We start from the raw sequence: 57,129 nt of genomic DNA on the forward strand, positions 1-57,129 counted from the left end.
GTGCTTTTGATTGTCGTATCATCTAACAGAGGACTTGCAGGTGCTTTCAATGCGAATGTGATTAAAGCAACTAATAATCTTGTTGCTTCGAAATATGCTGAACAGCTGAGAAAAGGTAATGTAAGTATTATCGCTATCGGTAAAAAAGGAAATGACTTTTACGCTAAGCGTGATGCTTATCATGTGATTGCTAATCACAGTGATCTGTTCGCTGACTTGAACTTTGAAAATACCTCAAAGATTACGGAGTTTGTAATGGAACAATTCAAATTAGGAAACTTTGATCGTGTAGAAGTAATATACAATCAGTTTCGTAATGCTGCAGTACAAGTGCTTACTGCAGAGCAGATTCTACCTTTGTTACCAAGTGAAGACAGTAAACCTGAAGATAAACAACCGAAAGAAGTCGATTACATTATCGAACCTTCTAAGGAAAAGATTATTGAAGAACTGATCCCTAAAGCGATCAAGACTCAGCTTTATAAAGCGATTCTGGATTCCCATGCTTCTGAACACGGAGCACGTATGACAGCTATGGATAAAGCAACAGAAAATGCCGGAGATCTTTTGAAAGCATTGAAATTGTCTTACAACCAGGCACGCCAGGCTGCTATTACAACAGAGCTTACAGAGATCGTTTCAGGTGCTGCTGCACTATCTAACGGATAAACGTAATTTTTTATATAAGGAAAAAGGGGAAATCGATAGATTTCCCCTTTTTGTTTTTATTAAAGATAGTCGTTCAGATCTTACCATCTGATCAATGCTGATCCCCAGGTAAATCCAGCTCCGAATGCAGCAAGGCAAACCAGATCTCCTTCTTTGATCTTTCCCTCTTCCCAGGCTTCACACAAAGCAATAGGAACTGAAGCGGCAGTCGTATTTCCATATTTTTGAATATTATTAAATACCTGGTCATCTCTAAGTCCAAGTGTTTTCTGTACATATTGAGAAATTCTCAGATTCGCCTGATGAGGTATGAGCATATCAATGTCAGTAGAAGTAAGGTTGTTTTTTGCGAGTGCTTCTCCAATAACTTCGGGGAATTTGACCACTGCTTTTTTGAATACAGCCTGTCCGTCCATATATGCGGAAGTTGATCCGTCTTCCAGCATTTCTTTTGTCATATAGAGTCCGCCGAGTTCCTGATCCGGCCATTGCGGAGGGTTCTCCAGCCAGATGCCCGCAGAAGCTCCGGGATAATACATCGCCAGTTTCTCTGCATCTGCTCCGTCAGAGTGAAGATGAGTGCTGAGAATACCTTTTCCGGCTTCCTGTGTAGGCTGTAGTACTACAGCTCCTGCACCGTCTCCAAAGATAACAGATACCGAACGGCTTCTCGTCGCAAAATCCATAGCAAAGGACTGTTTCTCAGAGCCGACAACGAGAATATTTTTGTACATGCCGGTTTTGATAAACTGATCTGCTACTGATATGGCATAGATGAAACCCGAACACTGATTTCGAATATCAAGTGCGCCTATTTCTTTCATGCCCATTTCGCGTTGCAGCAGCACGCCACATCCCGGAAAGTAATAATCAGGAGACAAGGTCGCAAAAATCACAAAGTCAATTTCCTCAGCAGTTGTATTTGCCCGCTCAATAGCGATTTTAGAAGCTTCTATAGCCATCGTGGTTGTAGTTTCCCCCAACCGGTCAGCATAACGACGTTCCTTGATTCCGGTACGTTCCTGGATCCACTCATCACTGGTATCCATAAAACGGGTGAGATCGTTATTGGTATATACATTTTTTGGGACGTAATAGCCTATCCCGGCAATTTTGGATTGAAACATATTTCTTTATCTTACAATTTTAAGAACTTCAAAATTACACAATTTTTGAAAATTACTTACTTTTGTATCATGAGTGTACAGACACAAGAGGAAACCTATTCATTAGAGGAGATTTTAGCAGCAGCGAAAAGCTCTAACAGACTTATTCTGTGGAATGATGAAACCAATACTTTTGACCATGTGATTGAATGTTTGATGAAACATCTTCAATATACCGAAAAACAGGCTGAACAGATCGCCTGGAAGGTACATACTGAAGGTAAATGTGCTATTCTGGAAGGATCATTTACAGAAATGGAAGTGTACAGAAAGATCCTAAAATCAGAAGGACTTACGGTTTCTGTTGAATAAACTTTGCCTGTACCGGTGACTGCGAATCCTTCGTAATAATGCGGTTACGAATAAGCGATTGCAAGTAAAAAGAAGCATTTTTGCTTTTCCATTTGTAATCATATACAGCATGTCACCGAAAATCTTACTTTATTTTGTATTTACGCTACTACCCATTTTATCATTTGGACAAAATGTTCAGATCAAAGCAATCGTTGTTGATGAGAAGTCAAACGAACCTATTCTAGGTGCCAGTGCTGCGCTTCTGAAACAATCTTCTCAGGCATATGTAAAAGGACAGCAGTCTGATATTAAAGGTCAACTTCTTTTTCAGGATGTAGATGCGGGGGTGTATACGCTCCGTATTTCTTATATGGGATATACCAACCTTATCCAGGAAAATATCGTCGTACAGGCAAATAAAAATGTAGATCTCGGCACCTTGTCAATGCTGGAAGACGGAAAGATGCTGGGAGAAGTACTGGTTGAGGGAAAAGTTCCAGCTATGGAAATCGGTATAGACCGTAAAGTTTTTAATGTAGGCCAAAGTCTCGTCAGCGTTGGTGGTACAGCTACAGATCTGCTGGCTAATGTACCGACACTGCAGGTTGATATGGATGGTACAGTGAGTTTACGCGGATCCAGCAGTGTACGTATTCTGATTGACGGGAAGGAATCGGCAATGGCTGGAAGCGATATTACAAGCCTGTTGCAATCTCTGCCTGCTAATGCGATCGAAAAAGTAGAGGTCATCACGAATCCATCTTCAAAATACGATGCCGAAGGTCAATCGGGGATCATCAATATTGTTTTGAAAAAGAATGTCAGAACCGGACTCAACGGTACTGTAAATGCTTCTGCAGGTTCTTATAATAACTATATGGCAGGAGCAAGTCTCAATTATAAAGATGAAAAATTCAATTACAGCGGAAGTTATAACTTCAATCGCCGTAATATGGTAGGAGGAGGTCTTACCAATAATACTTATCTCAATAATAACAGCCAGATTAATAATACAGAAGATTCTGAAAGAAAAGGAATCAATAATATGGTAAAATTAGGTGTGGAATATTCACCAAACGCAAAAACTACCATCGGAATTTCCGGAAATCTGAGTATTCGGGATAATGATCGTCGTAATGATTTGAATTATAATTATTTCAATCACCCCGAATTATCCGGTACAAGCTTTAGAGGATCGCGTCAGAAAGAAGATGATCTTGGGTATGATCTGAATCTGGATTTTAGCAGAAAATTTGCAAGAGAAGGAGAGGAACTGACTGCGAATTTTATGTATGGGAGAGATACGGAAGACGGAACAAATGATTTCAATCAGACTTATTCATCAGGACTTCCAGCCACAAGCAGATTGAATAAAACTTCTGAAGACGGGAAAAATATGAATATTCAGGTCGATTATACACTTCCCTTTTCAAAAGACAGTAAATTAGAAACTGGATATAAATCTATTATTCGAAAATCAGCTGACACACAGTTTTCTGATACGCTGGACAACGTGTCTGGTAATTATTTTCCGGATTATGATATCAGTAATGATTTTGATCTGACTAATTCTGTCCATGCCTTGTACGTAAATTATCAGAATAAACTGACGGATAAGATTTCATATCAGATCGGATTACGCGGAGAACAAACGTACCTGACTTCTACTTACTTCAAAAAAGATCCTTCATTACCGGCAAATGAAATAGAAACAGTTGCTAAACAGGATTATTTCAGATTGTATCCTACAGCGTTTCTTACTTATGCTTTAGGAGAGAAAGGCGATAAGATTCAATTTAGTTATTCGAGACGTGTACAACGTCCGCGCGGCTGGCAGGTGAATCCATTTGAGGATGTTTCCGATGATATGAATCGTCGTCAGGGAAATCCTAACTTATTGCCGGAAGATATCCATTCTTTTGAAATGAGTTATGCTAAATTCTATGATAAATGGAATATTCTGGCTACCGGATATTACCGTCGTATGAAAGATGTAATGCAGCCGTATATTTATGAGGTAGATACACTCTCCAGTGTGACCAGAAGCCGCTGGGAAAATCTGACGAATTCCAGTGTAGCAGGTTTGGAGCTTATTTCTAAAGTGAACGCAACCAGTTGGCTGGACTTTACAGTTAACGGAAATATGTTTTATAACCGCATTGATGGTAACGCTGACTTTGGGATTAAAGAGAGTGACGGAATCAACTGGAATGCCAATCTGACCTCTAATGTGAAGATACTTCCTTCCTTATCCGGTCAACTTCGCGCAGATTACAATGCACCAAGATTGCTTGCACAAGGTAAAACAAAAGCTATGACAGGAATAGATGTAGGTCTGAAGCAAGAGGTGTTAAACAAAAAGGGAAGTATTATGTTTAATGTAAGGGACTTATTAAACACCCGTAAATTCGGAGGATATATCAATACAGCTCAGGTTAATTCATCATTTGAACGCCGTTGGATGAAACGCATGTTTATGCTTTCTTTCTCATACAGATTCGGAGCACAGGATTTCGGAAAGAAAAAGCGTCCTGAGAATTCTATCGATATGGAGGGTGGTGAGCAGTTCTAGAAATGATGATAAAAGGAATTAGCAATATCGTAGTATTCGATTTTTTTTATTAAATTTAATGATCAGTTTGAATCGATTATAAAAAACAATACCATGAAATCAACATTTAATTACCTGTATGCAGGAATGGCTGCACTAACTTTGTCGTTAGGCTCCGGAGCATTTCAGCAGGTTCAGGCACAAACAAAAAAAGCAGTGGCAACTTCTTATAAGCTGTTAGATCTTCCAAAGGTAGATATCAAAAAATTCCCTAAAAACAGTAAGGGTGCATACATTATTTTTGACGGTAAATCGTTAGAAGGATGGAGAGGATATAATAAGGATCATGTGCCTACAAAATGGGGTGTTGAAGATGGTACGATCAAATTTACAGCTAAACCGATAGGTAGTACGCCGGGAGAAGGTGGTGATTTGATTTTTGCACATGATTTCAAAAATTTTGAACTTGAATTTGAATGGAAAATTTCAGAAGCCGGAAATTCGGGTACATTTTTCCTGGCTAAAGAAATAGAAGGACAGCCTATTTATATTTCAAGTCCTGAGTATCAGTTGCTGGATAATGAAAACCATCCTGATGCAAAAATGGGGGTTGATGGTAATCGTAAATCAGGTTCACTGTATGATATGATCCCGGCAAAACCACAGAATGGCAAACCTGCAGGTCAGTGGAATTTAGCGAAGATTGTAGTGAATAATGGTAAAGTAACCCATTATCAGAATGGTGAAAAAGTAGTGGAATATACGCTATGGACTCCCGAATGGATAGCGCTGCTGGAAGCGAGTAAATTCAGCAGTGAAAAATGGCCTTTGGCATTTGAATTACTTAGTAAGGTTGGTGGCAAGACCAAATCCGGTGTGATTGGTTTCCAGGACCACGGTAATGATGTGTGGCTTAAGAATGTAACGGTAAAAGTGTTGTAGATTTTAATCTGCTCTATAAAACAAAAAAGCAACGTATTAATACGTTGCTTTTTTGTTTCGATAAAGATAAAGTATTAAAACATATGTTTCAATTCGCTGAGATCATTAATGGCATGCGATACATCATTTGGTAACTGCATACGATTCGGATTGAAGTAAATGGCATCCATTCCCACATTCTGAGCTCCTCTGACATCTGCATCCAGATTGTCTCCGATCATCACGGCATGATCAGCAGAAGTGCCTGTAGTTTGCATAGCATGGTGAAAGATAAGAGGATCCGGTTTGTTTACTCCAACCAGTTCAGAAATAAAAATATGCTGAAAATATTGTTTCAGATCACTTGTTCCAAGTTTTACTTCACAGGCTTCTTTAAATCCGTTTGAGATCAGATGAAGATTATACCGCTCTTTCAGATAAGCAAGTGTTTCATGTGCATGTGGGAATAAATTAGTTTTCTGCGGACAGATAAACAAATATTCTTCTTCGAAATCTTTTGGAAACAAAGAAGGATCTACGCCCAGATCTGTAAATGTATTTTCAAACCTTGCTTTTCTCAGCGTCGGTTTATCGATTTTTCCATGATGATACAGATTCCATAAACGATGATTATTAGATGTGTAGGTCGAAATAAACAGATCTGCACTGCTATGATTGAACAGTTTATCAAAGTCATATTTAAAAAACAGCTCGTCTAAGGTCTCTTCCGCATTCTTATCAAAATCCCAGATGGTGTGATCGAGGTCGAAAAATATATCTTTTTTATGATGGAACATATGTAAACCAAAATTAGAAATTAAAAATCAAAGTATGTGTTTTTACTGTGAGCGAATATCTGTATTATTTATCCCCTAAAAACGAGTATAATAATCCGCACTAAACACCGGTTACGGCAAAGGTGGTAAATGTTTTTCCTATTATTGTCATAATGCAGTAGATACTTTATAATACCTGATCTATTGCCTATTTTTGTCCTTCATTGTTCAGTTTCTGTATGAGAAAGACACTTTTTCTGTTTTATTTTTTAGTGTTTTATGCAATCTCCCAACTTATCTGGTGGGGTATTATGTTAGTGAAATACGAACCTCAGCGTAAATCTATGATTATCGGGGAGGGGATGTTTTTCTTGCTGATATTTCTATGGGGAGTATTACGGTTGAAGAACAATTTTAAAAGAGAGCACAAAATACATCAGCAGCAACAGAACTTCTTACTGGCCATCACACATGAATTAAAATCTCCGCTGGCATCTGTGAAACTGTACATTCAGACTATTCTGAAAAGAGATCTGGATAAGGAACAACAACAGATGTTTTTGCAAAATTCACTTAAGGATATTGAGCGTCTGGATGACCTTGTGGAGAATGTATTACTGACAACTAAACTGGAAAACAGAAGTTATAATCTGCCGAAAGAAGAGTTTAATCTGACAGAGATGGTTGAATCTATTGTTGACCGTCTGCAGAAGAATTCCTGCAGATCTCAGATTATCAAACCTGATCTTGACGTTGATGTGCGGATAGTAGCGGATAAATTTGCGATTACAAATGTCGTGACCAATCTGATTGAAAATGCAATCAAATATTCTCCGCCATGTGCAAGTGTATTTGTACGGTTGAAAAGAGAGTCAGGCAAATTGATATTTTCGGTAACAGATCATGGTATCGGTATTCCGGATGAAGAAAAAAAGAATATATTTAATAAATTTTATCGTGTAGGGAATGAATCTACACGAAAAACCAAAGGCACGGGTTTGGGGTTATATATAGTGAAAACGGTTTTGCAAAAACACAATGCCAGTATTAAAGTAAAAGATAACACTCCTTCAGGGAGTATTTTTGAAGTAACATTTGACAACTATGCAGGCTAAACAACGCATACTTTTAGTAGAAGATGAAGAACATCTGCTGGAAGCAATCAAATTAAACCTCGAGCTAGAGGGATATCGTGTAACTACCGCTACAGACGGTAAGAAAGCACTGAAAGTTTTTAAAGAAGAGCGTTTCAACCTTATTATTCTGGATGTCATGATCCCTGAGATCGATGGCTTCCAGGTGGCTGAAACTATTCGTCTGCAAAACAGTGAAGTTCCTATTATGTTTCTGACAGCCAAAAACAGTAGTGAAGACCGCATCACTGGACTTAAAAAGGGAGCAGATGATTATCTGGTTAAACCTTTCAATCTGGAAGAACTTATTCTGCGTGTAGGAAATCTGGTTCGCAGAGGAATGAAAGGGGATGATCTGAAAGAACTTAATTCCTATACAATCGGTGATAAAACCATTTATTTTAATTCCTATGAGTTACACCATGCAGATGGTACCATTACCTCATTGACGAAGAAAGAAACTATGCTGTTGAAACTACTGATAGAGCGCAGAAATGAAGCGGTATCACGTGAACAGATTCTGGAAACGGTATGGAATTATGATGTTTACCCTTCTACGCGTACCATTGACAACTTTATTCTGACATTCCGTAAATATTTTGAACCGGATCAGAAACACCCTATTTATTTTCATTCCATCCGTGGTGTTGGATATAAATTTACAGACAATCCATAATATCCAATGACAAAAAAGGCTAGATATATAGTCATTGCCATTGCTGTATGCTTTCTTCTCTATGCCATCTACGCCCGGCACTACTATGCTTGTGTCTATATCGTGGGTGGTATAGGCTATTTAGTGTGGAGCCAGTATAGAGAAGGATCTGTATTTATGGCAACACAGGCTTTTCATAAGCAGGATTATGAAAAAACAAAACAACTGCTTTCAGAAGTAACGAATCCTGATGCATTACGCAAAGGAAGGCGTAATTTTTATGAATTCATGATGGGAAATATTGCCCTCAAAGAAGACCGTATTGACGAAGCAGAATATCATTTTCAGCTTGCATCACGCTTACCCTGGAAACGCGAACATGAAAAGGGAATGGTGCTGATCAATCTTGCCAATATCAACCTCAGAAAACAAGCTTACGACAGAGTGAAAGCTTATCTGGATGTGGCAAATAAATTGAAGCTGACAGAGCGTCAGAAATCAATTGTTGAGAAAATAGAAAACGAATTATCAAAACATTTATAGTGAATAAAACCTTACAAAACGATTTATTTATCAGAGCTGCTTTTGGACAACAAACCGAACGTCCGCCAGTCTGGATGATGCGTCAGGCAGGACGTTATATGCCTGAATATTGGGAAATCAAGAATAAATATACTTTTCTTGAAATGTGCAAAACTCCTGAAATAGCTGCCGACGTAACCATGTTGCCGGTAGACCTTCTGGATATTGATGCTGCTATTTTATTTTCAGATATTCTGGTGACTCCGGAAGCAATGGGAGGAGATTTATCTTTTGAGCAGGGAGTAGGGCCTCGTTTTTCCAATCCGGTGAGAAGTTGGGAAGATGCAGAAAAACTGAATGCACAAAGTGTAGACAGATTACAGTATGTAGCAGACGCGATCAAAGTGATTCAGGAGCGATTGAATGGAAGTATTCCGCTGATAGGCTTTGCCGGAGCTCCTTTCACGATCTTAAGTTATCTGGTAGAAGGTAAATCGTCAAGAGATTTTAAGCTCACTAAAACACTATTGAATAATGATCCTAAACTGGCTCATTACATCTTACAAAAGATCACGGATCTTACCGTTGATTATCTGAATATGCAGATTGCTGCAGGAGTGAATGCTGTGCAGTTATTCGATAGCTGGGCAATGGCATTGACCTGGAATGATTATATCGAATTTGGTCATGCTTATACACAACAGATTATTTCCCGAATCAACAGAGCAGGTATTCCTGTTATCTCCTTTGCACGTGGAAGCTCAGTCTTCTATCCAATAATGAGTGAAGCGAAACCGGATGTTATCTCATTGGACTGGAATGCTGATATTCTGAATGTAAAAAATAACCTGCCGAAAGATATTGCAGTTCAGGGAAATTTTGATCCGATTATTCTGTATGCAGATAAAGCTGTGATCAGGAAAAAAATTCATGAACTGTTCGAACGTATGAGAGGACAGGATGGCTTCTTGTTCAATCTGGGACATGGTATTATGCCGGATATGTCTTTTGATCATGTCAAATATGCTGTGGACGTAATTAAAGAATTCAGATACTAATACATAAGTTCAGTATCCTTAAGGGACTGTCTGCACATTTTCAATTGTAACTGCTACACGGAATTTACTCCGCAATTAGTAGGTTGATACCTGTTCAGACAGTTTCTTTATATCTTTGTTCAAAATAGAATATTAATCCCATGGTTTATTTATACGCTAAAGCGATTCATATTATTTTTGTCGTATGTTGGATGGCAGGATTGTTTTATATCGTCCGGTTATTTATCTATCATATAGAAGCTAAGCGTAAATCTGAAGAGGAATATACCATCCTGCATAAGCAGTTTGTGATTATGGAATCGAAGTTGTGGTGGATTATTACTACACCAGCCATGTACCTGACCATTGCTGCTGGTTCGCTTATGCTGTTTCTGAGTCCCTCCTGGTTGCAGATGGGATGGATGCATGTCAAGCTATTGTTTGTAGCGGGACTCATTGTTTACCATTTTATATGCCAAAGGATTATGCGTCAGCTAGCTGCAGAAACCTGTACATGGTCTTCTACCAATCTGCGCTTATGGAATGAACTGGCAACCCTTTTTCTGTTTGCTATTGTATTTACTATCGTCTTAAAGTCTGCTATCAACTGGATTTTTGGAGTAGTAGGACTGGTGGGATTGTCTGTTGTCCTGATGATGGCCGTCAAACTTTACAAGAAGTATAGAAAATCCTGAAACCTCTTAATCCTTTCTCTTACAAAGTAGTCATAGAATTAAACTAATACCCTATTATATGATTATTCGTAAACTCTTTTTTAGCCTTATTGCATTTCTCAGCCTGACAAGTGCTTTTGCTCAGACGCCAAATTCTTCCAATGGTGTATTCAGCGTTTTTTCAGAGCGGGAACCTTTCATTTTATATCTTAACAACGTACGTTACAATGATCAGTTTAGTACTGCAGTACGTATTGAACGATTAGAAAAGAGAAATTATGATGTACGTCTGGAATTCAAAAACAGAAGACTGGCGAGTATTGTCTCCTACAATTTCAGACCTACAGATGAAGACGGGTATTTTATGGATAAAATGTATCTGGTTCGTTATTCCAGAGTCGGAAGACCGGAATTAAGGTTGTTTGCCATGTTTCCTGTAGAATTCAGAATGCCGGACCAGCGTAGTTTTGATACCTATGATTTTGGTTATCCTAATGATCCTGTTTTTGTTGATCCGGGAGAAGAAGAATATAGCCAAAGAGTCATGACTGCCGAAGAGTTAAAAGATGCAATACGTGTTGTCAATCGACAAGGGTTTGATAGTGATAAAGCCAAAGTAGCCTCTATGATCGCACAGAAAAACAGTATGACCGTAAAGCAGATTGGTCAGATACTGGATTTATTTTCGTTTGATGATGGTAAGCTGACATTTGCACGGGCAGCATACGCTACCTGTTATGACCGTAGAAATTACCATACCTTACTGGAAAAACTTGTCTTTTCAGATAGCAAAGAAAAGTTAATGTCGTTTATCAATTCTGCTAAATAAGCTGAGTATTTATGTTTTGGCGTTTATTAAACGCCAAAACATAAATACTTGATTTCCATATACTCATCCAGTCCGTATCTGGAACCTTCGCGACCTACACCGGATTCTTTGACTCCGCCAAAGGGAGCGGCAGCATTGGATATCAATCCTACGTTAATCCCCACCATACCTGCCTCCAATCTTTCTGCAACACGTAAACAGCGATTCAACTGCTGGCTGTAAAAATAAGAGGCCAACCCGAATTCTGTATCATTAGCCAATGCAATAACTTCTTCTTCTGTCGTAAACCTGAAAAGTGCGCATACCGGTCCAAATGTTTCTTCATGTGCAATCAATGCATCTGTAGGGACATGAGTCAGGACGGTAGGTTCAAAGAATAATCCGTCTATATGCTTTCCTCCGGCAGCTATTTTAGCTCCCCGTTTTGTCGCATCAGCAACATGTTGCTGCACTTTTTCAAGTCCTTTTGCATTGATTAACGGACCGACCTGAACTCCTTTGTCCAATCCGTTTCCTACTTTTAAATCCTTTACAGCCTTCGTTAGTTTTTTTGAAAAGGCATCATACACACCGTCCTGAATGTAAAATCTGTTGACAGATACACAGGTCTGCCCTGAATTTCTGAATTTTGCAGCGATCGCTCCCTGTACGGCAGCATCTATATCTGCGTCCTCAAAAACTATGAAAGGTGCATTACCGCCCAATTCCATAGAAAGTTTTTTGATATTCGAAGCGGATTGTTCCATTAGCGTTTTTCCGACTTCTGTAGAGCCTGTGAAGGATAATTTCCTGATACTTTTATGTGTTGCCAGTTCTTTACCTATACCGGCACTATCTTTACCTGTGATAACATTGATGACACCTTTAGGCACACCGGCTTCTTCCGCCAGCTTTGCAATAGCGATGGCTGTAAAAGGAGTTTGAGATGCTGGTTTTAATATTACCGTGCAACCTGCAGCGAGTGCAGGGGCTACTTTACGGGTCACCATCGCCAAAGGGAAATTCCAGGGAGTAATGGCTGCAACAACTCCTATTCCCTGTTTTATAGTCATCAGATGCATTCCTTTTTTTGAAGAAGGAATGGTTTCTCCGTATGCCCGTTTGGCTTCTTCAGCAAACCACTCGACAAATGAATTGCCATAATCTACTTCCGTAAGAGATTCCTGTAAAGGTTTTCCGCTTTCCAGGGTCATAATTTCCGCAAGAGCTTTTTTATTTTCCAGGAGCAGCTCATACCACTTTCGGATGAGAGTAGAACGTTCGCCTGCAGAAACATCGCGCCAGGATAACCAGGCTTTTTCTGCCGCAACAATAGCTTTCGTACATTCTTTGACCGATAGGTCAGGGAGCGTTTCTATAACTTTTCCTGTTGCAGGATTAATGACATCAAAGGTTTTTGTACCGGAAATGAATTTTCCATTGATATATGCTTTGTTAATCAATAATGAGTTTTTCATCTGTGTATTATTTGTATTGTCTGTTTTGCAAAGAACCAAGGTGTCAGATAAAATGCTGACGCTCTTCAGCGGTCGGAATCCGGCACTGTTCTCTTTTGCCGAACCATTTGTATCTGTTTCGTGCTATAAAGTCATAACAACTATCCCGTAAAGAAGTTGGCAGTGGCTTGAAAATAAAACAAAGAGACCAGGGGAATCCCAGATCTTTAGCAATATAGAGCACAGCATCACTTTTATTCAAGACTTTGTTTTGTCTGATGTAGAGGATGGAGTTTAACTGATGTCCGGTTTGTTGTTGCACTTGCTGACCAAGAGAGGATTGTAGCGATGAAAAATAAAATTTACGCTGCTTGTCGTGCTTCATAATAAAATTCACCGTGCCATTGCAGACATTACAGATGCCATCGAATAAGACGATATTTTTAGTGTGTAGCATCAAAATCAATGTTTTATTAACCTTATAAAAGTACATATAATCACACCTAATAAGGCCATTTTGAAGTCAAAAAGAGAAAAGGAAATTCTCGGTCTCTCGGAATACATCTTTTTTGGCTAGATTTGAAGTATTGGACTATTAAACAGACTATGCAGATATTACTTGTGGAAGATGATGCCCGGATCAGTGATTTTATTGTCAAAGGACTCGAAGAGAACGGATTTAATGTGCAACTGTGTGTATCTGCGGAAGATGCCCGAGAAGTCGTTTTTGAACATAGCTTTGATATTATCATTATGGATGTAATGCTTCCGGGTATTGATGGAATTCAGCTTACCAAAATGATCCGGTATAAAAAGAACCTTACGCCGATTCTGATGCTAAGTGCATTAAACGAAGCCGAAGACAAAATTGCTGCGCTGGATAGTGGAGCAGATGATTTTCTGGTCAAGCCCTTTCATTTCAAAGAACTTATTTCCCGTATCAATGCATTGACAAGAAGAACAAAATACCAAAAGCAAGAAGTGTTGAGTAACAGTCTTGTCATCCAGAATTTAAAGATTGATCGGGATAAATATGCGGTATATCAGGATGGTGAAAAAATAGAACTTTCTCCAAAGGAGTTCAAATTATTGTTATACCTCGCGGAGAATACAGATAAGGTAGTATCACGTACGATGGTGTTAAATGCGGTATGGGGAATCAATTTTGATAATAATACCAATGTGGTAGATGTATACATCTCCTATCTGCGCAATAAAATAGATGAAAGTAAACATCAGTTTATTCTGACTGTAAAAGGGACAGGATATATGTTTCAGGGATAATATGAATTTAAGAAACAGATTAGCATTTATTACCTCACTGATATTCGGTGTGATCTTCTCTGTGGCGGCTATTCTTATTTACTGGACATTTTATAAATCTTCCGAACGGTCAGTCATCAAAGAACTGGAAAAAACCTGTCTTATTACCGGAATCTATTATCTAGAAAAAGATGAACAGTCGGGAGAAAAGCATAATGAATTTAAAATTCAGTTTGAAAACCTGATCCATCGTTCCCGTGTGGCTATTTATGATGCTACAGGTAAAGTGCGGTTCGGAGATCTTATGCAAGACCAGAATATATCTGCAGAAAGATTGAATCAATTGAAAAAAAGCAAAAAGATTTCTTTCCAATCCGCTAATCATTTCTACTATGGTATGTATTACCCAGATAATCAGGGTGATTTTTATGTTTTTGTAAAAGAGCAGAATTCGGAGTTCAAAAATCAGATCAACAGGCTCCTGGCTATTGTCGTAGTTGTATTGCTGGCGGCATGGACCAGTATCGTCGTGCTGGCGAGGGTATTGAGTAAGATCGCTTACAGGCCGATAAAACGTGTGGTGGAAGAAGTGCGTAATAAAGAAATAGCGACTATTCATCAACCTATTTCTTCTATAGATTCCGGTGATGAACTTCAGGAACTGGTCGATACCTACAATGCGTTGTTGAGCAGAGTTTCAGAAACTTTTGCTATACAGAAAAATTTTGTAAGCTATGTTTCTCATGAATTCAGAACGCCATTGACAGCTATATCCGGAACACTGGAAGTTTTCTCACAGAAAGAAAGAAGTCCGGAGGAATATCAGCGCGCTACCCGTATCGCACTTGAAAATGTAGATGCGCTAGAAGATATCCTTAATAATATGCTGATCCTGACGGAAGCACGGAATTCCACAGATTCTTTTCAGAAATTTCGTTTGGATGAAGTGGTATGGGACATTGTAAGCCAGTGTCAGGAGAAATATCAGGCACAGATAGATGTAGACCTTCAGGTGGGGAATCCGGATGTACTGAATGTGAAAGGTAATGAAGTCCTGATCCAGCTGTCTATTCTGAATATTGTAGAAAATGCCATTAAATATTCCGGTAATAAACCGGTACTGATCCGGCTTGAGCAGATAAATGAGCGATTAAATCTTTCTGTTATCGATCATGGTATAGGTATTTCTGCACATGATCTTCCTTTGATTACACAGACATTTTACAGAGGGAAGAATATCGGAGCAACCAAAGGAAGCGGCATCGGACTTTCGCTGGCTTCTGTCATTTTCAAACAACATAAAGTTGATTTTCATATGGAATCTAACCCGCAAGGAACAACAGTTCAGCTCCAGTTTCCAACGATACTCTAATTAAATTCTAACCCGTTCTAACCAAATTCTAATCTTACTCAAATCCGGGTATAATCTGCCGCGATTAGTTTTGTTGCAAAATCAAATCGTGTGAAATATTTAGCAGCTATAAGTGTATTCCTTACTGTTTCTTTGCAAAGTTTTGCGCAGCAGGATACAGTTATGATCCGTTCCAAAGAGCAGATCGAACAACAGTTTCTTTCCTCCAATCTGGACCTGCTGGCAGGCAAGTATAAGATTGAGCAGTCAAGAGCCGCCATTCTACAGGCCAAACTGTGGCCCAATCCTTCATTTTCTATTTCGGAAGTTAATCTCTGGAAAAATAATCCTGTGGAAACAATGTCTCCTTTGATAGGGAGTTGGGGGAGAAATCAGCAGGTATCCTTAGAACTGGAACAACTCATCGAAACAGCGGGAAAACGTAAGAAAAGAGTCAAACTGGAACAACTAAACCTTAAAAATCAGGAACTGGAATTCGAGGAAACATTGCGTAATCTGAAGTTCGACCTCCGGGAGTCGGTCATTGAATTACAGAAGTTGCAAGGGCAGGAGTCCCTGTACCAATCTCAGTTTGAACTGTTCCGTAATCTATCCGAAGCTTTTGAGAAACAATGGAAACAGGGCAATGTAAGTGAAATGGAATATGTGCGTATCCATTCGGAAATGTTGTCTTTTGAAAATGAGCTGGCGGAAATCAGAGCCAGTAAAATTGACCTGATCAAAAAGATAAAGACCTATTCCAATATAGAAGGCCCTGAAACTATCGTGCTAGCAAATGCTCTGCAAATCAATACGTATGTTATTCCGGATTTATTGAGATGGAAAGAGACTGCATTGGAAAACAGAGCTGATTTTCGGATGGCTAGTAATCAGGTGGATATCAGCAGGCAGCAGCTGGCAATAGAAAAAGCAGAGCGAAAGCCCAATGTACAATTAAGCCTTGGATATGACCGCGGGGGAAATGTTATGCCGGACTTCATCGGTCTTGGGGCGAGTATTGATCTTCCTGTTTTTAACCGGAATCAGGGGAATATACGGATTGCACAACTGGAAATCGAAAAAAGCAGCACAGAGCTTACTCAAAACAAACTGGTGATTGTAAATGAAATTGATGCAACGGTACAGCGGTTAGTTCAGTTGCAACGGATTCTGGAAAAGCTGAGCGGTGCTTTTGACAAGCAAATGGATCTTTCTCTTGAAAAATATACACGGAATTTTCAGAATCGTAATATTTCCGTAATAGAATTCGTGGATTTTGTGTCCTCCTATCTTGAAAATAAGAAAAACCTTATCGATCGTAAAGAACAATATTTAAAGACTATCGAAGAATTGCAATATGTTATCGGAAAAGATATTTAAGATGAAAAAGATATATTATACTCCCGTATTAATGGCAGTGATACTGTCTTTTGTGTCCTGTGGACAAGGAAATGGTGAAACCAAAGAAAATGATGACAAACAGGATAAATTTTGTCTGAATGAAGAATTTAAAAAGAAAATAGCACTCGAACCGCTAGCTTACCGACCGGTAAAAGAGCAAATTTCACTGACCGGAAGCATCAGCTATAATGAGGATGATGTGGTCAAGTTTAAGAGTATGCTGGAAGGTGTGGTCGAGAATGTGCAGTTCAATCTGGGACAATTTGTCAAGAGAGGACAGGTGCTGGCTACTGTGCGGAGTACCTCGGTAAATGATATGTCTAATGAAAGGCAAAGTCTGACTAATCAGATTGCACTGGCCAGACAGAAGGTCTCGTCCACACAGAGTATGTTTCAGGATGGTCTGGCCTCTGCCCGTCAGGTAGAAGAAGTGCGAATGGAACTGGCTACTTTGCAATCTGCCCTACAGAGTCTTGATGCTAATATGAATCTGTATAATGCAACTTCTCACAGAGGGGTATTTGAGATTAAGGCTCCTAAGGATGGTTATATTGTAGAGAAGAACCTTAATCCGGGAGCTAATATTAATAATGAGGACCAGCTCTTTGCACTCAGCAATCTCAGACAGATATGGGTAATGGTCAATATCTATGCAAATAATCTGCAGTACGTCAAAAACGGAGCTACAGTTGCTGTAAAGACACTGGCTTATCCGGATGAGATTTTTACAGGTAAGATTCAGCAGATATCCAATGTTTTTGATCAGGATGAACGTGTCCTGAAAGCCCGTGTACTTCTGGATAATGCAGATTTAAGGCTGAAACCCGGCATGAGTGCTGATGTAATTATAGATAAATCATCTTTAGTAGGAGAGTCCCTAATAGCAATCCCCAATCATGCGATCATCTTTAACAATAATCAGAAATATGCTGTGGTATATAATGGTGATTGCGATCTGTTGGTTATGCCCATCAAAGCCGTTGCTGAAAATAATGAATATACCTATGTCCGCGAAGGGTATAAAGAAGGTGATCAGGTAATCACTAAGAACGAATTGATAGTATTTGAAGAGTTGATGAAATAAGATGAAGAAATTTGTTCAACATATAGTAGCCTTTTCATTAAGGCATTCCCTTATTGTTATTTTTGCCACTGTCGTTCTGTTGTGTTCCGGAGTATATGCCTATCTCCATACACCTATTGAAGCCTTTCCGGATGTTACCAATACCAGAGCACGTATTATTACGCAGTGGTCGGGACGTAGTGCGGAAGAAATAGAGAAATTTGTTACGCTGCCGATCGCCAAGGAAATGAATACCATTCCTAAAAAATCGCAGGTACGCTCTATTTCGCTTTTTGGTCTTTCCGTTGTAACGGTACAGTTTGATGACGAGGTAGATGATTTCTATGCACAGCAGTATGTGGCCAACAGAATGAACGGTGTAGAACTTCCAGCGGGTGCAAAGAGTGAGATCGAACCGCCCTATGGAGCGACGGGAGAGATCTTCCGTTATGTCATCAAGAGTGATCTGCCTATTAAAGAAGTTTCCGCTATTCAGGACTGGACTATAGAACGTGAATTAGTCTCTGTGCCGGGAGTCGCTGACGTTGTCAGTTTCGGAGGAGAAGAGAAGATCTACGAGATAAAGATCAACCCTACTGAACTGGCTAATTACAATCTGTCTCCACTGGACGTATACGAAGCTGTTTCCCGGTCAAATATCAATGTCGGCGGTGATGTTATCCAGCAGGGTAATCAAGCATATGTCGTCCGCGGTGTTGGGTTGCTGGATAAAGTAGATGATATTAAAAATATTCTGATCAAGGTCAATGGGTCTACACCTATTCTGATCAGACATGTAGCAGAAGTATCTATCTCTGCTAAACCAAGATTAGGACAGGTCGGCTATAATGAGGAAGACGATCTTGTGGAAGGAATTGTGGTAATGTTGCGTGGAGAGAATCCTTCAGATGTCATCGTAAGGCTGAAAGCCAAGATTGAAGATCTGAATACCCGGATATTGCCAAAGAATGTACAGATCGTCCCCATTGTAGACCGGACAAAACTGGTAGATAATACTGTACACACGGTTTCTAAAAATCTGGTAGAGGGTATATTGCTGGTGTCTTTTATTGTATTTATCTTTTTATACAATTGGAAAACAACTTTTATTGTCGCCTCAGTTATTCCACTGGCCTTCCTTTTTGCCATTATTATGTTGCGGATTCAGGGACTTCCTGCCAATCTGATTTCTATGGGCTCTCTGGATTTTGGGCTGTTACTGGAAGGTACCCTGGTCATTGTGGAAACTGTATTTGTTGCTCTGGAGCGGGAGGCACATCATCTCGGGGCTGCACGGTTCAACAAAATTTCAAAACTGGGGATTATTAAGAAAAGCGCAGGTTCAGTAGCGAGTTATATCTTTTTCGCATTATTGATTCTGATTGTAGCCTTATTACCCATATTTTCTTTTCAGAAAGTGGAAGGTAAGATGTTTTCGCCACTGGCATTTACGCTTGGGTATGCATTGCTGGGATCTTTGATCCTCAGTCTGACGTATGTACCGGCCATGTGTAAATACCTGCTCAATAAAAATATCAGTGAAAAAGAAAACGCAATTTCCAGATTTTTCAGAAAGTATGTATTTAACTTTTTTCAGTTCACCTTTAAGCATAAGAAATGGACAATCGGAATTTTTGTATTTATTTTGATTGGATGTGCGGTACGTTTCCATTTTTATGGTTCGGAATTTTTGCCCAAGCTGAATGAAGGTGCTATTTATGTACGGGCTACACTGCCCAATAGTGTCAATCTCGATGAATCTGTCAAATTGACGAAGGAAATGAAGGAAATGCTGAGAACAGACTTTGATGAGATCGACTTCATTATGACGCAGACAGGAAGGCCAAACGACGGAACAGATCCTACGGGTTTTTTTAATATTGAATTTAATATTGAACTGAAGCCTAAAGAGAAATGGAAGCAAAAGATTTCTAAGGATGAACTGATCACCCAGATGCGGGAAAAACTTCAGCAATATCCCGGAATTACCTTTGGATTCAGTCAGCCTATTCAGGATAATGTGGAAGAATATGTGGCAGGGGTAAAAAGTCCGTTGGTTATAAAGATTTTTGGTGATGATCTCTATGACCTGGAAAAGAAGGCCTTTGAAGTCGCTAATTCTATCAAATCAGTACACGGTATTACAGATATTAATGTATTTAAAAATATCGGACTGCCTGAATTGAGGATACAGCTTCATGATTCCAAAATGGCGAAATACGGCGTGTCTACTAATGATGTACAATCGGTTATTGAGATGACCATAGGTGGACAATCAGCAACTACTTTCTATGAGAATGAAAGGATGTTTGATGTAATGGTACGTTTTCAAAAGGACTATCGGGATAATCCTGAAAAGATCGGTAATATCCTGATTCCCACGATGAACGACCAGAAAGTTCCGCTTCGGGAGATTGCAACGATTGACTACCACACTGGTCCTGCTTTTATTTACCGGGAAGGGAATTCCAGATATATCGGTGTCGGCTTCAATATTGAAGGTCGTGATCTGGGAAGTACTATTCAGGAAGCTAAGACAAAAGTGAAACAGGACGTAAAACTTCCGAAAGAGAATAAACTTGTCTGGGCCGGGGAGTTTGAAAGTAAAGAGCGTGCATCCAAACAGTTGATGATGGTGGTGCCTGTCTCGTTGGTGCTGATCCTGATCCTGCTGTATGCCAACTTTGGAAATGTTAAAGATACAGTGATATCTGCTATAACGCTGCCATTTGCTTTTATCGGTGGATTTCTGTCGCTCTGGATAACGGGAACTATCTTTGGTATCTCTGCCGGAATCGGGTTTATTATCCTCTTCGGAGTGGCTACTATAGACGGTATTGTGCTCATAGGTGTGATGAAAGAGAATCTGAAACATAAGATGAAGCTGAAAGATGCGATCTATGAAGGTGTAAAAAGCCGGATCCGTCCGGTGGTCATGATTGCGCTGATGGGTTCTATGGGATTACTGCCAGCAGCTCTTTCCAGTGGCATGGGGTCTGAGATTCAGAAGCCTTTGGCTATTATGATTGTCGGGGGATTGATTATCTGTCTGATTCTATCCTTCGCTGTCCTGCCCATAGTGTTTTATAAGGCCTACAAAAAAGAATACGTATAAAAAAAGTGAGGGCTCATNNATGAGCCCTCACTTTTTTTATACTGATCTTATAAATTTTTCATGATGGTATGTCCCATACGATCACGTTTTGTTTTCAGATATTCTTCGTTATATTGATTTGCCTGAATCTCGATCGGCACATTTTCAATGATTTCCAGACCATATCCTACCAGTCCGGCACGTTTTGTCGGATTGTTAGACATCAGACGCATTTTAGTTACTCCAAGATTACGGAGAATCTGAGCACCTACACCATAGTCTCTCAGATCTGCTTTAAAACCAAGCTGAAGATTGGCGTCTACCGTATCTACACCACCTTCCTGCAGTTTGTAAGCATGTAATTTATTGATAAGACCGATTCCTCTTCCTTCCTGATTCATGTATACGATGACACCTTTACCTTCCTGCTGGATCATTTCCATGGCTTTGTGAAGCTGAGGACCACAGTCACAACGGCATGATCCGAAAATGTCACCTGTCATACATGAGCTGTGTACACGTACTAAAATAGGCTCATCTTCTTTCCACTCTCCTTTGTACAAGGCCAGATGCTGTGCACCGGTATCTTTTTGTGTATAAGCTTTCAGTTGAAAATCACCATATTCCGTAGGCATATTCACCGTTACTTCTTCATTAATCAATGAATCGTGTTTCAAACGGTATTCAATCAGATCTTCAATACTGATGATCTTAAGGTCAAAACGTTTCGCTACTTCAATCAGTTCAGGTAGACGGGCCATTTCACCGTCTTCTTTTAATATTTCAACCAATACACCTGCAGGTTCAAATCCGGCAAGACGAGCCAGATCTACAGTTGCTTCTGTGTGGCCTGTACGGCGAAGTACACCACCATCTTTTGCAATAAGCGGGAAAATATGCCCGGGACGTCCCAGTTCTTCAGGACGGATATTCGGATCGATCAGAGCTTTGATAGTCTTAGAGCGATCTGAAGCAGAAATACCAGTTGTACAACCGTATCCCTGTAAGTCTACTGATACAGTAAAATTTGTCTCATACACAGCTGTGTTCTGTCCTACCATAAGGTCAAGACCCAATTCATCACAACGTTCTTTTGTTAAAGGAGCACATACTAATCCACGGCCATGAGTAGCCATAAAATTGATAATTTCCGGAGTCGCATTGCGCGCTGCAGTAACAAAATCGCCTTCATTTTCACGATCTTCATCATCGACTACAATAATTACTTTACCGGCTTGTATATCGGCGATTGCTTCTTCAATCGAATTAAGCTTTATTTCCATTTTAATTTAAGAAAATATGTTTTTACAAAGTTAGAGTTGTTTATACAAGTATTTATAATGAACCTGTCATAATTATACTGAAGTACCCTGCTGGGGTATGTTTTTATCTTTAATAAACCTGCTTCTGATCCATTTCCATATGGATTGTGCCTTGAGTTTATACTGCTCAACATCGAATAGAGAAGAGTCTGTAGTAGATTTATAGGTCAAAAATATAGCCAACGGAGTAAGGACAATAATAGCCATCCACATCCCTGTCATCGGTGCTAAGCTCGCATCTTTTGCTGCTTTTTCGGATACCGTAGATATGATATGATAGATCAGGAAGAAGATAATTGCCATTACTACCGGAAGTCCCAATCCTCCTTTACGGATAATAGCGCCCAGCGGTGCTCCTATACCGAAAAGGAGTAAACAGGAGACTGCTAATGTAAATTTACGATGGAATTCCAATCTGTAACGGATATCTTTATCCCGGAATGCCTTGTACTCCAGTGTTTTATTGCCTAAGGTCTCTGTAATGTAACGGGATTGCGTCATGGCTGAACCTACAATCTGCCTGCGTTCTGTAGCAGGAACTACATCTTCGAGCAGATTCTTGAAAGGTTTTACTTTTGCAGGTATAACTTTCGTCCCCGGAGACCGGAAGTAATTGGAGTAATAATTATAATAATTTCGGATATCATGTTCAGCCATACGGCCTACACTGTCCATCTGACGGTGATTAGAATCTGTATACATCTTGAGCTGACGAAGATTCAACATGGCATGATGCGATTTGAACAGGTTTTCATCTGTTCGTTTCATCTGAAAATCGCCCATATCAAATTTTTGTTCGGTCTCTTTAAAATGAAAACGTACAAATTGCTTCCGTGGGTCATATGATTTACTGTTCTTTCCTTTTGACTCTTCGTACCGGATACCATCTTTTAATCTCAGAACCATGTAGCTGTTGTCCGGAGAGTTTTGTACAAATCCTTCTTTGGCTAGCAATACATTGTTGGACGAGCTACCGGATGTATGATCATAGATCATCAGTTCATTTAATACGGTACCGTCTTTACTTTTACTCTTTGCGCGGATGGCATATCCGGGAATGGTGTTGTTAAATATTCCGGGTTTGATAAGGAAATCGGCTTTCTTATTTCGGACATCATATAATAGCGATCCCATCTTCAGATTTACTACAGGTAATATATAATCAGAAAATAAAAAAGAACCTGCACTGAACAAGGCAACGAGAATAAACAGGGGAGTCATGGCTTTGCGAAGAGATACTCCGGCAGCTTTGATCGCTACGAGTTCATAACTTTCGCCCAGATTACCAAATGTCATGATCGAGGATAATAACATGGAGAGGGGGAGGGCCATCTGCATTTGCACGGCGCACTGGTAGCCAATGAGTTGCAGGATGACGTACCATTCAAATCCTTTTCCAATCAAATCATCAATGTATTTGAAAAGGAAAAGCATCAACAGCACGAACATCACAATACAAAATGTGACGATAAACGGCTTAATGAAAGATTGAAGAATTAATAAGTGAATTTTTTTCATTCGTCAGCTCCCTGTACAACCTATCACTATTAATTTAGAATAAATTGTAGCATAATATATTATTATGCTACAAAGATAAAGATTTTTTATGCTCCAATAACACTTTGGAGATATTCTATCTGATTGTCCCAGATTTTTTTCCGGTCCTCCAGATTATCTTCTTTAGCAAAATCAATAATTGATAATGCGACATCATTTGTCAGCTCATCCTGATTGATTTCCATTTCGAAAAAATAGGGTTCATCATCTAACCATTTGAACTTTACACTTTTGTTTTCTTTTGAAGCGATGAGTTTAGCTTTGTGGCTTTCATTATCCCATATAAATTCATAGGTGTTGTCACGGAAGTGAACTTCGTCAGCAAACCATTGTGCCAGCGCATTTGCCTCTTCCAAAAAAGGGAAAAGAATACGCGGAGACGAGTTGATGATATATTCGCGTTGAAATTTTACTTTTTCTTCCATACGATATTTTGCACTAGTTAGTTGTTTTTATTTTTGCCTGTCTACTGTTAAAAACCGTGCCATTCTTGTTTGCCAAGAAGGCCTTTAATCCTGCTTTTAAATGCAACAGATCACTCTCTTTTTGTAAGTATACAGATTTATTTTGTTTAAAAAAATAGAATAAGAATTTTATTAAAATAAATTTTTGAAATATTTTTTCTGTGTATTTTTTTCATTTTTAGGGATTTGTGCAGATGGATGTGTGTAATGATGAAAAAAAGCAGAAATTAAAGCTAAAATTACTTTGAATGTAAGTTGATATTGCTATATTTGCATACTCAAAAACGGCGGGGTAGCTCAGATGGTTAGAGCGCAGGATTCATAACCCTGAGGTCGGCAGTTCGATCCTGCTCCCCGCTACTACAAGGCTGATTGAAAAATCGGCCTTTTTTATGTATAACGTGCGTTTTTTGATAGGTTTTGTGAAGAATTCATTCTATTTACAGTGTTAGCTTTGACAACTTTTACTGTTAAAACAATTAGAATAAACTTTACAAATACTTTACAGCATGGCTACACTATCAGCTGTCATTCTTGACCATCATATAAAAAGCAATAAAACTGTTAATGTTAAAATTAGAATCGGGCAACATGGACAGTCGGTTTACATTGCTACGGATCTATACACAGACAGGAGGAACATTGACGCGCGAGGCAAGTTAAAGCCTGCGTATGTCGATAAGTACATATCTCCCATACTTAATAAATTTCGAGATTACCTCACCCAAGAAATTTCAAAGAGCTATTCTGCACAAAGAATTAAAGAGTACATTTTAAAAAAGGAAGAGCCGGTTCAAGCCGCAGAAGATATTGACTTCTTAGCTTTTTGTAATGATCATATAGAAGAATTGGTCAAGGATGGTCGATCTTCCTCAGCAGTGCCATTGCGATCCGTAGTTAACTCTTTAACCGATTACTTCAAAGGTATGCTAAATCCGGCAATGCTCACTTCAAAGATCCTTATCGCATATGAAACATATCTACGTAATGATAGGACCCTTGTGCGTACCAACCAGCATGGGAAAAAAGTGAAAATTGTAAGTTCTGGAATGACTGATGCTGGGGTCTTCAAGCACATGGCCAATTTGCGTATACTGTTTAATGCATGTAAATTCAAATACAATGATGAAGATATAGGAGAGATAATCATCCGAAATAACCCCTTCGTTAAATACAAGTTGAAACCAACACGGAATAAGAAAAAGCGAAATGCCGAAGTTGATCTTTTGATAAAGCTATATACTTATCAACCTGTGGGAAGAAGGGAGCGACTCGCAAAAGATATGTTTTTCCTCTCTTTCTTCTTGTGCGGTATAAATGCAGTGGATATTTACAAAAGCGATATGACTCCAATATCCGGAAGGCTAGGTTATAACCGAAGTAAAACTCAAGGAAAGCGAGATGATAGCGCGTTTATAAGTATTGCGGTTCCAGACGTGGCCGCAGCTTATTTTAAAGAATATAGAGGTACAATCGCCAAGCGATATAGTGATGCTAGAAACTTTACTAAAGCTCTAAATATTGGTTTGAAGCAGATTGGGGAAAAGTTAGGATTTATGCTAACTTTTTATTCGGCTAGACATTCATTTGCAACAGTCGCTCGAAATGATTGTAGATGTACTAAAGATGACATTGCTGATGCTCTCAATCATGTTGTTAATGGCATGGCCATGACAGATGGATATTTGGCAAAGGATTGGAGTATTGTGGATGAAGTTCAATCAAAAGTTTTAAAGTTTTTCTTCGATAAACTTAACGAGTCCTTCAAGCTTACTTTCTATTTGCATTAATTTTAATTCAAGCTCTGTAACTCTCATTTGCAGAGCTTTTTCTTTTACGTAACCATTCTCAGCTTGTAATAAATCGTCAATATTCATTCCAAAGGAAGCAAGAGCTGCAAGAACTTGAGCATTAGGTTCCATTGTGTCATTCTCAATTCTTGAAACTGTAGATTTATTGCCATTAAATTTTTCAGCTAACTGCTCTTGAGTAATGCCTTTTATCATTCGGAAGGTCTTTATTTTTTGTCCTTTTGTTGCCATATGTATTGTAATTTTATGTGTTATTTCTTGATTCTAATAATCCAACTCTCTCTTTATAACATTATAGATTTGTTTAACATCATCAAGATTGATTGTGAAATCAGGGTATTTCCTTTTATCCGGATTTAAGCTTGTTAGAGTTAAATCTCCTGTCTCTAGATTTTGATCCGCTATCTGCTTAACAACAATACCTTCTGTATTGTGAACAAAGATCCAGTTGGGCCACTTGTGACTATGAAGTTTACTAGTCCAATACTTACGATCGAGTTCTCTGCCAACTACAATAATTCCGCTTGGTATAGCTTCTTTTATATCTCCATTATCCATACTGTCTCCATATGTTTCAAAAGCACGGTAGTTTCCTTTTGCAGGCCTATCTGTAGTAAAATAGTGTACTGGTAATTCTTCTAAAAAATGTGTATCTGTATAGTCTGTTAAATAACCTGCTTGAGCATACATAGGAACTAATTCTACTTTCATCCGGAATCTGCCTGGTGAGATCTCAACAAGTTCGCTTACTTGATCTTCTTCTATTGATCCTAAATCAAAGGCATTTCCACCCATCGCATTGAGTGAATTTATCTCAGAAGGAGTCATCTTTAAAAACTCGATGATTCTAACTTTTTCATCGGTGCTTGGGTACACCTCATGTTTTAATCTATTTCCTAAAGTTACACGCGTCATACCTAAATAATTAGCCAATTCTTCAATTGTTATTCCGCGTTCTTTTAGGATTGATTTAATGTACAATCCTTGATTTTTCATCTTTCAAGTGTGTTTTAGCAAAAAATATTGTACAAATGATAAATAATATTTGCAAATGATAAATATCAATATTACATTTGTATTGTCAAAGTTTAACAAAAGTAAATAAAGTGTGTTCAAAATGCAAAAGAAATTTATCAATCATTCAAAATTAAGAATAGTATGGAAGCTATAACTAAGCCTACTTGGCCTCAATCATGGCGTGAAAAAATGGATCGAATGGAAATAGGTGAAAGTGAACCTGTGGACCAAAGGGTTGTAAAATCTGTAAGATACATCGCAAGCAAGCATTTTCACTCAGCGAAGGCACGAAGTAATAAGAGATTTACAGTAAAAAGGGATCCGACACATCAAGGAAAGTATAAAGTATGGCGGAAGGAAGATGATGTCAGAAAGGAAGGAGGCAAAAACAATGATTAGTTTACTAGCAACACAAGGTAGCGATGTAACACTTGTTGAGAATCAATCTACAATAGCAAAGGTTCTGCGGTCAATGGCAAAATTGACCGCTACCGAAATGTTGACTATGACAGGAGGTCTTAAACCATATATAAGTAAAGCTGAAGCTTATAAAATGTATGGAAGAGGAAAGGTAGATAAATGGATTTCAGATGGGCATTTGTCTATCAGTCAGGATGAAGTTGGGACCAGCAGTAAAATGAGAATCAACAGGGGTGAAATTGAAGCGTTGGCAGAAGCTGACGACTTATTAAGTTATCAAATTGAAAAGGATAATGAGTCCAGAGCTAAAGAAAAAATTGCTAAGTCAGGTAAAAGATCTGCTTAACGAAGTACATATCGCATTAGAAGATGTGCATGAAATTAAAGTTCAGTTGGGGATGACGGCAAACTAACCAACTGAATATTGTAAAACAGCCTAAAGGCTACACTTAACAAATATTTATTATGAAAGGACGAATTTCAACGGGAACTGTACAAGGTAGTACGTTGCCCGAAATCGGAAGAATTAAGGTAGGTATGAAAACCGAACGTGGTTTGCCTACATCATTAGACTATTTCCGGGCTACCGGAAAGTTCGCAACTCATTTCGCCTCGCTTGTGGGTGATAAGCCCACCGAATTGCACATTGCTTTTGTTAGTAATAATCTTAGTGAGGTGTGTAATGAGCAATTCGAGGCATGGGATAAAGGCAAGCGCCTTGGATGGGGAGACGGTTCGACCTTTACTGTTTGGAATCCTTTGGGAGGGAAGGACGGTAAAGGGGCATATGAAAGTGGGTTGCTTCCTGACGATCCAAAAGTCAAGGCAATTCGTAAGCATTTTGCACGGACGCTGACTTTACGTTTTGTATTGCTGAAAATGAAAGGTGTTCTTGGATACTGGACATTTCAAACGAAGGCCAAAGAGACAACGATCCCTAGTATTGTGAAAGCATTTGATATGGTGATGGAGCGTAGTGGAAGCATAATTGGTTTCCCGTTCTCGCTTGTGGTGGAGAAGGTGCAGTCGTACACTCCCGGTATGGCAAAGAACTATCCAATAGTTAAGCTTATCCCAAATTTCACAGAAGAAACTATCGAGCAGGTACGTGCCTATGTTGAATCGGGCGGTGAATTGAACCGATTAACCACCAACATGATCACCAGCGGAAGTTTGTTGCAGTTGGGTTCGGGAAGTGGTGTAGCTGTAGCAGTTGAGGATGTAGAAGCGGAGGAGGTGAAGTAATGGAATTTAAAGGAACACCAGGGCCGTGGGTGGCTGTAGACAACACTCATTTTTATGATGTTAAGACATCTGTGTTGGGCTCCGACTTAAGCGTTATGGCAATGCTTTTCGATGAAAAATTAAATCCAAGCCATTTATCAGATGAAAATAAGGCAAACGCACTACTAATAAGTAAAGCGCCTGAGATGCTGGAAATGCTAAATCATGTACTATCGCTAGCGCAATGCGGTAACATTGTTGAAGCCTACAAGATTGAAGAACTAATCAAATCCGCAACCCAAATCTAATACCCCATGTCAATTACATTCGAAAATATCAATACAGAGTGGTTCAACGATACCGCGTTGAGACTACCATCATATAAAGTAGGCCGCGTTAACTTCGGCCAAGGCCGATCATACATCCGGTTAAATGAGGATGGAGTGCCGGTCGAGAGTCCGCTACGGCTATACACCAGTCTCACCACTGCGATCAATGCTTGCGCACCTATGGAACAGCCATTGTTGGAGTGGTACGTTAAGCACGGGTTGAAAGAAGCTGGCAGACTGCTAGAGCTAAGCCAGCATTACGGCACATTGATGCACTTGGAAATAGGCAAGTTTCTGATCAATGGGCAATACGACTTTGATGCTGTTGAAACGGTGGTCGATGATTACCTAGCCGAAAACAGCTACTACCAACCGGACACGAAAGAATGGCCTGAAAAATTACGCAACGACCTATCTGCATTCATTCAGTTCTATTTGGATTACCAAATCGTACCATTAGGTATTGAATACGTCCTGCTAAGCGAGCGTGGCTATGGCACGTTGATCGACTTAGTTTGCAACATGACTATTCAAGTAGATGGCTACTCAGATACCGAGGTTTACAAGTCGGGTCCGAGAAAAGGCCAACCCAAAGAAATCAAAGTGGATAAAACCATCAGCGCTATCATCAATTTCAAATCCGGCCGTCATGGTTTCTACCGAACCAATGGACTGCAGCTTGAGGCGGAACGCCAATTATGGGAAGAAAACTTTCCGGATCTACCACTGGATGCCGCGTGCAACTGGTCGCCTAAAGAATGGAGAGGTGAAACGCCTACTTATAACTTCAAGGATTGGACAGGCGATATAACTACCTCCGAGGTTGATGCTGTTATGACGCTTGCTGATATCCGGTATGCTAGTAAGGCGGAGAGTAAAACGTACACTACCATTGGCGGGGTATTCTCAATAGCAGACCGTGGACAGGGATTATCAGGAGTGATCCGTAAAGAAGGGATTAGCGAATATGTGGGGCGCAAGTTCGGGCATGCTGAACCGAATATGGAGCCGATCGTTAGGCCTGCGGCTGTTAAGCCTTCCGCCGCCGCGAAACCCACCGAACCTGTGATTAATGAACCGACTGCTGAACCATTACCATTCTAGTTATGAGTACAACAACGCAACAAACAATGGCTATCATGCCGTTTACTCAAACAGACCTGCAAAATGCAGGCGCTGTTTATACAGCTGCGCAGGGTTTCTTAGATAAGTACCGTGCGAAGCAAATCGCTTTACTTGCCAAAGCCGCTGCCAACGGCGATAAACTTCCCAAGGAATTGGATGACGAGTTGATGAACTGGCAAGTTTCGGCAAAGAAAGCTGTTAAGCACGTCGAGGAGCAGCGCAAACCGTTTACGGAAAAGGCACATGCTTTCATCAAAGCTTTTACTGCTGTGGAGAACGCTCTCAGTAAGGAACTGTATGATCCAATTCAGCGCCTACGCAATACATCCGCAAGAATACACGCGCAAGAAGCTGCTGCAGCGAAGCAAAGGGAGCAGGCAGAGCTAGCCAAAAAACAAAAGCGAATTGATGATATCGCTGCATTGGAAACCCAATTGCGGAGTGGATATGCGGCCTATCTCTCTACCGTAAAGCAAACAATGCTTACTGTGTATTCAGGCGCAACAATTGAAACAATTGGAGAAGCGGAGGCGGCTATTTCAGGCTTTATTGGCGGAACACTTACAGAAGATGCTTGGGAAACCATCACCCTAATAGGTGATCAGGAGTTGATCAACGAAGTGCGTACTGCGGATAAGTTCACGGCGTGCGCTAATCATTTCAGTGCCGAGGTGACTAAATATGCTGAATATCTTCTTTCACTTATTCCTACCCGTTTAGCGGAATTGGAAGTCGGTGTTGCCGAAAGTAAAGCTGCTGGGGCACTAGCAAAGAAACAGCAAGAGGATGCTGCTGCGGCTCAACTAGCGGCCCAGCAAAAAGCCGATGCGGATTCCGCAAAGGCAAAGCAAGCTGCATCTGTCACTGTGATGGTTGCCCAGGCTAATCGCCAAGTGGAAGCACCGAAAGCAATTGAGTCATATACCGTTTCCGTTGCGTCTGTCGATGGATGGCGTGTGATCATTGATTACTATCTGAATAATGCCGGAGTCACGGCTGAAGGTTTAGGTAATGTCAAACTTGATCAAATGCGTGCATTCGCTGAGAAGCAAGCCAAAGCAACTGGTGAAATGGTGGAGCATGCTGATATTATGTATAAACCGAAGTATAAAGCGGTGGCTCGCGCTACCAAGAAAAAGGCGGCGTAGGAAACTGTTGTATCAATCTTAGCGTTATAATATTAAAAACAAAAAATATGTCAAACAAAACACTTACTGGCTCAATAGCCCTAACAAAATTAACTCAGGCAGTTATCGTAGACAAGAAAAATAAAGCAGGTGAAATGGTTAAATGCGTACTGCTTCCGATTGATGGAAACCATCTTACTTTGAAAGATGAAGCTGTTTATATGGATGTACGAGTCGTTATCCGAGAAGAAGCAGATCAGTACGGACAAAATGGTTTTATTGCAAAGTCACTCCCAACGGAAATTTATAATGCAAATAAAAGTAATACAGAATGGCTTAATTCAAATCAACCAATTCTTGGTAATCTAAAAGATTGGTCGCACGGTGGAGGGAATTCATCTCCTGCGACAACAATAGATGAAAACGACGATCTACCATTTTAATTTTTGATTAAAGGGAGATCTATTTCTCCCTTTTTTTATTGCTTAAATGTTTCCTTATTGATAACTTTAGAAACTTTGTGATTGTTTAATAGGACGGCAAACCTTCAATCTGAAGTACTTAACAAAATTTATTATGAACTTATTGAAACCTTACGAGTGTCCCCACTGTGGTGTGGAAGACGAGGCTAAATATGTATTCTCTGGTCCACACATTAAACAGGTGTGTAACCATTGCAATGCATACGTCAAATTTACTTCAAAACATCAAGTTCCAGATTCAACTGAAGTCAGATTAAGAATCTGGTCAATCACCAATCAAGATGTTAATGTAATATCTGAGGCAAAACAGGCATGCTTCTTCATTGAAGATCTAAGAGGAATCGAAAGAAATATGATGTATTGGCGTCTATATTTAGCAATTCGATTATACCAAAGAAAGGAGGTAGGGTCATGAAAGTTATGCTACCAACATTAAGACCATATCAATCTGAATTTGTAAAAAACTTAGCTGTTGCCCTGAGGGATCACCGGCGGGTCATTGCTTGCGCACCGACAGGATCCGGAAAGACCAAAATGTTTATTGACGTTGCTTACAAGTCAATTTCGAATGGCCGAGCCGTCGTTATCATCAGTGAGACAACTAAAATCTTTGATCAGATTATTGGTGAAGCAGGAGGGATTGAGATAGCCAACGGTAAAAAGCATGTTCATATCAAAGCCGGGCAACTATATATTGCAATGGCCCAAACACTCACGCGGCGCCCACTGATACTGGAGCAACTTGCGAAATTGGAATTTCCACCACTTATTATTGTCGATGAAGCCCATATTGGGACACCTTCGAATATTATCCGTCGTTTGATCGAGGTAAGTAATCCGTATATCCTTGGTTTTACCGCCACTCCCGATGGTAGAGTTGCTAAACATCTCACAGAGCTATATAATACTTGTGTTGTATGTTGCCAGGTAGACGAACTAATCCAACAAGGTTTTCTTTGCTCATATCAACATCTTGCACGCACTAAAGCTGATACCGATATCCTTGAGATGCGTAATGGTGAATTCACTGAACAATCCCAAACCGCAGCCTTTTCCACTTCGGCTGTGTATGATGGGATTTTTGAAGATCTTCGATCAGCGACATTCAAGAAGTGCATGATTTTCGTTTCGTCCATCAAACATGCGCGTGAAATGAATGAGCGACTACTTGCGGAGGGGTTTGCATCTGTAGAGTACCACTCCCAACTTGAGAATGCTTCCTATGAGTTGGCCAAATTCACTGAATTGGGGATAGCAAATATATGTGTGTCGGTAGCTAGTTTAACAAAGGGTTTTGATGCTCCATCTGTCGATTTGGTTATTCTCAACCGTGCAACAACTTCTTTACCTCTATATCTGCAAATGATAGGACGCGGAAGTAGACCGGTATGGTCAGCTGATGGTACACCAATTAAAACAAACTTCCGAGTTTTGGATTACGGAGGTAACTGGGAGCGACATGGACTTTACTTTGAGGATCGTGATTGGGGAAATATGTGGGAAGTAACCAAAAAATCAAAGAAAGGTGAGGGTGTAGCCCCTGTCGCACTTTGTCCTCAATGTGAGTCTATAATTTCTACAACCCAGCGTATATGTCAATATTGTGGAAATGAACGGCCATTGACTGAAAAGGAACTAGAGCAAGGAGAATTGGTGGAAGTTACCAGTCACTATACCTCTCTAGTTGGCAGAAAGATCAGCGAACTCACTCCGAATGAACTTGCTATTTATGCAAAGATGAAAAAGAAGCAGGTTTTTGCGACACGTGTGGCTAAAGCTAAAGAGCAAATGCACAAGGGCTTTCTTTCCGCATTCGGAGCTGCTATGGGATACAAGTCTACTTGGGTTGATATTCAATCTAGAATGATTGGATCAATGCCAATTGAATTTACTGACATACAATTACGTTAAATGCAAGAGCAAATAAGGATGGCTACTTTGTGGCCACAAATAAAACAGCTTATCGACGACGGGTGTTCATTGATCCCTGTTCGCGATAAAGATGAAGGGGAAAGGCCTGCAAAGACTCCTTGCATAAGCGCTTGGAAGCAATACCAAACCGAAAGGATGGATGAGGGTGCTTTATGGCAGGCTATGCAAACCTATGGTACTACCGCTGTTGCTGTTGTAACTGGAGAAGTTTCCGGCAGACTTGAGCTTATTGATATAGATAGTAAGTACGAGCCAGGTATCGAAGCACTAGTGCTGAAGGATATAGAAAAATTATACCCTGATCTATACCCAATACTTCGCATTCATGCGACACCTTCCGGAGGAAGGCATATCATTTACCGAATTGAGGATGGGGCTGTTGAAGGGAACCAAAAGTTAGCCGGACGTGAAGCTACAGAAGCGGAGCTGCAAGCGCAGCGCAAGAAGGGCAGGAAGCGCTTATCTACTCAGGTAAATTTCCTAGAGACACGCGGCGAAGGTGGGTATTTTCTTTATCCTCCATCTATGGGCTATTCTGTCATTCAGGATGTGCCTATACCTCAATTAACTTGGGAGGAGCGCTGCGGTATAATTAACCTATGCCGCTCATACAACCGTTTGGTAAAAATTGAACCGACTCCTAAACCAACCAAAAAGGAAGATGATTGGTACACGACCAACCCGTTTGAAGATTTTAACGAGAACTGCGATCCAGTTCAACTCATCGAGGAATTTGGATGGAAGCGCACCAAGCATTTTTCGGATAGGTTCTTTTGGTTCACGCGCCCCGGCAAAGATAAGGGAGTTTCCGCTTCATTTAATCGTAGTAAGCGAGTATTTTACATATTCACCAGTTCGACTGAGCTTGAGCCGACGCGCGGGTACAACCCTGCCAGTATTCTGGCCGAGCTTCGTCACGGAGGAAATAAGAAAGAGGCTTACCACGACTTAGTAAAAAGCGGTTACGGTAAAGTTAAGAGGCAAATTGAACAAGCGGTAATTAAAAAGGCGGCAATCAAAGGCACCGGCATTCCATCCAACTTTAGTGAGGAGGCAAAGGCAGATCACATCCAACTTGCTAAAAAGTACAGTGAGGATTATCCGCATGGCACGTTTTGGGAGTACAACAAGCAGGGGGATTTCGTTATCAACCTTGAAAATCTGCTCACTGTGGCTGTCGAGATTGGTTTCAGATCATTCAATGGGGCCATCGTGCAGGTCAATGGAAAGTTCGTTACAACTGTTGACGATGTTTATTTCTTCGATACGATAAAGGATTACATCAAAGAGGATAACGAAGATGTCGCCATTGAAATAAAGAATGTGTATGAGCGTTTCCTAAAAACTTACGGAAGCTTTATAACATCGAAACGTCTTGCAGCATTTGATGACGAGGATGTGCTTACGGATTCCGCGGATGCTTGCTACAAGTTTTATGCAAATTGCTTTGTTGAAATCACTGCCTCCCGTATCCGTGTAAATCCCTACGAAGAACTATCTGGATATGTTTGGTCGCATAAGATGTTAGATCGTGAATATCACATAGATCGGCAAGCTAGCAAGCTATACGAGCAATACCTTATCAATTCGACATCGGTAACAGGCACGATCGATACGAATGTTAAAAATATAATCGGATGGCTATGTCACGACTACAACTCCGCGGCCCGACTCTACATGGTTGTGATGACTGAACGTGTTCTCGATCCCAAAGAGGGTGGAGGATCAGGAAAGAACATTTTTGCGGGCCTGCTGGCTAATGTTATAGGTATGTCTACCGCGTCTGGAGCTATGGTAAAGTGGGATGATAAGTTTTTTGCAGTATGGAAGCCGGGCAACCGGCTATACTTCGTTCCCGATCTGCCGAAGGTCATCGACTGGACGTTTCTAAAGAATGCTATTGAGAACCCGCTAATAAATAAAAAGTACGATCGTGAGATATCGATCAATATGCAGGAAACACCGAAGCTCTTGCTCAATACCAATTATTCATTTGCAGATGTCGATGGGGGATTAAAACGCCGTATACGCATTGTAGAATTTACGGACTATTACACAATTAATGGCGGCGTGGACACTGTGCATGGAAAGTTATTCCCTGCCCCAGGTTCAAAGGGAGATTGGACGCAAGAAGATTGGAAGGGCTTTGATGATATGATCCTGCATTGCATTCAACATAATCTCGCCGCTAATGGTAAGATTGAGAGTGTTGATCTATCGGAAACCGGATGGATCAAGAAGTTCATCACCATGTATGGGGAGGATAACTATGATTTCATTCGCGACAACATCCAAAATTGGGTTAAATCGGATTATGTAAAAGCCTCAGATTTTCAGGTGCAATATGATAATCATATTAGCGAATTGAAGGAGCGTTATAAACTCGGTAAGAAGAAGTTAATGTCGGCCGTCAAGGAGTTTTGCGAACGGTACGATATTAATTTTGAACAAAGTATGGTAAAACGTATTGCACATGAAACTGTACGTACTCACATATTTACTGGGAATTGGGAACAATTCAATGTATATCTAGATGAGGATGACGGAATACCGTTTTAAATTGGCACCTGAAATTGGCAACTTTTGAAAACTTTATTTTACATTTAATTTTACAAATGATAAATAATTTATACATTTGTATCGTTGACCCAAGGGGTTGATAGGATTGGAGTATAAAGTAGCGGCCGTCGTCGGCAAAACTTCGGCCGCTTTAATCACACTTAACAATGTAATTTATTATGAACTCGCAAATTAACAAAAGTAAATCAATGTATTCACGATGTTTCTTAAATGATACTTTGAGAAACATTCACGATGAAGTTCCAAATACCTCTGATAAGGTTTTAAAGAGATGGAATGATCTAAAAATAATTTATGAATCATCCTTAAAGAAAGAAGACACTAAAGATGCAATATTAGGAATTATAATAATCATGCTATCGATACTCCTGCTTATAGGATTAATAATAATACTATCAATGATACATACTTAATACTAATCAATAATTCTTTGACGTGCCGTCATACTTCCCATAAGTATGGCGGTTTTTTGTTTTATCTTTTTAAGTTTTAATAAGTCAGCAGCCTACCTCTTTAATTATTTATTGTTATTAATTGTTGCTTTTTATGTTGCTTTTGTGCAATAAATGGAAACTATGCTTATTTTTGTGAGTATCAGGGAGGTCAAAGTACCTGGTTCATAAATTAAGTGTGTTATGTCAGAAATCCAGTTACAGTCTCAGTGCTTTCAGTGGTTGTGGAACTTTTATCCGCAAACACGTCGTAAGTTCTTCCACGTGCCGAACGGTGGTAGTCGCAATGCTGTAGAAGGTATGCAGCTAAAAGCATCTGGTGTTGTAGCTGGTATTCCTGACTGTGTGCTAATCCACAGGGGGAATGCTTACGGATTCGAAATGAAAACCCAATCGGGTATGGTTAGTCCAGAACAGCAAAAAGTACACAAGGTTTGGCAGGAGGATGGAACACCCGTTTACATCATTCGCTCATTAGAAGAGTTCCAGTCTGAAATCTTTACCATAATCGGTGAACCAAAAAAGGAGATAGCAGCATGATAAATCCAGTCATTTCTCAATATCTTTTGCTTAAACATCCTGAAGTATATAATGAGTTGGCTATAAACTTAAAGAGCAAGCCGTGCTCTTTAAATCAGTTAATCAAAATACACAGTTTCTCTAATCAAATAAGTGATGATCCCTTTTATCAAAGATTATATACCATATGTACATCTCTAATTTTATTTTCGCCGGAGACAATACATGCTGAGTATAGAGTTAAATCAGGAGTTATAAAATCGCTTGCCGAAATAATGGGCGTATCAAAGCAAGCCTTATCAAGCAAGATAAGTCAGTCTGTGCATTACTACCTCAACGTAGCGAGGGTTCGGGAGGCTGTGGATTATATTGTGAAGGAGGTAAGAGGAGATGAGTGAGGAGGATGACCTAGATAAAAAGTTCACTATAGTTCACCATAAAGTTGTGGAGGATATAATCTATGACTGATAAACAATTAAAATTTGTTGAAGCGTATTTGCTTAATCCAAATGCTAAAGACGCGGCAATATCTGCAGGCTATTCTGAAAAAACTGCAAAAGAGAAAGGTTACCAACTTTTGCAAATACCAGAATTGTCTGAAATAATAAAATCTCGTCAGGCTATCATCTCTGAAAAAACAGGAATTGATAAAGAATGGGTTTTAAATCGGTTCAAAGAAATCTCAGATAGATGCATGACTGTTGAACCTGTAATGATAAAAGTTGACGGTGAATGGGTAGAGTCAGGAGAGTATCAATTTGATAGTGCAGGAGCAAATAAAGCTACTGAAATGATCGGAAAACACATCGGCTTCTTCGAAACTGACAATAAGCAAAAGCAATCTCAAATTGATGTTAACGTATTATCGGATGAAACTATAAACGCTTTATTAAAAGCCAAGAAATGACCCAAGAAGCAATCGACATATTAAGCAACCTTGATATTACCAAAATTCAGGGAGTAGCCTTCAAAAGAGGGCTATTTGAGTTTATAGTCGATACTCCAAAAGGAAGGCACGAGAAGCAGGAGCAAGCTTTAAGGATACTGACAGATAATACTACCGAAGAGTTTTTGTATGGGGGCGCGGCAGGTGGGGCAAAATCCTGGACTGGCTGTTGTTGGTTGATGTTCCAATGTTTGATTTTCCCTGGAACTCGCTGGTTTATTGGTAGGGAGGAGCTAAAACGTATCACTGAGTCTACATTGATTACATTCTTTAAAGTTGCTAACGAATATGGCATTTTAAATGGTGTTGATTTCAAGTATAATGGGCAAAAGAACTTTATTCAATTTGCAAATGGTAGTCGTATTGATTTACTCGAATTAAAGTTTAAACCGAGTGATCCATTATATGAAAGATTTGGCTCAACTGAATATACTGGTGGTTGGATAGAAGAAGGTGGTGAAATTGATTTCGGTGCGTATGACGTTTTGAAGACTCGTATCGGGCGCCAGCACAACGAACGATACAACCTTATTGGTAAGCTTTTTATTACTTGTAACCCGAAAAAAAACTGGATGTATACATTATTTTATCTTCCAAATAAGAGAAGGGAACTTCCAGTACACATGAAGTACCTTGCTGCCTTTGTTCAAGATAATCCTCATATCGACGCTGGTTATGTAGAACGTCTTAAAAGAACAAAGGATAAAGCTAAAAAAGAGCGCTTGCTAAATGGTAACTGGGAGTATGACGACGATCCAAACGCAATGTGCAAGTATGATGACATCATTGCTATGTTTTCTAATGAACATGTTTATTGGTCAGCAAGGAACGCTATCAATGCTCCTAAATACTATTTAACAGCTGACATAGCCCGTTTTGGTTCAGATAAAGCCCGTATTGGTGTTTGGTGGGGTTGGATATTAGTAGAACGACATTCTTTTGATAAATCTGCGACTACAGAATTACAAGCATGCATCAACGCTATGAGGGCTAAATATAATATTCCAGTTCACCAGTGTATTGCTGATGAAGATGGAGTTGGTGGAGGTGTGGTCGATGCGTGTGGCATCCTTGGTTTTGTAAACAATGCTAAACCGATAGTTACAGATGATGCAAAGGAAAATGAAAATAGGTTCTACGGCGATAAGAGGAAGGAGCTACCGCAGATAGAGAATTATCAAAACCTTCAAACTCAATGTGCGTATCTACTCGCCGATTATATTTCAGGGCATAAAATTTTATTACAGTGTATTGATGATGAAATTGAACGTCAAGAGATACAAGAGGAGTTTTCTTGGTTGAAAACATATAAATCTGATCAGGAGGGAAAATTAAGGATCCTGCCTAAAGATGAGATTAAAAAGCAAATTGGAAGGTCTCCGGATTGGAGGGATCTTATTTTAATGAGAAAGTATTTTGATATAACGTCAGATAATACAGTTGTTTTTGACGACTCAATAATAGGAATGTTTGGATAGACACCGCGGTGTACAGTAAAGATAAAGTTATGGCAAAAGAAAGTAAGGTGGCAACTGCTGCCATTGATCCAAAGATAATTGAAGAACTAGGTAAGGAGTCAGCTCCTGCTTATGAGGTGAAGAAGGAAACTGATATAAAGGAGCACAATATATATGATGAGCAACTGAGGAAACGCAAGACAGTAGTCAAAAAAGTAATAGGGCCTGATGGTAAGACTGTGATGATGGCAGATGGAATAACGCCAACGACAACCACAACATACGTCGATCCCGCTCGACTTCCTTTAGCGTTGCAGGAGATCATAGTTACCAGAAGGGTTGCGTTTATGAACTTGGGTAAAACGAGGCTATATGCGGAGCCGGCCAAGGGTGCCCAGGAAAAAGCTTTCAACCTATTGCAGCGTTTGAGGGAAAATAATAAGGTAAGTTATAAAGAATCTGAGATTGCTAAGCTGTTGAACAAGGAACTTCAGGTTGCCAAGTTGTGGTATTCTAAGGTGACTGATGACGCAAGCCACTGGGGTGGCATAAGCAATGTTGCTGTTGATTATAAAATGCAGATCTTAGCGCCAAGCAAAGGCGATACGCTTCTTCCAGTGTTTGATGCAAATGGTGATTTGACTTATTTCGGTAGGCAATATGATCGTCGTAAGTCTTTGGAAGAACTTGCCGGAGAAACCAGTGGTGGGGACAAGACAGTGAAGTGCTTTGATATTTACAGCGCTGATCGTCTACTGAAGTTTGAGCAAGGAGGATCCGGCGGAGGAGGTGAAGGTGGGTGGACATTAGTTGCAACAGTGGATTTGCCATACAAGAAGCTTCCAATTATCTACTACTCCAAAGATACCCCGATTTGGGCCAATGTGCAACCATTGATAGAACGATTGGAAACAGTGATATCAAACTTTGCCGATACTAACGATTACCACGCTTCTCCGACTTTAGTGTTCAAAGGTGCAACGGGTGCCCAAGCCCAGGAGAAAGGGGAGAGCGGAAAAGCTGTATTACTGACTGGTGAACATGCTGATGCTAAGTACGTAACTTGGGATCAGTCAGTTGAAGCAGTTGAATTGGAAATTGATACATTGGTGAACTTCATCTACTCTCTGACCCAAACCCCAAATATTAGCTTTGAGGAAATGAAGGCATTAGGCGATCTTTCAGGTGTTGCATTTGATCGGGTGTTCCTTGATGCACACTTGGCTGCAAGCAATGAGATTGATGGGGGATATGGCGAGCTATTACAGCGTAGTGTTAATTTGGAGAAGGCTCTATTAGCAAGTATGGACACAGGACTTACTACTGTTTTGCAAGAGTTAGCTGTTACGGTGGAGGTACCAAGGTTCAAGCTCGACGATTTGGATGCTGATGTTGATCTTGCAATCAGAGCTAAGGACGGTGGATTAATTTCAGCGGAGACTGCTATTGGAATGTCTGGGTTAGTTACAAATGTGCAAGAGGAGATAAAAAGGATTAAAGAAAGAGGTGTTATTAGTAATAATAACCATTAATTTTGAAATAGAAAATGTACATTTTTTGTGAATTATTTATTTAGATTTGTTCTAAATTGAAATTTTAACTATTTTTGTGATCTTAATTGAACACAATTTTCGAATTATTACGTTTACTTTGTAAAGAAAATACTTAAAAATCCAAAAGGCAATCTTTGAGATAAATAAAAGTATTTGTAAAAGTTTAATAAATGTCAAAAGATAAATATACCCATATCGCGAAAATCTATGGCATACCATGTTATTTTAATGAAGAAAATATGGCCATAGAAGGTACAAATTGGTTTTATGAAAAATTAATCGATTTAGCTATTTATCTTGATACAATTTTAAAAATTAGTGATGGATTTTATATCACTGATATGCATGAAATAAATAAAGCCGATTAAGTTGACAAAACAAAATCGACCTCTTAGTAATTAGACGGCACATCAATTACTTAGAAACTCTATCCTTTTTAGTCTTTTAATTCGACTTCAAAGCGGTAGAGTTTTCCTTGTGGATGATACTGCCTTTTACCATCTTTACGAGTGATGTAAGGCGTATAGACAACTTTGTATCTTTTACCGTCTTTTTCAATGATTTCCATTGTTCATATAACCCCCTTTCTTTTATGTATTACTAAGGCATGGAAATATTTGGTTCGACTTAGAAATTAACCAAAACAGCTTTGTCAATACTGCTCCTTTTATGATCTTCTTTTTGAATTATTTGTAGCTATTTCGCAATTCTTTGTGAAAGAAATTCTTAAGTGAATGTTTCTCTAAATTGTTATATTCAAGTTTTAGATCGTTTTTAGAACGGGAATATGATATTTCAATCAATTAAACAAATATAGTACATTTATGTATAATGTTGATATAACATTTTTCAACAATTCACAATTTATATTTATTTGCGGATTTTAGACTACAAAAAGCAATGTTGGAATATTAATATTATAATATTTAAATTATAAAATCAATGGTTTTCAGTCAAAGAATTATAGAATTAGCTCAGAGTGGCTAAGGTGAAGCCATAAACTCGCAAGAGGGTAGCCAGTCCCTCACTTGTTATCAAATAGTCTTTTCATAATTTAGGTTTATAATTGGTTATTCCGTGGGGATTCCTCCCAAGTTTCTCCACGGTTTTTAATGTCAAAAAATAGAATCTTATAACTAATAGAATCTCAAAATTATTACCATTTATAAGTGATCGCATTAATATTCATTCCTGCGCCTACTGAAGCAAACAATATTATATCTCCATCAGAAATATTATAGGTCTCTATTTGATTATCTAAAACTTGATGCAATAAGGTTGGAATTGTAGCTACTGAGCTATTCCCCATTGAAGATATGTTCATTGGCATTATGTTTTGAGGAACATCATCTATGCCATACAGCTCGAAAAATCTTTTAACAATTGCCTCATCCATCTTTTCATTTGCTTGATGAATTAGAATCATCTTAAGGCTTTCAATTTTATTTCCACTGTGATCGAAACATTGTTTCATAGCTTGAGGAACATTTTTTAAAGCATATTCATATACCTTACGACCCTTCATTTTTATATACTCTGAGTCTTCTTTTTCACCTTTATTAGAACCTGCAGAGTAAATGAATTCAAGCTCAAGATCTGTATCTGATCTGACAACGCTGTTAACTATTCCACTATCTGAAGTTGTATTTACTTGAATAATACAAGCACCGGCTCCATCAGAAAAAATCATACTATCTCTGTCAGAGGAATCGATTACACGTGAAAGTGTCTCAGCTCCAATAACAAGACAAGTTTTTGACACTCCTGACCTAATAGCTAAATCACATTGAATAAGGCCCTGTAGCCATCCAGGACAACCGAAAATAAGATCATACGGAATACAACTTATATTCTTGATACCTAAATTATGCTTAACTCTGGCGGCCAAAGAAGGGACCATATCTCGTGGAGATCCCTCATATTTAATGTCTCCGTAGTTATGAGCGACAATAATAATATCAATTATTTCCGGGTCTACTAATGCATTTGATATTGCCTGCTCTGCTGCGATTGTAGCCATATCAGATGCGGTTAAACCTTTTGAAGCATATCTTCTGCTTTTTATTCCTGTAATAGCACTGAATTTTTGAATTATTGTTTCAGGAGATTGATTAATTTCTACCTTATCTGTACCAAAAAAATTATGATTCAAAAAATAGCTGTTGGGAATTATTTCAGTAGGTATACATGCGCCTGTTCCTATTATTTTAGATCTTAACATATGAGATTATTAATTAAAATGATAAAGGAAAATTACATCTCCTACATAAGCAGGCTTAGTATAATCTTTTATTAAGAGCTGTGCTTGAATAACTGCTTTTATTGTGCCTCTGAGATTTGTTATCGATTTAACAGTGGCTTGTAGTTGTACTTCACCTCCGGACGGGACGGCTTGACCAAATTTAAAATTCTCAATACCATAATTGATTTCCATCTTTACATTTGTTACATCCGCAATTTGCTTCCATAAGTAAGGAATTAATGATAATGTTAGGTAGCCATGGGCAATAGTGGTCTTGAATGGGCCTTCGTTTGCTGCCCTTTCTTTGTTTGTGTGGATCCATTGGTGGTCCAAGGTCGCATCAGCAAATTTATTGATCTGATCTTGATCAATTTTATGCCACTCGGAAACACCTAAAACTTTCCCTTCATAGGATTTGTATTCTTCAAAACTTCTAATAGTTACCATATTGCTAATAATTTTAAGTATTTCAATTACAAATTGCTAATAAGCATTTAAAACGCATCTTTAATAAGACGATACATGGTCTATACTCAATTTTATTTGCCAGTCAATCTAAAGTTTTAGATTTTTGAGAATGGATTTTGGCATGTAAGGATTTGCGTAAAAATACGAAATTGATTTTATTATCTTCATAAATATAATTTGGTTTACTTATTTGCAGAATAAATTTTTAGACTTAAATGTGTAAATAGCAATTAAACAATTGTATTTTTAAAACAGTTTTTTACCAAAATAAATTATATTTGAGTATGATAACTAAGGAACTGATTATTGATACTTGCCAAGAAGTTTTAAGTAAAAACAAAGCCAATTTTAGTATTTATAAAGTGTTAATCCCGGTTCAAAAAGAATTTGGATTGGACCAACATGTTCAAGAAGTATTCACTTTTAATGGAGTCAGATGGTACACTGATTTCAATAATGAAAGAATTGATTTAGGAGAATATCCGGAGTTTTATGAGGTGGGGTGAGTAGTATTGTTTTTGCATACAAAATTTAAAGGATATTAAAAACGACAAATAAATAATTTTGAATTTGTGATATTAATCATCTAATGAGCAAATAATGTTGGGTATAAAGTGGAAAACATAGTTTCTGCACACTTTTTAACAACTTCAATATTATTTCTATTATTTATAAGTAAATATGTACTAGTATTTGCGTCTGGATAATGAGAAAAAGTAGCGGGGCCAAAAAAATCTTGGAAAGCTTGTTTGTAAATTCTAAATCTTTTAGTCATTCTAAGACCTTCTTCATAAGATCCATCTGATCTTTGTGTTCTAGATGCTAAAAAGCCAATATTAGCACTAGGACGCCTTTTTATTATATCAAAAATGATAGCTAAACAAGTTGCAATTATTCTACTTGCTTTCATTTCATTAGTCAAAATATTAAAACGCATTCTATCACCTTTCATACATTTTTGATAGTATTTCACAACATGAATATCATGATCATACACTTCAACTTCGACTATATAAATGATTTTTTTATCTATTACGTCGTCTAATTGAAATACATATGTTAAAACCCAATGTATAAAAGGTCTTGATAAATCTTTAGTTTTGGAGGCTTTTCTAAATTTGTAAGGTTGGTCAAGCATTAAGAATTATGGATACATAAATTGATATGCAGACCTTCTGTTTTGTTTAATATAGCGCGGTTGAAGTTTAGTAAACTTAATTTTAACTACCGGATATAATTCTCCAGAACCTTGGTGTGGAGGGGTTTGAATTTTTTGAGACAATACTAAAGCACTATTACTCGTATCACACGAATTAAAATTGCTAAATAACTTTCCCATTTTAATGTTTTTAAATTTTGATAACCTTTTATACTATATAAACCAACTTATCCACAAAAAGTTTAAAACTTCTGCCAAATAAGTTTTGTATTTCTTTTTAGGAACCGTACTTTTGCGGCCCCTTATAAACAGGTACTGTTGCAAGTATAAGAACCTTTTTTGATAATACAATATGGTAACCCGTAAAATTTTTGTAACCTAAAAAGTATTAAAAATCATTACTTTCTTTTATTTTTTATCATCATTCTGTTTCACATGGTTCATTCATTCATTCAGGGCGCTTAGTTTAATTTTAATTGCTTGTTATGTATGTTTGTTCATCTCGTTATTTAATATCCTTAAATCGCCTTATTTAAAGCCATTCAAAAAAACGACAAATAAAATTTTTTTTATAATATTTTGGATTTGTTACAAATTGTAACGAAAAAACTGTGGATTATCCTCTACAAATGAATTAATGTTATTATAAAGCTTCTCCCTATATCCTCTTCAACAGCAGCTTAAATTTTCCTTTCATATTATCAGTAGTACCTTCTTTATCCAGTGATGGAATGGTACACTCGAATGTTCCTTCAATATCCTCAGGCCTATCCGGATTGGATAATCTCTTGATTTTATAAAAAAGGAAAAGATTAAAATTTACTCACTCAGTAATCTGTTTAAGAGATTTGGTTTTTAGCTCAAGCACTAAACTCTTTTACATTTTATTTATTTGTAATATTTCTTTTTCAGCCACAAGCTTATCTTTACTAACAATATAAGAATTGGAACTTCTACCAATGGCCCAATTACCCCTACAAATGCCTGAGGTGAATGGATTCCGAAAACAGCTATGGATACTGCAATAGCTAGTTCAAAATTGTTTCCTGTGGCGGTAAATGCAATTGCCGCATTTTTGTCGTAAGAAACATTCAAAGATTTATTGATAAAGAAGCTTACGAAAAACATTAATACAAAATAGGCGACTAATGGTATAGCGACCTTAATGACATCCATTGGCAACTCTACTATTTTATCACCTTTCAGGCTGAACATCAATACTATGGTAAATAGTAATGCATACAATGTAATAGGAGATATTCGGGGTACAAATTTTCTATAATACCATTCTATGCCTTTTGATTTTACCAATGCGTAATGGCTTATAAAACCTGCTAAAAAAGGAATACCTAAGTATATGAATACGCTTTCTGTTACATCTTTCATTGATACGCTTACATTGAAACTTGCCATGCCTAATTTGTTTGGCAGTACATTGATAAACAGCCAAACTAAGAAGCTGTAAGTAAATACCTGAAAGATGCTGTTTAATGCAACTAATAAGGCTGCATATTCTCTGTTACCTTTAGCAAGGTCATTCCATACTATGACCATTGCAATGCATCTTGCCAAGCCTATCATTATCAAGCCTATCATATAATCCGGCTCATTTCTTAGAAAAAGAATGGCTAATCCGAACATTAAAATAGGTCCGATAATCCAGTTTAACAATAGAGAGATGCTGATAACTTTTTTATCTTTCAATACTATAGGCAATATTGAATAATCAACCTTTGCCAGTGGCGGGTACATCATCAATATCAAACCTATAGCCAGCGGAATATTTGTAGTGCCAAGGGATAGCGTATTTATAATTTTTGAAATACCTGGAAAGAAATATCCTAAGCCTAGGCCAAGAGCCATTGCAAGGAATATCCATAAAGTTAGGTATCTGTCTAAGAATTTGAGTTTTGTTTGCATCGGCTACTTAGTGATTTTTGAAAAAACATAAAACATTTCCAATGCTATCTGTAAGCTTCTTTCTGAATATATCTTTGTCTGTTCGGAAGTGTTATCTGAAATTTTAGGATCTTCAAACGTAATAGAAATTCTTTTTTTCGCGCCTGCGATAAACGGGCATCCACCATCTGCTTGTGAACAGGTCATTATAGCCGCAAAATCAGATACTGGATTAAAGGGATTGTCATACTTTTTAGAGAAACCAATTATCGGTTGGGAATTATCACTATATTTTATAGCATAAACGGGATTAGAGCCATCATATATTTTGAAAATATTAAATCCTTGATGAGATAATGTTTCTGCTACTTTTGGAAATAATGCAGTTTCTTCAGTGCCTCCTGAATAGCAAATCACATTCTCAATATCGAAATAAGAGGCTGCTACTTGTGCCCAAACCTGTGATAAATGGCTCCTGCGCGAATTATGGGTACAAATGAAATTTATATTTATTTGCTGTTTATTATTTATCTTTAATTGAATAAAATCAACCAACAGCTGTAAGGTACTTTTACGCTCATCGTTATTGATTTTCTCCCATTCTAACTGTTGAATTGTCTCTGATAATATTGGATACATAAACATTCTATTTAAGGATTTAGCAGCAGCCTGAATTTGGAGTGCAGGAATTTGATTGATTTGCAGCTAATTCGGAAAAGCTTTTCTTTTGCTTTCCAGAAGGAATTCCACAAGCATCCTGAGCCAAGCAATTTGTCGCTTTATTTTTCAGTACAAATGAATTTCCATTGAAATCCAAATCATATTTACCGATAGTATCGCTTTGATATTCCACTTCTATCTCCGCATCTTCAATTCCTAATTTATCTTCTGAGAGTTTAATTATACTTAATAGCTTTCCTGGTTTCAGCCTGTGCTCATAATCATTGGCATTCCACAATTGAAAGTTGACTACTTTTTCTTTTCGGATTATTCCACCACAATCAATGAAATTTTTGACGATTTGTCCGACTTCGGTAACGTGAAAGTGTTCAGGAACAAATGTTCCATTTTCTAATTGAAATTCAACATTTTCTAATGCAGGTAGAATTTCTTTGATTTCAGATAACTTCATAATACTAACTTTTAAAATGATAAGTAGATAATTATATAAACGTAATATAGCAATATTACGATATTAAAAATAAAAAAATGTGTTAACAACACTGCTTTACGTTTACATCCTGATTGAAAAAGCCATTAAATTCCTCTTGAAATTGTTTCCATATCTTTTCGTTAATACAATAACAAACTGATTTTCCTTCAATTGAACCTTGAATAATTCCTATGGTTTTTAATTCTTTTAAATGTTGTGAAATAGTTGCCTGTGCTAAACCTAGTTCCTCAACCAGATCATTACAAATACATGCTTTTTGGTCGATAATATATTGCAGTATAGCTATTCTGGCAGGGTGCCCTAAAACTCTAAAAAGAGATGCAAGTTTATTTTCCTTGTCTTTATATATTTCTGTTTTTGTAACTCCCATCTCTACATTTATTTGTATCGCAATATTACGATATTAAAATTAAGTATAAAAGATTTTCATTCAATTTTTTTGAAAAACTTTATTTAACCTTTAAAAACCTACAGAAATATATAAATTCTTACAGCGTTGGCGGGATTTAAGATAGACTTAGAGATAATATAAAAGTGGGAAATATTGTTAAAATAATTAATAATCTTTAGGTGAACTGAATCAAACCCGGCAATGGGTATTTCATTTGCCGGGTTCTTAGTTCTAAATCCTAAACTCCAAACCGTTAAAATCACGGTATTGCTTTATTGAAGTTATCAGTAAGTTGATTCGCAATCTTTTATTCCTGGGTACGTTTTCAGCGTAGTGGAGTCTAAGAAAGAATGGCTGAACATATCCTTTAGCAATCCAAACAGGAATATTTTCTTTTATAAATTTAAGATTCTCCATGTTATATTCTTCTGCAAAAACATTCTCCCAAATTGGACGTGATAGTCTTGTATTATTTAAGGTTAAGTTTTGTCTACGTTTAGCCTTCATAGGCTTGTCTTCGATCTCCCTCTTTATTGATCTGACCTCCACCAAACATTGGCTTATATCCGAACGCAATTCCTGGAGCTGGTTAAGTATGTATGCTTTATCTTGAGCTGTCATGGGTTATTTGATTTTAGATTTAAAGATGTGGGATCTACAAATTTTATTTCCTATACGAACCGTTCTGCATAAATCAAGGAATACATCATTTTCATTACAATATTCTCTTAAGGATCTATACAGAATTTTGGCACCTAAAGAACCATTATATCTTTTATATTGATTCTTGAAATCTTGTGTTTTAATTGAAGATTTAGCCAACCAATCACGCATATTCTCTTCGAAAAATGTCAATGTCGTTTCTCCATAGTCCTCAATAAAATGATTTCGCCATTCTTCTTCCTCAGTTTTTCCATTGATGTATTTGGTAGCATTAGTGATCTTGGCCAGCTTAGCGTTGATCTCGTCGCGCTGCGCTGTCAATTGCAGGCGTTCCTGCTCCATGTGTTGTAGTAACATTGGGAGAGCTGCAGCTTGCTTGGCCATACGTTCGCATTCAATAAAATACTTGCGAGCTTGGCGGCCTTTGTCATTCGCTTCTACCATTGCCAATTCTTTGGCAGCATTCAAGGTTAGAGCATATTCGATGGATTTAGATTTTAAATTGGAATCTCCACGTTCCACAAAGTTGTGGAGCGTGGAATAATCTTCATTTTCAATAAATCCGTATTTCTTAATCCGGTTCTTGATCCATGTTGAAAAGTCCTGTTTACTACCCAAAAAAGCATGCAGATCCCTAGCCGAGACAACGGACTGTCCATTGTTCTCGGTTACTTTAATGAGTTCCATGATTAAGCCTCCTGTCTTTTGGTTAATTGCTTATCCATCGTCTCGATGACACTGTTGTTATACCATACTGTGGAAGCAAGCTTTAATAGAGAAATGAAGCTATTCCGCTCAGCATCAGTCTTTGCATTGGTTATAGCATTTGCCAAGTGGTGAGCAATGTCTTGATAGCGTTTTTCATTGAATTGTTGAAGTTCTGCAGCCAATTGCCATAAGTGAAGCTCTTGGTTTTCTGTTAACACTAGCATTGTGCACCTCCTTTCACACTTATGCCGCAAAATGCCGCGACAATGTTGAATTTAGCATAATCTTCTCCTACAGTCTCGTAGATGTCACATGCGAGACGCGGATCGACGTTGTAAATAGTTTGAATTTCCTGAATGTGATCTACCTGCACAGATGGTGCGGTGATGAAAGCTACGATGTTTGGTGGTAGCTGTTGGTTGGTGTGAATTTCCTTGGTTCGCATAATTTGGAAAAATTAAATAATCGCATAGGTCACCGCGAACCAAGACGTGAAACGTTGATTTCCGGACTTACACCGGTATGCCTATGCTTTATTGTTAATAAATTAAATTCAGTGGACTTGCTCCACATCTTGATTCGCATTTCAAATTTGACAAATCAAATCGAAATTTCAAAATTTATTTATTCTTTTTTGAATATTGCTCTATATTAATTGGGTACTCTTGGGCAGTATTATCTTTTGATATATTTAGGACTAATTTATTTACAAGGTTTGTTCCGCTTTTTTTAAATTCTTTTTCAACTAGTTTAGAATCAAAAATGATATTTCTAGATCCAAATTTTACTACTGCATTAGATTTAGCACCTATTTTTTGAGATGATAAGTTACCATTTTGATTTACTCCAGATAAAGCTCCCAGGTCTATAGTACTTAAGTTGATTACCGGTTCTGAATTTCCATTTATTACAAAGAATGTGTCTTTCCAATTAAGTTCTAACGATTTATCAGTTTTATTATAGATATTAAGACTTATATGCTTAATATATGCATCGTCTAAAGTAATTCTAACATTTTCATTTTCAAATAAAAAATTCTTAACAGTTTTATTATTAAATGTCGTTAAAACTCCAGCTACTTTTGTTTTCTCTTGCCCAATAGCTACTCCACATGCAACCAGTATAGAGGTTACAATTAATAAATATTTCCTCATAATCTCATATTTTGTTAAACATCAAATATACACTATCTCAGGGAATTACCATATCTTACATATTCGGCTTTAAAAAATTTTAGGTCGTTTTCTCTCGGTATATCGTTTTGAATGCGGAATTCATCATAACATCTTTTTGCATACTCGAAGTTACTGAACATCCCTGCTCTATCTGATAGGAATTTATGCATGAGGTTTTCGGTGTGGGATCTAGCTTCTGGAAGGGATAAATTCCATATCTTATTTCCTAGAAGTAACTCATTTTGAGAAATTTCTTTTTTAAATACAGGAAGTAGTTGTTTTACCGCATCAATCGAACAATATCTGTCTAAAAAGCGTAAAATAGCTATATCAGACATATGGTAAACAAGTTGAGTAGATATTTCGCTTTTGGTTATAAATACATTACCGCATATCATTTTTGCAATAACTCCACCCTTGTTTTTCTTTGGTACCAACCTATATTTATTGAAATATATCGGATCTCCTTCTAAAATAACATCACAGTGGCTATCTATCCAGTTTTTTACATTTCGGTTTATTTCTGATATAGGTATTCCGGATGTCTTGGCAATAAGGTTCGTATCTGTCATGATCTTACCATCTTTGATTGAGAAGGTGTTATGTGTTTGATATAGTGCTTTAGCTAGGCGTTCGCATTGTAGGAAATAATCTCTAGCCGTCTCGCCTTTAACTCCAGGAGCCTGCATTGATAGTTTTTTAGCGAAGGTTGGAGTTAGAGCAAAGTCTTCTGAAGATTTACCTCCTAGCCTATTCGTCTTTAAAGACGAATAGGTACTACCTTCAATATTTCTTACATTATCATGAAATACATAATCCTCACCTTCTGTTGCAAATGTATTATTGATAATATTTCTCTTGATCCAATGAGAATAGTTTTTGGCTTCTAGTTCCAAAAACTCATATAACTCTTTTGAAGAATAAGCTTCTGCCAACTGTTCATTTTGAATTTGTTTAAATAACTCTTTCATAATTAATTAATTTTTAAGTGATTAAATTATGAAGCTCGCTCCATAATTTTATAGAGCGAGCTACCTCCTGTACTTTTCCCCAAAATTGAGGTAAAGTCTTTATCTTCTTCAAATCCATAATCAAACATTCTTTTGCACCAATCAGTAAAATCGGTTTTAACCTCCAAAAATTCATATAATTCCCTTGCAGACACTACCTGACCTAAGCTAGTATCTTGTGTTATTTTGATTAATTCTTCCATCGTTTTATACAGTTTAACTTCATTTTGCCCCTCAAAAATATTAACATAATTTTACATTTGAAAACAAAATTTATCAAATGATAAATAATTAGAGTAGAGGTGACAAAATCTTTATACCAATGTTACTTTGTAATTTATTGATAATCAGATATATTACATCAAATTACAAAAATACACCCCTTTTTCTAAAACCCCCTATAAATATTTTTAATGTGTATGTCATTTACATACGTATATCCTTAATTACGATTTGCTTTTTTTATGATTATACAAAAGTTTGTAAAAACACCTTAGATTGAGTAACATGGTATTTAAGTTATTGATTAAATGGTAGTTATGGTGATGATGTTGAGTAACATTGTTTGTAACATGCTTATGTATTTTGTAACCTTCTTATGTTTTTTGTAGTTATTGCCAAATATTAAAACAGCAACTTTCTAATTTTCTCCTCACTAAATCATTAGCTCATTAATTGACAATTGTTATTTGTCAATATCAATTCTTTCGCATCAATACTGCTCATCTTTATTTTTGTTGCTCAGGCGCGTTATTGCACAACACTTAGGTGTAAACTATTCAAGACGGCCGTCTTAAATAGGCTATAACTAAAAAACAAATAGACAAATGGACTTAAAAAAATCTATCAGATCGCTACTCATATCAAATTTTGGAGGCGCGCAACTTTCAGCTGCAAGGGTTGAAGCATTAGCTAAGAGATTGGAAGGCAAAGTGACAACAGAAGAAGAATTGTTGGAAAGGCTAAAGGCATTGGATGAAGCAATACCGTTTCAAGATATTGCTAAAGAAGATGATCGAGCGAGAAGCGTGCAAGCTGAGTTGGATAAATTGAAAACACCAACACCTCAGTCTACACCACCAACACCTGTTCCGGATCCTGCACCTGACGCTGATGTTTCAACAAAAGATAAAGCGATCCTGGATGCTTTAAAAGCACTGACTGATCAAGTCGCTGGATTGAAAAGCGAAAAGGTCGTTACTGATCGTCAATCACTCATTCTGGGTAAGTTGGCAAATGCCGATAAAGACTACAGTTCAAAGGTTTTACGTGACTTTGGTCGAATGAACTTTGCAACTGATGAAGACTTTACAGCATATCTTACTGATGTTGAAACCGACTTTGCGAATCATACGCAGACACAGGCTGAAAGTAAATTAGGGAAGGATAATCCATTTGCAGGAGTAGGTAAAGATGGCAAAATCAAAGAAGCAACTAAGGAAGAGTTGGATTCTGTGATGAGCGAAATTGGATTACAATAGTTTATTCAAATGGGAACAACAGTAAATTTAAACAACGACGAACAAATCATCGATACCTCACGGGACACCGTGATTATCGTTGACAATTTCCAGTCTGTTCGTGGTGGTCGTGCTCTTGAGGTGACAGGTTACACACCTAAAGTCATTTATGCGGGGCATGTTATCATTAAAGACACAGCGACAGGAAATATTTATAAGCCCATGCCGGTTAACACTGATGCAACTGCTTACGCAGCTTTGCCAGCAGGTTACGAGTATGCGCATATTTTGATCAATTCGATCTTAACAGCAAAACCCGCTGCTGGATTATTAGTGAGGGGAACAGTAAACCATAAGGCATGTTACATTGAGCCAACTGCGGAAGCAATGGAAGCATTAAAGCCTTTAATTGATTTTAGAGCGGACTAATGGAAAAATCACTATTTATTCAATGGGTACAAAAATTCTTCCCAGGAATTATTGTACGAACAGTCGAGACATTGAACGATACAAAGAGACCATTGGTCTACTTGCACACGACAATGTTAAAGCCAGTTTTTTCGGTAACTGGTAAATGGGAAAGTCTATCTGCTTCTTTTAGTCTAGTTGCTGCTGATGTTGTGGCCATGGATTCTAGCCTTCCTTTGAAGACTAGAGATTCTATCTCACAAGCTTCAGGTGATATCCCTAAAATGGGTATTGAATTAGCTCTTAATGAAACAGAGCTTACTCAATTGGACACTTTGATTGCGAACGGAGCAACTAACGGTCAGGTAATCGCTAAGTTATTTGCAGATACTCCTCGTGCTATTGGAGCAATTTACGAACGTAACGAAGCTATTTTCTTACGTGGATTCTCTACAGGTATCACCTTAGTTGATGATCCAGAAAATGTAGGCGTAGGCGTTCGCTGCGATTATAAATATCGCGCTGATCACCTTTTTGGTGTTGCTGCTCTTTATTCAAATAAAGTCAATGCGAAACCTTTTGATGATTTTCAAAGAGTTATCGATAAAGCAACTGTGGATGGTGTGACAATCACCCAAGTTTATACTGACACAGCAACAATCAATGCTATTGCGGCCACTGATCAAGCGAAAGAGTACTATTCTTTTAGCCAAAACAGCACTGGCAACAAGCAAATTCCAAACCTTGACTTTGATCAGTTGAATACTTTGGTTAGCAAACGTTATGGCTTTACTTTTATTAAAGTTGATCGTACAATCAAAGTTGAAAAGGATGCTAAACGTACATCGTTTAAACCTTTCGCAGCTGGAGCAATGGTTTTTGTTGCATCACAAATGGTTGGTGAACTGGTTTACGCCCGTTTGGCGGAAGAAAACCACAAACAGGCAGGGGTTGAATACCAAAAAGCTAACGAGTACATTCTTGTGAGCAAATTCCGTACAACTACACCTTCCTTGAAAGAAGTTACACGTGCTCAGGCTCGCGTGGTTCCTGTAGTAACTGCAATCGACGAAATCTATTTGTTGGACACTAAAACTGTACAAGCATAATGGCAGATCAAGAAAATAAACAGGGAACGCAACCAAGCGTTCCCTCATCTTCACCACAAGGTGCTGAAGATGCAAAATTAAAAGCAGAGCAAGAAGTAAAGGCTAAAGCTGACAAGGATGCGGCCGACGCAAAGGCTAAAGCTGACAAGGATGCGGCCGACGCAAAGGCTAAAGCTGATGCCAAAGTCGAGAAGGACAAGAAGTCTAAAAAATATACTGTCATCGCTCCATTTGCTGACAAAGACAACTTTGGTAAGAAATGGGTTGAAGGTGATGATGTATCTCATTTCGAGCAGGATCGTTTGGACTTGTGTGTTGAACGTGGTTTGGTAAAGAAGGGCTAGGATAATGGCAAGTGTAAAGGAAGTCTTAGTGTCGTCGATGGGGTATAAGTTCCCGGATGCAACGGTCATTACAATTTTAGAAGAGCACGGTTTGGCGGAAGACGCACCACGTGATACAAACGATAAAGATCAGACTAAAGCATTGGATCTATCCCGAGCGGGGTTGATTGACTTCCTTTTAACACAGCCTAAATCTGTCAAGGAATTGGATTATCAGCTTACTCAACAGGACGCTGCGGCTTTGGAAGCTTTACGCCGTCGTTTGTTGTGGAAATGGGGAATTGATGAGGAACCAAGCGATTCAGGATTTGTGGACCTTTCAAATACTCACTAACAATGATGATAGAGCAGTATCGGGATAAGTTGGTTAGGGAAGACGGCAGCCAGTTATCTTGCCGTTTTTACCCAAATAACCGCAGCGCAGGCCTGAAGAAGATTAAGGATGGTGCCGAGGTTGATGTAAAGTTTACCATTGCCCTTCCGGTTGATTCTCCAATGCTCTTAGTTGACGAGGTGGTAACTGGATATGATAGGGATGGTGAGGTGATTGTGTGGCAAGACAGTATTGCGATCTTTCATAGGGGGCAACTTCATTGTGTAGCTTATGTTTAGAATGAAATTAGATATGACCCAATCCGAACTTGATGCTATTTACAATGAGCAGATCGAGGAGATGGATCGCAAAACGTTAGAAGCGTTTAAGCGTGTTCTTACTCGTGCGTTGGAAATTCAGCGGTCAAAGATTCGCCCTGAAGGCTATAACGACCAAACTGGTCAGCTACGATCGTCAACTGGTGGCATCATTTACCGAGATGGAAAGGTGCTGCATGAGGATTTCGAATTAAGTCCATACGGGACGGACAAAGCGCCGGGACTGAAAGAAGGACGTGAGAAGGCATTTGCAGAGCTACGTGAATCATCAGGTTGGGGAATTACTTTAGTTGCCGGAATGGAATATGCCAGTTGGGTTGAAACTAATCATGGGCTTACAGTAGTAAGTGAAGCGAGAAAGGAAGTAGATAAGTCGCTTGATCAAGCCTTTAACGAAATTGATGTATGATGGCAAAGCTATTAAAGAATTCCATAGAAGGAATGAAGGATGTCAAATCGGTATTGGTTGTCGCAGGTATTGAGGATTTTATAAATGGTGAAATTCGATTATTCCAACGAAAGCTTGGCAGCACTAAGGAGGATTGTGTTATTAATACTTTGATTTGGGATGCCGAACAGATACAAGGAGGGGTGCTGAATATTAACTTTCATGTACCTAATCTTCCAGGATCATCAGCTGAAAACCCTACAGTAGTAGACAATACTCAACCAGATATTGAGAGGATGGAATATCTCGGACGTATAGCATCATCTAAATTGGATGGATATATAGGTCCTAACTTTTCATTAAAACTTCGAGATCCCGGTCAGATAGAGAATTTTGGCACACAGTGGTTATACAACATCCAGGTTGAGTATACATTCTTGAGGACAGATAATTAAAAAAAAAATTAACATCGGGGCACCCCGATATAACAAAGAATAAATTATGGCACAATTTGTTGTAAAAGGAGTAGAATCCATTGAGTTTGCGCCTGTGAGTGCAGATGGAACCTTACCAGCTACTGGCTGGGTTAAAGGTGAAAATATTGAAATGGGGTCTGCGACAATGAACATTCCGGAAAAGACTATGACTAAAGTTAAAGTCGAAGACAAAGCAGGTATTTTCGCAATAATTGGAGAAGAAGGTGATGGAGCAAGTGTAACTGCTAAGTT

General features: G+C 38.4%; 64 protein-coding genes and 1 tRNA gene (2 of these 65 cut by a window edge). 41 read left to right on the top strand and 24 right to left on the bottom strand.

All coding sequences use genetic code 11. The features are described 5' to 3' along the window. Nucleotides 1-669, top strand: the 3' portion of a protein-coding gene (gene atpG, locus B4B65_RS06980; RefSeq protein WP_201680391.1) for an ATP synthase F1 subunit gamma. The gene continues 225 nt to the left of window position 1, outside the view; 669 of the gene's 894 nt are visible here — the last part of the coding sequence; its start codon lies off the left edge, out of view; it ends in the stop codon at nt 667-669. Between the two features lie 80 nt (nt 670-749). On the opposite strand, the gene B4B65_RS06985 is transcribed toward atpG, so the two are convergent. Then, the gene (locus tag B4B65_RS06985) at nt 750-1,796 is read right to left on the bottom strand and encodes a 3-oxoacyl-ACP synthase III family protein (RefSeq protein ID WP_201680390.1); all 1,047 of its coding nucleotides are present in this window, start codon (nt 1,794-1,796) and stop codon (nt 750-752) included. A 69-nt stretch (nt 1,797-1,865) separates the two neighbouring features. Here B4B65_RS06985 and B4B65_RS06990 point away from each other — a divergent pair, with 69 nt between their 5' ends. The 3 genes from B4B65_RS06990 to B4B65_RS07000 all read left to right on the top strand — a co-directional run bounded on the left by B4B65_RS06990 (nt 1,866) and on the right by B4B65_RS07000 (nt 5,622). Continuing rightward, nucleotides 1,866-2,147, top strand: coding sequence for an ATP-dependent Clp protease adaptor ClpS (locus tag B4B65_RS06990; protein ID WP_003011815.1), 282 nt, complete (start codon nt 1,866-1,868; stop codon nt 2,145-2,147). Nucleotides 2,148-2,256: 109 nt separating this feature from the next. Further along, on the top strand, nt 2,257-4,701 hold the full coding sequence (locus B4B65_RS06995) for an outer membrane beta-barrel family protein (protein WP_201680389.1): 2,445 nt from the start codon (nt 2,257-2,259) through the stop codon (nt 4,699-4,701). 93 nt (nt 4,702-4,794) lie between these two features. Then, nucleotides 4,795-5,622 carry a 3-keto-disaccharide hydrolase gene (locus B4B65_RS07000; RefSeq protein ID WP_293914593.1) on the top strand — a complete coding sequence of 276 codons (828 nt, stop codon included), beginning with the start codon at nt 4,795-4,797 and terminating at the stop codon, nt 5,620-5,622. Nucleotides 5,623-5,696: 74 nt separating this feature from the next. On the opposite strand, the gene B4B65_RS07005 is transcribed toward B4B65_RS07000, so the two are convergent. Next, nucleotides 5,697-6,398: a YjjG family noncanonical pyrimidine nucleotidase gene (locus B4B65_RS07005; protein WP_293914595.1), complete on the bottom strand. Its 702-nt coding sequence runs from the start codon at nt 6,396-6,398 to the stop codon at nt 5,697-5,699. Between the two features lie 218 nt (nt 6,399-6,616). Between B4B65_RS07005 and B4B65_RS07010 the strand changes: the two genes are divergently transcribed. From B4B65_RS07010 to B4B65_RS07035, 6 genes are all read left to right on the top strand, one after another. Next, nucleotides 6,617-7,492, top strand: a complete 876-nt coding sequence (locus tag B4B65_RS07010; protein WP_293914596.1) for a sensor histidine kinase — start codon at nt 6,617-6,619, stop codon at nt 7,490-7,492. Continuing rightward, nucleotides 7,482-8,186, top strand: a complete 705-nt coding sequence (locus B4B65_RS07015; protein WP_002992899.1) for a response regulator transcription factor — start codon at nt 7,482-7,484, stop codon at nt 8,184-8,186. The genes B4B65_RS07010 and B4B65_RS07015 overlap by 11 nt, the downstream gene beginning before the upstream one ends. A gap of 6 nt (nt 8,187-8,192) precedes the next feature. Continuing rightward, a complete protein-coding gene (locus B4B65_RS07020) occupies nt 8,193-8,708 on the top strand; it encodes a hypothetical protein (protein ID WP_201680384.1) in 516 nt (171 codons plus the stop codon). Beyond that, the gene (gene hemE, locus B4B65_RS07025) at nt 8,708-9,745 is read left to right on the top strand and encodes a uroporphyrinogen decarboxylase (RefSeq protein ID WP_293914597.1); all 1,038 of its coding nucleotides are present in this window, start codon (nt 8,708-8,710) and stop codon (nt 9,743-9,745) included. Before B4B65_RS07020 ends, hemE begins: the two co-directional genes overlap by 1 nt. A 140-nt stretch (nt 9,746-9,885) precedes the next feature. After that, entirely contained in the window at nt 9,886-10,419 is a 534-nt protein-coding gene (locus B4B65_RS07030; RefSeq protein WP_293914599.1) for a CopD family protein, read from the top strand. A gap of 58 nt (nt 10,420-10,477) precedes the next feature. Then, complete coding sequence (locus B4B65_RS07035) at nt 10,478-11,227, top strand: DUF4476 domain-containing protein (RefSeq protein ID WP_293914601.1); 750 nt, start codon at nt 10,478-10,480, stop codon at nt 11,225-11,227. A gap of 26 nt (nt 11,228-11,253) precedes the next feature. Here B4B65_RS07035 and B4B65_RS07040 read toward each other — a convergent pair whose 3' ends face one another. Both B4B65_RS07040 and B4B65_RS07045 read right to left on the bottom strand, forming a co-directional pair. Next, complete coding sequence (locus B4B65_RS07040) at nt 11,254-12,684, bottom strand: NAD-dependent succinate-semialdehyde dehydrogenase (RefSeq protein ID WP_293914602.1); 1,431 nt, start codon at nt 12,682-12,684, stop codon at nt 11,254-11,256. 43 nt (nt 12,685-12,727) lie between these two features. Next, nucleotides 12,728-13,120 carry a thiol-disulfide oxidoreductase DCC family protein gene (locus B4B65_RS07045; protein ID WP_293914603.1) on the bottom strand — a complete coding sequence of 131 codons (393 nt, stop codon included), beginning with the start codon at nt 13,118-13,120 and terminating at the stop codon, nt 12,728-12,730. A gap of 149 nt (nt 13,121-13,269) precedes the next feature. Here B4B65_RS07045 and B4B65_RS07050 point away from each other — a divergent pair, with 149 nt between their 5' ends. The 5 genes from B4B65_RS07050 to B4B65_RS07070 all read left to right on the top strand — a co-directional run bounded on the left by B4B65_RS07050 (nt 13,270) and on the right by B4B65_RS07070 (nt 20,856). After that, nucleotides 13,270-13,947: a response regulator transcription factor gene (locus B4B65_RS07050; RefSeq protein WP_201680377.1), complete on the top strand. Its 678-nt coding sequence runs from the start codon at nt 13,270-13,272 to the stop codon at nt 13,945-13,947. 1 nt (nt 13,948) lies between these two features. After that, on the top strand, nt 13,949-15,298 hold the full coding sequence (locus B4B65_RS07055; protein ID WP_293914604.1) for a sensor histidine kinase: 1,350 nt from the start codon (nt 13,949-13,951) through the stop codon (nt 15,296-15,298). A gap of 90 nt (nt 15,299-15,388) precedes the next feature. Next, nucleotides 15,389-16,657: a TolC family protein gene (locus B4B65_RS07060; protein WP_293914606.1), complete on the top strand. Its 1,269-nt coding sequence runs from the start codon at nt 15,389-15,391 to the stop codon at nt 16,655-16,657. Nucleotide 16,658: 1 nt separating this feature from the next. After that, complete coding sequence (locus tag B4B65_RS07065) at nt 16,659-17,762, top strand: efflux RND transporter periplasmic adaptor subunit (RefSeq protein WP_236582270.1); 1,104 nt, start codon at nt 16,659-16,661, stop codon at nt 17,760-17,762. A gap of 1 nt (nt 17,763) precedes the next feature. Continuing rightward, nucleotides 17,764-20,856, top strand: a complete 3,093-nt coding sequence (locus B4B65_RS07070) for an efflux RND transporter permease subunit (RefSeq protein ID WP_293914608.1) — start codon at nt 17,764-17,766, stop codon at nt 20,854-20,856. A 47-nt stretch (nt 20,857-20,903) separates the two neighbouring features. On the opposite strand, the gene B4B65_RS07075 is transcribed toward B4B65_RS07070, so the two are convergent. The 3 genes from B4B65_RS07075 to B4B65_RS07085 all read right to left on the bottom strand — a co-directional run bounded on the left by B4B65_RS07075 (nt 20,904) and on the right by B4B65_RS07085 (nt 24,139). After that, entirely contained in the window at nt 20,904-22,118 is a 1,215-nt protein-coding gene (locus B4B65_RS07075) for a bifunctional 3,4-dihydroxy-2-butanone-4-phosphate synthase/GTP cyclohydrolase II (protein WP_003011860.1), read from the bottom strand. A 72-nt stretch (nt 22,119-22,190) separates the two neighbouring features. After that, complete coding sequence (locus B4B65_RS07080) at nt 22,191-23,675, bottom strand: LptF/LptG family permease (protein ID WP_293914612.1); 1,485 nt, start codon at nt 23,673-23,675, stop codon at nt 22,191-22,193. 86 nt (nt 23,676-23,761) lie between these two features. Beyond that, on the bottom strand, nt 23,762-24,139 hold the full coding sequence (locus B4B65_RS07085; protein ID WP_201680367.1) for an START-like domain-containing protein: 378 nt from the start codon (nt 24,137-24,139) through the stop codon (nt 23,762-23,764). 325 nt (nt 24,140-24,464) lie between these two features. On the opposite strand from B4B65_RS07085, the gene B4B65_RS07090 reads away from it, so the two are divergent. Continuing rightward, nucleotides 24,465-24,538: transfer RNA gene (locus B4B65_RS07090), tRNA-Met, on the top strand. 149 nt (nt 24,539-24,687) lie between these two features. Beyond that, on the top strand, nt 24,688-25,968 hold the full coding sequence (locus tag B4B65_RS07095) for a phage integrase SAM-like domain-containing protein (RefSeq protein ID WP_293914613.1): 1,281 nt from the start codon (nt 24,688-24,690) through the stop codon (nt 25,966-25,968). On the opposite strand, the gene B4B65_RS07100 is transcribed toward B4B65_RS07095, so the two are convergent. After that, a complete protein-coding gene (locus B4B65_RS07100) occupies nt 25,909-26,220 on the bottom strand; it encodes a helix-turn-helix domain-containing protein (RefSeq protein WP_201680364.1) in 312 nt (103 codons plus the stop codon). The two genes, B4B65_RS07095 and B4B65_RS07100, sit on opposite strands and share 60 nt — an antisense overlap. 33 nt (nt 26,221-26,253) lie before the next feature. Further along, nucleotides 26,254-26,985, bottom strand: a complete 732-nt coding sequence (locus tag B4B65_RS07105) for a LexA family transcriptional regulator (RefSeq protein ID WP_002992922.1) — start codon at nt 26,983-26,985, stop codon at nt 26,254-26,256. A gap of 162 nt (nt 26,986-27,147) precedes the next feature. Here B4B65_RS07105 and B4B65_RS07110 point away from each other — a divergent pair, with 162 nt between their 5' ends. The 14 genes from B4B65_RS07110 to B4B65_RS07175 all read left to right on the top strand — a co-directional run bounded on the left by B4B65_RS07110 (nt 27,148) and on the right by B4B65_RS07175 (nt 41,520). After that, on the top strand, nt 27,148-27,405 hold the full coding sequence (locus tag B4B65_RS07110) for a hypothetical protein (protein ID WP_293914616.1): 258 nt from the start codon (nt 27,148-27,150) through the stop codon (nt 27,403-27,405). Then, complete coding sequence (locus B4B65_RS07115; RefSeq protein WP_293914618.1) at nt 27,398-27,772, top strand: hypothetical protein; 375 nt, start codon at nt 27,398-27,400, stop codon at nt 27,770-27,772. Before B4B65_RS07110 ends, B4B65_RS07115 begins: the two co-directional genes overlap by 8 nt. Before the next feature lie 119 nt (nt 27,773-27,891). Further along, a complete protein-coding gene (locus tag B4B65_RS07120) occupies nt 27,892-28,671 on the top strand; it encodes a hypothetical protein (RefSeq protein WP_201680360.1) in 780 nt (259 codons plus the stop codon). Next, complete coding sequence (locus B4B65_RS07125) at nt 28,671-28,958, top strand: hypothetical protein (protein ID WP_293914621.1); 288 nt, start codon at nt 28,671-28,673, stop codon at nt 28,956-28,958. Before B4B65_RS07120 ends, B4B65_RS07125 begins: the two co-directional genes overlap by 1 nt. 201 nt (nt 28,959-29,159) lie before the next feature. Continuing rightward, complete coding sequence (locus B4B65_RS07130; RefSeq protein ID WP_293914623.1) at nt 29,160-30,083, top strand: hypothetical protein; 924 nt, start codon at nt 29,160-29,162, stop codon at nt 30,081-30,083. Nucleotides 30,084-30,085: 2 nt separating this feature from the next. Then, nucleotides 30,086-31,252, top strand: coding sequence for a hypothetical protein (locus tag B4B65_RS07135; RefSeq protein ID WP_293914625.1), 1,167 nt, complete (start codon nt 30,086-30,088; stop codon nt 31,250-31,252). 47 nt (nt 31,253-31,299) lie between these two features. Next, a complete protein-coding gene (locus B4B65_RS07140) occupies nt 31,300-31,674 on the top strand; it encodes a hypothetical protein (protein WP_293914627.1) in 375 nt (124 codons plus the stop codon). 450 nt (nt 31,675-32,124) lie between these two features. After that, on the top strand, nt 32,125-33,624 hold the full coding sequence (locus B4B65_RS07145) for a DEAD/DEAH box helicase (RefSeq protein WP_293914629.1): 1,500 nt from the start codon (nt 32,125-32,127) through the stop codon (nt 33,622-33,624). Continuing rightward, nucleotides 33,625-36,204 carry a bifunctional DNA primase/polymerase gene (locus B4B65_RS07150; RefSeq protein ID WP_293914631.1) on the top strand — a complete coding sequence of 860 codons (2,580 nt, stop codon included), beginning with the start codon at nt 33,625-33,627 and terminating at the stop codon, nt 36,202-36,204. Between the two features lie 737 nt (nt 36,205-36,941). After that, nucleotides 36,942-37,217, top strand: coding sequence for a VRR-NUC domain-containing protein (locus B4B65_RS07155; protein ID WP_293914633.1), 276 nt, complete (start codon nt 36,942-36,944; stop codon nt 37,215-37,217). 439 nt (nt 37,218-37,656) lie between these two features. Beyond that, the gene (locus B4B65_RS07160) at nt 37,657-38,103 is read left to right on the top strand and encodes a terminase small subunit (protein ID WP_293914635.1); all 447 of its coding nucleotides are present in this window, start codon (nt 37,657-37,659) and stop codon (nt 38,101-38,103) included. Further along, nucleotides 38,100-39,620 carry a phage terminase large subunit gene (locus B4B65_RS07165; RefSeq protein WP_293914637.1) on the top strand — a complete coding sequence of 507 codons (1,521 nt, stop codon included), beginning with the start codon at nt 38,100-38,102 and terminating at the stop codon, nt 39,618-39,620. The genes B4B65_RS07160 and B4B65_RS07165 overlap by 4 nt, the downstream gene beginning before the upstream one ends. A gap of 29 nt (nt 39,621-39,649) precedes the next feature. Then, a complete protein-coding gene (locus B4B65_RS07170) occupies nt 39,650-41,131 on the top strand; it encodes a phage portal protein (RefSeq protein WP_293914639.1) in 1,482 nt (493 codons plus the stop codon). Between the two features lie 191 nt (nt 41,132-41,322). Beyond that, a complete protein-coding gene (locus B4B65_RS07175) occupies nt 41,323-41,520 on the top strand; it encodes a hypothetical protein (protein ID WP_293914641.1) in 198 nt (65 codons plus the stop codon). Between the two features lie 68 nt (nt 41,521-41,588). On the opposite strand, the gene B4B65_RS07180 is transcribed toward B4B65_RS07175, so the two are convergent. From B4B65_RS07180 to B4B65_RS07190, 3 genes are all read right to left on the bottom strand, one after another. Beyond that, nucleotides 41,589-41,720, bottom strand: coding sequence for a hypothetical protein (locus B4B65_RS07180; RefSeq protein WP_293914643.1), 132 nt, complete (start codon nt 41,718-41,720; stop codon nt 41,589-41,591). A 588-nt stretch (nt 41,721-42,308) separates the two neighbouring features. After that, nucleotides 42,309-43,373, bottom strand: a complete 1,065-nt coding sequence (locus B4B65_RS07185; RefSeq protein ID WP_293914645.1) for a 3-oxoacyl-ACP synthase III family protein — start codon at nt 43,371-43,373, stop codon at nt 42,309-42,311. A gap of 9 nt (nt 43,374-43,382) precedes the next feature. Continuing rightward, nucleotides 43,383-43,841: a MaoC family dehydratase gene (locus tag B4B65_RS07190; RefSeq protein ID WP_293914647.1), complete on the bottom strand. Its 459-nt coding sequence runs from the start codon at nt 43,839-43,841 to the stop codon at nt 43,383-43,385. Nucleotides 43,842-44,146: 305 nt separating this feature from the next. Here B4B65_RS07190 and B4B65_RS07195 point away from each other — a divergent pair, with 305 nt between their 5' ends. Further along, nucleotides 44,147-44,368, top strand: a complete 222-nt coding sequence (locus B4B65_RS07195; protein WP_293914649.1) for a hypothetical protein — start codon at nt 44,147-44,149, stop codon at nt 44,366-44,368. 80 nt (nt 44,369-44,448) lie between these two features. Here the strand turns inward: B4B65_RS07195 and B4B65_RS07200 are convergent, their stop codons facing one another. From B4B65_RS07200 to B4B65_RS07255, 12 genes are all read right to left on the bottom strand, one after another. Further along, nucleotides 44,449-45,000 carry a hypothetical protein gene (locus B4B65_RS07200; RefSeq protein WP_293914651.1) on the bottom strand — a complete coding sequence of 184 codons (552 nt, stop codon included), beginning with the start codon at nt 44,998-45,000 and terminating at the stop codon, nt 44,449-44,451. Nucleotides 45,001-45,909: 909 nt separating this feature from the next. Further along, the gene (gene arsB, locus B4B65_RS07205) at nt 45,910-46,941 is read right to left on the bottom strand and encodes an ACR3 family arsenite efflux transporter (RefSeq protein WP_293914653.1); all 1,032 of its coding nucleotides are present in this window, start codon (nt 46,939-46,941) and stop codon (nt 45,910-45,912) included. A gap of 3 nt (nt 46,942-46,944) precedes the next feature. Next, nucleotides 46,945-47,559: a low molecular weight phosphatase family protein gene (locus tag B4B65_RS07210; protein ID WP_293914655.1), complete on the bottom strand. Its 615-nt coding sequence runs from the start codon at nt 47,557-47,559 to the stop codon at nt 46,945-46,947. A 19-nt stretch (nt 47,560-47,578) separates the two neighbouring features. Further along, nucleotides 47,579-48,052, bottom strand: a complete 474-nt coding sequence (locus tag B4B65_RS07215) for a DUF6428 family protein (protein WP_293914657.1) — start codon at nt 48,050-48,052, stop codon at nt 47,579-47,581. A gap of 82 nt (nt 48,053-48,134) precedes the next feature. Next, complete coding sequence (locus B4B65_RS07220; RefSeq protein WP_293914659.1) at nt 48,135-48,464, bottom strand: ArsR/SmtB family transcription factor; 330 nt, start codon at nt 48,462-48,464, stop codon at nt 48,135-48,137. Nucleotides 48,465-48,716: 252 nt separating this feature from the next. Further along, nucleotides 48,717-49,106, bottom strand: coding sequence for a hypothetical protein (locus B4B65_RS07225; protein WP_293914661.1), 390 nt, complete (start codon nt 49,104-49,106; stop codon nt 48,717-48,719). 3 nt (nt 49,107-49,109) lie between these two features. Next, a complete protein-coding gene (locus tag B4B65_RS07230) occupies nt 49,110-49,835 on the bottom strand; it encodes an antA/AntB antirepressor family protein (protein ID WP_293914663.1) in 726 nt (241 codons plus the stop codon). 2 nt (nt 49,836-49,837) lie between these two features. Next, a complete protein-coding gene (locus tag B4B65_RS07235) occupies nt 49,838-50,080 on the bottom strand; it encodes a hypothetical protein (RefSeq protein WP_293914665.1) in 243 nt (80 codons plus the stop codon). Further along, on the bottom strand, nt 50,074-50,229 hold the full coding sequence (locus B4B65_RS07240; RefSeq protein ID WP_293914667.1) for a hypothetical protein: 156 nt from the start codon (nt 50,227-50,229) through the stop codon (nt 50,074-50,076). Before B4B65_RS07240 ends, B4B65_RS07235 begins: the two co-directional genes overlap by 7 nt. Nucleotides 50,230-50,476: 247 nt before the next feature. Continuing rightward, complete coding sequence (locus B4B65_RS07245; protein WP_293914669.1) at nt 50,477-51,010, bottom strand: hypothetical protein; 534 nt, start codon at nt 51,008-51,010, stop codon at nt 50,477-50,479. A gap of 32 nt (nt 51,011-51,042) precedes the next feature. After that, a complete protein-coding gene (locus B4B65_RS07250) occupies nt 51,043-52,002 on the bottom strand; it encodes an antA/AntB antirepressor family protein (RefSeq protein WP_293914671.1) in 960 nt (319 codons plus the stop codon). Nucleotides 52,003-52,028: 26 nt separating this feature from the next. Further along, a complete protein-coding gene (locus tag B4B65_RS07255; protein WP_293914673.1) occupies nt 52,029-52,244 on the bottom strand; it encodes an antA/AntB antirepressor family protein in 216 nt (71 codons plus the stop codon). A gap of 624 nt (nt 52,245-52,868) precedes the next feature. Here B4B65_RS07255 and B4B65_RS07260 point away from each other — a divergent pair. The 9 genes in view from B4B65_RS07260 to B4B65_RS07300 are tightly spaced (at most 46 nt apart) and all read left to right on the top strand, a layout consistent with a single transcriptional unit that may run on beyond the window. Next, nucleotides 52,869-53,522, top strand: a complete 654-nt coding sequence (locus B4B65_RS07260; protein ID WP_293914675.1) for a hypothetical protein — start codon at nt 52,869-52,871, stop codon at nt 53,520-53,522. Nucleotides 53,523-53,531: 9 nt separating this feature from the next. Beyond that, the gene (locus tag B4B65_RS07265; protein ID WP_293914677.1) at nt 53,532-53,930 is read left to right on the top strand and encodes a hypothetical protein; all 399 of its coding nucleotides are present in this window, start codon (nt 53,532-53,534) and stop codon (nt 53,928-53,930) included. After that, nucleotides 53,930-55,018, top strand: coding sequence for a hypothetical protein (locus B4B65_RS07270; RefSeq protein ID WP_293914679.1), 1,089 nt, complete (start codon nt 53,930-53,932; stop codon nt 55,016-55,018). Before B4B65_RS07265 ends, B4B65_RS07270 begins: the two co-directional genes overlap by 1 nt. Then, nucleotides 55,018-55,362: a hypothetical protein gene (locus B4B65_RS07275; RefSeq protein ID WP_293914681.1), complete on the top strand. Its 345-nt coding sequence runs from the start codon at nt 55,018-55,020 to the stop codon at nt 55,360-55,362. The genes B4B65_RS07270 and B4B65_RS07275 overlap by 1 nt, the downstream gene beginning before the upstream one ends. Before the next feature lie 37 nt (nt 55,363-55,399). Further along, complete coding sequence (locus B4B65_RS07280) at nt 55,400-55,696, top strand: hypothetical protein (protein WP_293914683.1); 297 nt, start codon at nt 55,400-55,402, stop codon at nt 55,694-55,696. Nucleotides 55,697-55,698: 2 nt separating this feature from the next. Further along, nucleotides 55,699-55,974, top strand: a complete 276-nt coding sequence (locus B4B65_RS07285) for a hypothetical protein (RefSeq protein ID WP_293914685.1) — start codon at nt 55,699-55,701, stop codon at nt 55,972-55,974. Beyond that, a complete protein-coding gene (locus B4B65_RS07290; protein ID WP_293914687.1) occupies nt 55,967-56,422 on the top strand; it encodes a hypothetical protein in 456 nt (151 codons plus the stop codon). The genes B4B65_RS07285 and B4B65_RS07290 overlap by 8 nt, the downstream gene beginning before the upstream one ends. Beyond that, complete coding sequence (locus B4B65_RS07295; protein WP_293914689.1) at nt 56,422-56,856, top strand: hypothetical protein; 435 nt, start codon at nt 56,422-56,424, stop codon at nt 56,854-56,856. The genes B4B65_RS07290 and B4B65_RS07295 overlap by 1 nt, the downstream gene beginning before the upstream one ends. 46 nt (nt 56,857-56,902) lie before the next feature. Next, nucleotides 56,903-57,129: the start of a hypothetical protein gene (locus B4B65_RS07300; RefSeq protein ID WP_293914691.1), read on the top strand. Its footprint extends 319 nt past the window's final position; the window shows 227 of its 546 coding nt (coding positions 1-227); its start codon is at nt 56,903-56,905; its stop codon lies off the right edge, out of view.

Origin of the sequence: Sphingobacterium sp. UBA5789 (assembly GCF_002418355.1) — a bacterium.
Taxonomy (GTDB): Bacteria; Bacteroidota; Bacteroidia; order Sphingobacteriales; family Sphingobacteriaceae; genus Sphingobacterium.

Excerpts from the sequence above, each read along its gene's own strand:
- B4B65_RS06985 (WP_201680390.1), bottom strand. The coding sequence starts at position 1,796 with ATGTTTCAATCCAAAATTGCCGGGATAGGCTATTACGTCCCAAAAAAT.
- B4B65_RS06990 (WP_003011815.1), top strand. The coding sequence starts at position 1,866 with ATGAGTGTACAGACACAAGAGGAAACCTATTCATTAGAGGAGATTTTA.
- B4B65_RS06995 (WP_201680389.1), top strand. The coding sequence starts at position 2,257 with ATGTCACCGAAAATCTTACTTTATTTTGTATTTACGCTACTACCCATT.
- B4B65_RS07000 (WP_293914593.1), top strand. The coding sequence starts at position 4,795 with ATGAAATCAACATTTAATTACCTGTATGCAGGAATGGCTGCACTAACT.
- B4B65_RS07005 (WP_293914595.1), bottom strand. The coding sequence starts at position 6,398 with ATGTTCCATCATAAAAAAGATATATTTTTCGACCTCGATCACACCATC.
- B4B65_RS07010 (WP_293914596.1), top strand. The coding sequence starts at position 6,617 with ATGAGAAAGACACTTTTTCTGTTTTATTTTTTAGTGTTTTATGCAATC.
- B4B65_RS07015 (WP_002992899.1), top strand. The coding sequence starts at position 7,482 with ATGCAGGCTAAACAACGCATACTTTTAGTAGAAGATGAAGAACATCTG.
- B4B65_RS07020 (WP_201680384.1), top strand. The coding sequence starts at position 8,193 with ATGACAAAAAAGGCTAGATATATAGTCATTGCCATTGCTGTATGCTTT.
- B4B65_RS07030 (WP_293914599.1), top strand. The coding sequence starts at position 9,886 with ATGGTTTATTTATACGCTAAAGCGATTCATATTATTTTTGTCGTATGT.
- B4B65_RS07035 (WP_293914601.1), top strand. The coding sequence starts at position 10,478 with ATGATTATTCGTAAACTCTTTTTTAGCCTTATTGCATTTCTCAGCCTG.
- B4B65_RS07040 (WP_293914602.1), bottom strand. The coding sequence starts at position 12,684 with ATGAAAAACTCATTATTGATTAACAAAGCATATATCAATGGAAAATTC.
- B4B65_RS07045 (WP_293914603.1), bottom strand. The coding sequence starts at position 13,120 with ATGCTACACACTAAAAATATCGTCTTATTCGATGGCATCTGTAATGTC.
- B4B65_RS07050 (WP_201680377.1), top strand. The coding sequence starts at position 13,270 with ATGCAGATATTACTTGTGGAAGATGATGCCCGGATCAGTGATTTTATT.
- B4B65_RS07055 (WP_293914604.1), top strand. The coding sequence starts at position 13,949 with ATGAATTTAAGAAACAGATTAGCATTTATTACCTCACTGATATTCGGT.
- B4B65_RS07065 (WP_236582270.1), top strand. The coding sequence starts at position 16,659 with ATGAAAAAGATATATTATACTCCCGTATTAATGGCAGTGATACTGTCT.
- B4B65_RS07070 (WP_293914608.1), top strand. The coding sequence starts at position 17,764 with ATGAAGAAATTTGTTCAACATATAGTAGCCTTTTCATTAAGGCATTCC.
- B4B65_RS07075 (WP_003011860.1), bottom strand. The coding sequence starts at position 22,118 with ATGGAAATAAAGCTTAATTCGATTGAAGAAGCAATCGCCGATATACAA.
- B4B65_RS07080 (WP_293914612.1), bottom strand. The coding sequence starts at position 23,675 with ATGAAAAAAATTCACTTATTAATTCTTCAATCTTTCATTAAGCCGTTT.
- B4B65_RS07085 (WP_201680367.1), bottom strand. The coding sequence starts at position 24,139 with ATGGAAGAAAAAGTAAAATTTCAACGCGAATATATCATCAACTCGTCT.
- B4B65_RS07095 (WP_293914613.1), top strand. The coding sequence starts at position 24,688 with ATGGCTACACTATCAGCTGTCATTCTTGACCATCATATAAAAAGCAAT.
- B4B65_RS07100 (WP_201680364.1), bottom strand. The coding sequence starts at position 26,220 with ATGGCAACAAAAGGACAAAAAATAAAGACCTTCCGAATGATAAAAGGC.
- B4B65_RS07105 (WP_002992922.1), bottom strand. The coding sequence starts at position 26,985 with ATGAAAAATCAAGGATTGTACATTAAATCAATCCTAAAAGAACGCGGA.
- B4B65_RS07110 (WP_293914616.1), top strand. The coding sequence starts at position 27,148 with ATGGAAGCTATAACTAAGCCTACTTGGCCTCAATCATGGCGTGAAAAA.
- B4B65_RS07115 (WP_293914618.1), top strand. The coding sequence starts at position 27,398 with ATGATTAGTTTACTAGCAACACAAGGTAGCGATGTAACACTTGTTGAG.
- B4B65_RS07120 (WP_201680360.1), top strand. The coding sequence starts at position 27,892 with ATGAAAGGACGAATTTCAACGGGAACTGTACAAGGTAGTACGTTGCCC.
- B4B65_RS07125 (WP_293914621.1), top strand. The coding sequence starts at position 28,671 with ATGGAATTTAAAGGAACACCAGGGCCGTGGGTGGCTGTAGACAACACT.
- B4B65_RS07130 (WP_293914623.1), top strand. The coding sequence starts at position 29,160 with ATGGAACAGCCATTGTTGGAGTGGTACGTTAAGCACGGGTTGAAAGAA.
- B4B65_RS07135 (WP_293914625.1), top strand. The coding sequence starts at position 30,086 with ATGAGTACAACAACGCAACAAACAATGGCTATCATGCCGTTTACTCAA.
- B4B65_RS07140 (WP_293914627.1), top strand. The coding sequence starts at position 31,300 with ATGTCAAACAAAACACTTACTGGCTCAATAGCCCTAACAAAATTAACT.
- B4B65_RS07145 (WP_293914629.1), top strand. The coding sequence starts at position 32,125 with ATGAAAGTTATGCTACCAACATTAAGACCATATCAATCTGAATTTGTA.
- B4B65_RS07150 (WP_293914631.1), top strand. The coding sequence starts at position 33,625 with ATGCAAGAGCAAATAAGGATGGCTACTTTGTGGCCACAAATAAAACAG.
- B4B65_RS07160 (WP_293914635.1), top strand. The coding sequence starts at position 37,657 with ATGACTGATAAACAATTAAAATTTGTTGAAGCGTATTTGCTTAATCCA.
- B4B65_RS07165 (WP_293914637.1), top strand. The coding sequence starts at position 38,100 with ATGACCCAAGAAGCAATCGACATATTAAGCAACCTTGATATTACCAAA.
- B4B65_RS07170 (WP_293914639.1), top strand. The coding sequence starts at position 39,650 with ATGGCAAAAGAAAGTAAGGTGGCAACTGCTGCCATTGATCCAAAGATA.
- B4B65_RS07175 (WP_293914641.1), top strand. The coding sequence starts at position 41,323 with ATGTCAAAAGATAAATATACCCATATCGCGAAAATCTATGGCATACCA.
- B4B65_RS07180 (WP_293914643.1), bottom strand. The coding sequence starts at position 41,720 with ATGGAAATCATTGAAAAAGACGGTAAAAGATACAAAGTTGTCTATACG.
- B4B65_RS07185 (WP_293914645.1), bottom strand. The coding sequence starts at position 43,373 with ATGTTAAGATCTAAAATAATAGGAACAGGCGCATGTATACCTACTGAA.
- B4B65_RS07190 (WP_293914647.1), bottom strand. The coding sequence starts at position 43,841 with ATGGTAACTATTAGAAGTTTTGAAGAATACAAATCCTATGAAGGGAAA.
- B4B65_RS07195 (WP_293914649.1), top strand. The coding sequence starts at position 44,147 with ATGATAACTAAGGAACTGATTATTGATACTTGCCAAGAAGTTTTAAGT.
- B4B65_RS07200 (WP_293914651.1), bottom strand. The coding sequence starts at position 45,000 with ATGCTTGACCAACCTTACAAATTTAGAAAAGCCTCCAAAACTAAAGAT.
- arsB (WP_293914653.1), bottom strand. The coding sequence starts at position 46,941 with ATGCAAACAAAACTCAAATTCTTAGACAGATACCTAACTTTATGGATA.
- B4B65_RS07210 (WP_293914655.1), bottom strand. The coding sequence starts at position 47,559 with ATGTATCCAATATTATCAGAGACAATTCAACAGTTAGAATGGGAGAAA.
- B4B65_RS07215 (WP_293914657.1), bottom strand. The coding sequence starts at position 48,052 with ATGAAGTTATCTGAAATCAAAGAAATTCTACCTGCATTAGAAAATGTT.
- B4B65_RS07220 (WP_293914659.1), bottom strand. The coding sequence starts at position 48,464 with ATGGGAGTTACAAAAACAGAAATATATAAAGACAAGGAAAATAAACTT.
- B4B65_RS07225 (WP_293914661.1), bottom strand. The coding sequence starts at position 49,106 with ATGACAGCTCAAGATAAAGCATACATACTTAACCAGCTCCAGGAATTG.
- B4B65_RS07230 (WP_293914663.1), bottom strand. The coding sequence starts at position 49,835 with ATGGAACTCATTAAAGTAACCGAGAACAATGGACAGTCCGTTGTCTCG.
- B4B65_RS07235 (WP_293914665.1), bottom strand. The coding sequence starts at position 50,080 with ATGCTAGTGTTAACAGAAAACCAAGAGCTTCACTTATGGCAATTGGCT.
- B4B65_RS07245 (WP_293914669.1), bottom strand. The coding sequence starts at position 51,010 with ATGAGGAAATATTTATTAATTGTAACCTCTATACTGGTTGCATGTGGA.
- B4B65_RS07250 (WP_293914671.1), bottom strand. The coding sequence starts at position 52,002 with ATGAAAGAGTTATTTAAACAAATTCAAAATGAACAGTTGGCAGAAGCT.
- B4B65_RS07255 (WP_293914673.1), bottom strand. The coding sequence starts at position 52,244 with ATGGAAGAATTAATCAAAATAACACAAGATACTAGCTTAGGTCAGGTA.
- B4B65_RS07260 (WP_293914675.1), top strand. The coding sequence starts at position 52,869 with ATGGACTTAAAAAAATCTATCAGATCGCTACTCATATCAAATTTTGGA.
- B4B65_RS07265 (WP_293914677.1), top strand. The coding sequence starts at position 53,532 with ATGGGAACAACAGTAAATTTAAACAACGACGAACAAATCATCGATACC.
- B4B65_RS07270 (WP_293914679.1), top strand. The coding sequence starts at position 53,930 with ATGGAAAAATCACTATTTATTCAATGGGTACAAAAATTCTTCCCAGGA.
- B4B65_RS07275 (WP_293914681.1), top strand. The coding sequence starts at position 55,018 with ATGGCAGATCAAGAAAATAAACAGGGAACGCAACCAAGCGTTCCCTCA.
- B4B65_RS07280 (WP_293914683.1), top strand. The coding sequence starts at position 55,400 with ATGGGGTATAAGTTCCCGGATGCAACGGTCATTACAATTTTAGAAGAG.
- B4B65_RS07285 (WP_293914685.1), top strand. The coding sequence starts at position 55,699 with ATGATGATAGAGCAGTATCGGGATAAGTTGGTTAGGGAAGACGGCAGC.
- B4B65_RS07290 (WP_293914687.1), top strand. The coding sequence starts at position 55,967 with ATGTTTAGAATGAAATTAGATATGACCCAATCCGAACTTGATGCTATT.
- B4B65_RS07295 (WP_293914689.1), top strand. The coding sequence starts at position 56,422 with ATGGCAAAGCTATTAAAGAATTCCATAGAAGGAATGAAGGATGTCAAA.